Consider the following 54514-nt stretch of genomic DNA (forward strand, 5'->3'; position numbering starts at 1 on the left):
GGCGCCGGAGAGGGACTCCGGCGCCACCCCGCACCTTTCGGCCAAGCCCGCTCAGCCCTGTGAAACCCGCACGTCAGCGGCCTTCACGAAGGCGATCCGGTGGCCGAACTGGATCTGGTAGTACTCCTCCTGTCCGCGCACGACCCGATGGTTCGTGCTGTCGAACACTGGTGCGTAGTAGTACTCCCCGGGCGTCTTGTGCCCCACCACGTACCGCTGCCCCGCGAGCAGCCGGTACGGCAGCGGGGACACCGCCTGCACCGGCACCCCGGCCGGGTACGCCGCCGCCTCCGGATAGGCCCGCCCGTACACCGGCACCTCCGACAGGCCCTCCCGCGGCGTGAGCAGCTGCCCGCGCGCGCCCACCGCCGTCGGCCGCGCCTCCGGGTTGTGGAACCACGCCTTCTGCCCGAGGTACCAGATCGCCGTCCAGTCGCCCCGGCGCTCCGCCACCGCGTAGCTCTGCCCCGTCGTCGCCCGCGCGCCCGTGTCGTTGACCCCGGTCGTCGAGTCCTGCCCGCCGGGCCGCAGTCCGATGTCCCGCACCAGCGGCGCGTCGGCGCTCGGCGCGGTGTGCAGGCGCACGGCGCCGCTGCCGTGCGGCGCGCACGCCTCCCCGGCCGTCGCGCACCCCGTGTACACCGGCCGGTTCTCGCCGTACTCCGGACGGATCGTCACCACGGCCGCCCCCGGACCCGCGCTCGGCGTCAGCGGCCGGCCGAGCAGCCGGAAGTAGTGCGCCCAGTCCCAGTACGGACCCGGGTCGGTGTGCATGCCGCGGATCGTCGACGTCACCGTCCCCGGCACGTTGTCGTGCCCGATGACGTGCTGCCGGTCGAGCGGGATGTCGTACCGCTTCGCCAGGTACCGCACGAGCCGCGCCGAGCTGCGGTACATCGCCTCCGTGTACCAGGAGTCCGGGGCCGTCAGGAAGCCCTCGTGCTCCAGGCCCACCGACTTGGCGTTCACGTACCAGTTCCCCGCGTGCCAGCCGACGTCCTTCAGCGGCAGGTGCTGGGCGACGTGCCCGTCCGAGGAGCGCAGCGAGTACTGCCAGGAGACGTACGTCGGGTCCCGCACCAGCTTCAGGGTGACGTCCCAGGTCGCCTCGGTGTCGTGCACCACGATGTAGTCGATCTTCTGCGAGGCCGGCCGGTCCGCCTTGTCGTGGTTGCCGTAGTCCCCGTCGCCGAACTCCTCGTACGGCGCCGGGACCCACTCGCACGCCACCGTCGTCGGGCACTCCACCGGGCCGCGCTCCGGCGCGCGCAGCCCCAGCCCCGCCACCTGCCCGGTGTCCGGAGCCACTCCCGGAGCGGCCGGCAGCACGACCCGCTGCCCGCTGTCCGTGACCCGTGCCCCGCCGGTCCGGATCACGTCGAAGACGTCGTTCGCGTACGCCGCCGCCGTGGCCGTGTCGTCGGCGCCCGAGTACCGCGCCACCGCCCCGTACCAGTCGGCCGGGTCCGCGCTCGGTGCCCGCCCGGCCTCCCGCTGGGCCGCCGCGAGCAGCGCCGCGCCGCCCTCGATGTTCGCCGCCGCCGAGCTCCGCAGCTCCTCCGCCGGGATCCCGGAGAGCGCCGACGCCCGCTCCAGGGTCCGCAGCCGGGCCGGCAGCTCCCCGGGCTCCGGCAGGTCGGTGCCGGCCCCGGTCCGGGCGGGCCGGGAGTCGTCGCCGCGCGCGTCCTCGCCGTCCTCCGAGTGGTGCGGCGCGGAACGGGCCAGCGCCGTCGCCGCGTCGGTGAGGTGCATCGGCCCGTAGCCGCCGGTCACGCTGGGCGCGCCGGCGTGGTCGTCCCAGCGCGACTGGAGGTACGAGACGGCGAGCAGCACGCTCTCGGGCACGCCGTGGCGCTCGGCCGCCGCCGCGAACCGGCGCTGCAGCGAGTCCGCCACCGGCGCGTCGGCACCGGCCGGCGGCGCGCCCGACAGCAGCGGGAGGAGCAGGGCGGCGGACGCGGCGACGGAGAGCACACGGCCTCGGGACGCGGTACGGAGCAAGGCGGCCTCCAGGGACGGGGGGTGACACGGGGGCGTGCGGTACCGAACCCGTACAGGGGTAGCCGCTCCCCGACCATCCGTCAATGACCCCGCCTCGAAGGCGAGTTCCCATGTCAGCGCGGTCGTGCGGGCCGAACGGGGCGACTTTCGCGGTGACGGTCCGCCCACCGGCGGCGCGTCGGTGGTCTCGACCAATGGGGCCGCCCGAAGCCGCCGGGCGGCACGCGCCGGAAACGGCGAAGCGCCGCACTCCCGGTGTGTCGGCACCGGGTGTGCGGCGCACACCCCCGTCTCGCGGTGGGAACGCTCAGCGCGTCCCCACCGCCGCGCGCACGGCCCGCCGTGCCATGGCGCAGTCGTCGTGCAGCCGCCTCAGCAGCAGCCGCTGTTCCTCCCCGGGAGCCAGCGCCCCCGAGACCACCGGCACCGAACCCGCTGGCGGGGCCTCCTTGATGGTCCGCTGCACGGCCGTCTCGTACGTGCGGATCTCCCGCGTCAGCACGATCATCAGGTTCACCAGGAAGGCGTCCCGGGCCGCCGGGCCCTGCTGCTGCGCCATCTGGCTGATCTGGCGCCGGGCCAGCGGCGCGTCACCGAGTACCGCCCACAGCGTCGCCAGGTCGTAGCCGGGCAGGTACCAGCCGGCGTGCTCCCAGTCGACCAGGACGGGCCCGGCGGGGGAGAGGAGGATGTTGGAGAGCAGGGCGTCACCGTGGCAGAACTGCCCCATGCCCTGCCGCCCGCCCGCGTGGGCCAGGCCGTGCAGCAGCTTCTGCAGGTCGTCGCGGTCCCGGTCGGTGAAGAGTCCCAGCTCGTGGTAGCGGGCGATCCGCGCGCCGTAGTCCAGCGGCGCGTCGAAGGTCCCGGCCGGCGGCCGCCAGGCGTTGAGCCGGGCGATCGCCCCGAGCGCCGCCCGCACGTCGGCCCGCGGCGGGGCCTCCACGGGGTGGCGCGAGAGGGCCGCGGCCCGTCCGGGCATCCGCTCGATCACCAGCACGCAGTTCTCCGGGTCCGCGGCGATCAGCCGCGGCGCGCGCACCGGCGGACGGTGGCGTACGAAGGAGCGGTAGGAAGCTATCTCGTGCCGGAACCGCTCGGCCCACGCGGGGGAGTGGTCCAGTAAACACTTCGCCACCGCCGTCGTGCGTCCGGTCGTCCCGACGATCAGGACGGAGCGGCCGCTGCGCCGCAGCACCTGCACCGGGTTGAACTCCGGGCAGATGCGCTGCACCGAGGCGATGGCGACCTTCAGCTGCGCCCCCTGCGGGCCCGACAGGTCGATCCTGCCGCTGACCCGGGTGCCGGGTCCGGTGCCGGTCCCGGCCGCCCAGGACCGCGGACGCGCGGCCCGCGGCGCGGGGGCGAGGTACGGTCCGCCGGCCGGCACCAGGCGGGTCTGCGGCCGGGGCGGGGCGGACACGGAGGACGATGCTGTGTACATGGAGGTGACAGATCCCTTCGTGGTCCGACGTATAGCGTGCGTCGCCCCGCCCGCCCCCGGTCCGCACCCTGGGGAAAATGAGGGCCGGTCGACGGGGCGGGGTGGCGCATACCTACCTGACACCCGCGCGCGGGTGGCGGAACATCGAGCGCACCCTGGCGAACCCTGGCGAATAGTCGCCAGCCCTATGACAGCGGGCTACTGTCAACTCAGCCGAGAACCTGGGGGCTTAGACGTGACAGGACAGACCAACACCCGCCTGGCGGACCTCTTCGGCCTCGCCGGCTGGTCCAAGGGCGAACTCGCGAGACTGGTCAACCGGCAGGCGGCGGCCATGGGCCACCCCCAGTTGTCGACCGACACCTCGCGGGTGCGGCGCTGGATCGACAGGGGAGAGACCCCGCGCGATCCCGTTCCCCGGGTGCTGGCAGCCCTGTTCACCGAGCGACTCGGTCGTGTCGTGACCATCGAGGACCTCGGGTTCGTGCGACGCGGGCGTGCCGGAACGCGGCAGGCCGTCAGGAACAAGGACGAGAACCCTGACGGAATGCCCTGGGCTCCCGACCGTACGGCTGCGGTCCTCACCGAATTCACGGGAATGGACCTCATGCTCAACCGACGCGGCCTGATGGGCGCGGGCATCGCGCTCACCGCCGGCTCCGCACTCAACAGCTCCCTGAACGACTGGCTCAGGACCGAGCCCTCCCGCCCCGCCGCGGCGCCCCGCGCCACCGATCCGTACCACGCCGATCCCGCCGGCTTCGACCGCTACGAGGCCGCCCCCATCGGCTCGGAGGAGATCGAGGCGCTGGAGCAGTCGGTCAAGATCTTCCGTGCCTGGGACGCCTCCCGGGGCGGCGGCCTCCAGCGCAAGGCGGTGGTGGGCCAGCTCAACGAGGTCGGCGGCATGCTCGCCTACCGCCACGCCGACCACCTCCAGCGCCGGCTGTGGGACGTCGCCGCCAACCTCGCCGTCCTGGCCGGCTGGATGTCCCACGACGTGGGCCTCGAACCCACCGCGCAGCGCTACTTCCTCATCGCCGCCCACGCGGCCCGCGAGAGCGGCGACCGGCCGCGCGCCGGCGAGGCGCTCTCCCGCGCCGCCCGCCAGATGGTTCACCTGGGCCGTCCCGACGACGCCCTCGACCTGATGGAGCTCGCCAAGTCCGGTGCGGGAGAACGGCTGCTGCCGCGCACCCAGGCGATGTTCCACACCATCGAGGCGTGGGCGCAGGCGTCGATGGGCCGGGGGCAGGCGATGCGCCGCACCCTGGGCGAGGCCGAGGACCTCTTCGTCTCCGACCGGAACGAGGAGACGCCGAACTGGATGCAGAGCTTCGACGAGGCCGACATGCACGGCATGCAGGCCCTCGCCTACCGCACCCTCGCCGACCACGACCCGGCGGCGGCGGTCACGGCCCAGCACCACGCGAAGCTCGCCCTGGACCTGCGGCGCGACGGGCACGACCGCTCGAAGCTCTTCGACCGCATCTCGATGGCCTCGGCCTGCTTCATCGCCGACGACCCCGAACAGGCCGACCGCTACGCCCGGCTCGCCCTCATCTCCATGGGCGAGACCTCCTCGCACCGCACCTGGCACCGGCTGCGCGAGATGTACCGGCTCACCGGCCAGTACGCGGGCTACTCGAAGATCGAGGACCTGCGCGCCGAGCTGGAGGTCGAGCTGCCCCGGTCCCCGGAGGCCCCGAGGACGGGGCAGGCCTGAGCGCGGGGCGCGAGGTCCCGCGCCGTGGGAACGGAGCCGCCGGGCGGCCCGGGGAACCGGCACGGCCCCAGGGGCGTACCCCACCCCGGGAGGGTGCGCCGGTTCAGGAGCCGACGCGGACGACCATCAGGCAGGCGTCGTCCTCGCGCGCTTCCTCGCCGAACTCCTCCAGGACGGAGCGCAGGCACTCCTGCGCGTCCCGGGCCTCCGCCAGACGGGGCGCGAGGGCGAGCAGCCGGGCGAGTCCGGTCTCGTCGTCGAGGGCGCCCGCCGGCCGGGTCAGCCCGTCGGTGTGCAGCACCAGGACGTCGCCCGGGAGGAGCCGGGTCTCGGTCTCCTCGTACGCGATCCTCGGCGTCGCCCCGAGGAGCACGCCCTCCGGACGGCGCAGCGGGCGGCCCGTCCCGCCGCGGAAGAGCAGCGGGGCGGGGTGGCCGGCCTGCGCCCAGGTGAGCGTCTGCGCCACCGGGTCGTAGCGGCAGCACATCGCGCTGCCGAGCGCGGGCTGGCCGGAGCTCTCCAGGAGCTGGTTGAGGTGGCCCATGAGGGCGCCGGGCCGGATGCCGGCCACGGCCATGCCGCGCAGCGCGCCGAGCAGCATCGCCATCGACGACGTCGCCGCCACGCCGTGGCCGGTGAGGTCGCCGACGGTGAGCAGGGCGTCGCCGGCGGGCAGCGCGAGCGCGTCGTACCAGTCGCCGCCGATCAGGCCGGTGGAGGCGGCCGGGAAGTAGTGTCCGGCGACGTCGAGCGGGGCGGGACCGCCGTGGGCGAAGCGGAGCGAGCCGCGCCAGGGGGGCAGGACCGCCTCCTGGAGCTCGACGGCGACCCGGCGCTCGGTGCGCTCGACCTGGCGGCTGTGCTCCAGGCGGTCCCGGCTCTCGCGGACGGCCCGCTCGCTGCGGCGCAGTTCGCTGACGTCCCTCAGGACGGCCCACATGGAGGCCGTGCAGCCGTCGGCGTCGAGCACCGGCTCGCCGGTCATGTGCACGGTGCGGACCTTGGCGTCCGTGCGGACGATCCGGAACTCGCCGTCGATCGGCTTCCCGTCGATCAGGCAGTCCGTCACCATCGCCTGGAGCCGGGGCTGGTCCTCGGAGTGGACCACGGTCGGCATCTCGTCGAGCGACATGGGCCCCCGCTCGCGCGAGCGGCCGAAGATCTGGAACAGCTCCTCGGACCAGCTCACCTCGTCGGTGAGCAGGTTCCACTCGGCGCTGCCGACGCGGGTGAGGAGCGAACCGGTGCGGACCGGGGCCTCGCCGTAGGCGGCGCCGGCATCACTGGTGAACGACCCGTCGAAGACGGTCCCGTCCTCCTCGGGCGCGGCGTCCTCGCGCGCGATGTCCTGGCCCGCGGGATCCCGCCGGGCGGGCAGCGTCACCGCCGGGGCTCCGTCGCGGAGCTGCCCGAACTGTGCTCGCAGCTCGTCGATCTGATGTACCGCCAGGTCGCAGAGCGCGCGCTGCCAGCGCCGCCGCGGATCGTCGTCATGGGCAGCGGCGTCCCGGCGGACGGCGTCGACCTCACCGCGCAGGCGGCTCGCCTGCGAGATCAGCGCGTCCACCGCACCAGCCTCGGGGGGCTGGGCGGGACGGTCCGCGAACAGAGGGGACGGCATGTCGTACTCCGATACAGGCGCGGCGCGGCCCGTGTCGGAACGGGGCCTGGAGACGACTGTGGCACAGGGTCCGAGCGGCCGTAAGGGATTTGGCAACACTCGATCCGGTGGTGCTTCTGGCATATGCCTGAGGCCCGGCCGTCATCGGCCGCGACACAACGGGTTACGGTGCACGTGTGGTGAGCGACGAGCTGAACGGTACGGCCGGCACGGTGGGCACGGACACGGGGGCGGCGGCGGTGACTTCGGGCCCGGCGGCGGGCACGGCCGTGCTGCTCGCGGCGGCGCCCGCGGGGCGCGGCCGCGCGATGGACGCGGCCTCCGTGCTGCCCTCGCTCGCGGCGGTCCCGCCCGGCGTCCTCACCGGCACGGCGACCGCGACGCTCGTCGAACTCGCCGACCCCGTCGACCCGCAGACCGTCCTCACCCGGCTGCGCGCCGCCGCGCAGGGCCCCGGCCCGCTGGTCCTCTACCTCGCGGGCCAGCTCCACCTGGACCGCCGCCAGCAGCTGCCGCACCTCGCCCTCGCCCGCAGCACCTCGGCGGCCCTCCGCTACACGGCCCTGCCCTGGCACTGGCTCGCGGAGGCGGCGGCGTCCCGGCCGCCCGGCACGACGACGGTGGTCGCGGACCTGGTCGCCGACCCGGAGGCGTGGGCCCGCCTGGCCGCCGCCCCCGACCTCCTCCGCCTCGCCCCCGCCCCCGCCCTCTACGCCCGGATCACCGCGCCCCCGCGCCGCGGCGACCTGGTGGCCCCCGACTACCTCCGGGCGTGGGCCGACCAGTGGCGCACCGGCGCCCGCCCCTCCTTCGCCGCGCTCCACGCGGAAGCGGCCGCCCGCACCCAGTCCCCGCCCCAGACCCGGTCCCGGCCCCTGTTCCTGGTGGTGGGCGACCAGGAGCCCGCGAGGCCGGTGCAGGCCCCCGCGCCGACGCCTTCCGCTCCCGCGCCGGAGGCCCCGGCCCCCGCCCCCGTCCCGGCGCCGGCCCAGGTCCCCGCCCCCGGACCCGTCCCCGCTCCGGCTCCGCCCCAGGCGCCGGTACCCGTCCCGGCTCCGGTACCCGTCCCGGCCTCGGCTCAGGTCCCGGCTCCGGTCTCGTTCTCCAAGCCTGCCCGGGTCCCGGCTCCGGCGTCGGCCCCGGTTTCCGCCGCTGTTCCGGCCCTGCCGGCCGGCTTCGCGCCCGCCGGGGGCGAAGAGGGCCCCGGAACGATGAAGCCGGTCCCGTCGAAGGCCACGGCGGAGGCGAAAGAGACGGAGGCGAAAGAGACGAAGGTGAAGGAGGCGGAGGCGGAGGTGCGGGCGGGGCGCGTGGCGGCCCCGCCCGTACCGCCGCTGCCGCCCGGTCCGCCCGGTCCGCCCGCCGCGCCCCCCGTGCCCGCGCCGCTCGCGGAGCCCGGGGCCCGGCCTCGTACCGCCGGGGGGAGCGGGGCGAACGGCTCGGCCGGTCGGGCGCCGGCGGCCGTCGACCCGCGCCGGGCGGCGGGTTACGGCGCGGTGGCGCCGGCGGCGCCCGTGGCGCCCGCCGAGCCGCCCGCGCACGATCCGCATCCGGCGATCCTGTCGGCCGCGATGGCGGGGCGGCACGCCGAGGCGGCGGAGATGGCGGCCGCGTGGGAGCGGGACGCGCTGCGGCGGTTCGGGCCGCGGTCGGGGGAGGCGGTGCACTGGATGGAGGTGCGGGCGGACCTCGCGCGGCTGGCGGGGGAGCCGGCCCGCAGTTGCGAGCTGTGGCTCGCGGTCGCCGAGGCGCGCCTCGGACTGCGCCAGCAGCCGGACGACCGGGATGTCGAGGGCGCGGTGGACCGGGCGCACCACCAGTGGGAGCAGATCGCCGATCCGGCCCGCGCCCGCGCCCTCGGCCCCACCCTCGTGGCGCTGCGCCGCCGGGTCCCGGGCCGCCGCCCCGGCGCCCTGGAGGCCCTGCGCCGCCGGATGCACTCCCGCTGATCCGGCAGGCCCGGGGCCGTACCAGCAGAAGGGTTCCTCGTGACGTCCCTCGCCCGCGCGCAGCGGTCGCTCGCCGATCCGTCCGTCCGGCATCCGCTCTGGCCTCCGCTGACCGCCGGGTGCCCGGTGACGTCCACGGAGGAGGTCGCGTATCCGCTGGAGGTCGACTACGACTACGACGCGGTGCCGGCGGACCTCTTCGGCCGGCCCGCCGCGCACGGCCTGGAGCGGTGGGCGCCGTTGCTGCCGCCGCTGGCCGCGCCGGGGCTGGGGGAGGGGAACACGCCGCTGGTGGAACTGGGCGGCGGGGTGTGGGTGAAGGACGAGTCGCGCAATCCGACGTGGAGCCACAAGGACCGGCTGAACCGGGTGGCGGTGAGCGCGGCCGTCGCCTCGGGGGCGCGCGGCGTCGTCGTGTCCTCGTCCGGCAACCACGGCGCGGCCGCCGCCGCGTACGCGGCCCGGGCGGGACTGCCGTGCGCCGTGTTCACCTCCCCGCACGCGCCGCCCGCCGTCGCCTCCCACCTGCGGGCCTACGGCGCGACGGTGCTGACCGTCCCCCTCGCCTCGGTACGGCCCCTGATGCGGCGGATCGTCGAAGAGCTGGGCTTCCAGTCGGTCAGCAGCGTCACGGACTCCGCGCACACGGGGCACCCGTTCGGCCCGGAGGGCTACAAGACGATCGCCTACGAGATCGCCCTCGCGCTCGGGCGGGCCCCGGCCGCCGTCCACGTTCCCACCGGCTACGGCGAGTTGCTGTTCGGGGTCGCCAAGGGTTTCGCGGAGCTGGCCCGGCTGGGGGTGACCGGCGGACTGCCCCGGATGTACGGCGCCGAGCCGGCCGCCGCCGGTGCCCTCACCGAGGCGCTGCGGACCGGCCGTCCGGCCGTCCGCGTGCCCGTCGGCCCGACCGCCGCGTACGCCATCGACTGCGAGGTGAACGGCTACCGGGGAGTGCTGGCCGTCCGCCGCACCGGCGGTGCCGCCCGTACGGTGACGGAGGATCAGCTTCGGTCGGCCCGGGAGGAGTTGGCGGCGCAGGGCGTCTGGTGCGAGACGTCCGCCGCCGCGGGGCTCGCCGGACTGCGGGCCCACGGGCCGGATCCGGCGGCCGAGGAGGGCCCCGTCGTCTGCGTGGTCACCTCCAGCGGCTACAAGGACGTGGCGACGGCGCGGGAGGCCGTCGCCCCGATGGACGCCGGCTGGGACGCCGTCCGCGGACTGCTGGAGGGCGGACCGCTGGAGGGGTGACGGGGCCGCCGGGCGTTCAGCGCGCCCGGTGGTACTCCGCGACCGCGTCGAAGGCTGCCTTCGGCTCCCACGGCAGCCCCGGATAGCGGGTGCCCCCGCGGTCCTCGTAGACCTTCACGACTCCGTGGCTCGCGAGGTCGAGGTCCGCCGAGTTCCTCGCCCCGCTCCAGGAGCAGTCCGGCGACGACGCCGCCGCGCCCTGGCTCACCGGCCCCGGCCGGGCGGTCGCCCGCGGCGAGGCCGCCCCGGAGGCGCCGCACCCCCGGGCGGCGACCGTCGCCGTCGTCCCGCTGCGCAACGAGTTCGTCGTACGGGGCGTGCCCAGCGCGCCCGACGAGGTCCGCCTCCCGCTCGTCCGCAGCCGTGCCGCCGGACCGCCGGCCGGGCCCTCCGGCGGCTGACCCGCCCCCGTCCTGCGATGATCCGACCCATGACCGTCTCACCGCCCCGGCACCCCGGGGCCGCGCTGCGCACCGAGCGGCTGGAGCTGCGGCCCGTGCGGAGCGCGGACCTGCCCGCCGTGACCCGGCTCTGGACCGACCCCGAGGTGCGGCGCCACCTCGGCGGGCCGGTCATCGCCTCCGTCGTCCGGATCCGGCAGCGGCGGATCGTCGGCGCGCCCGGCTTCCACGCCGTGGTCCGCGCCGAGGACGGCGTGGTGCTCGGCCTCGTCACCGTCGAGCCGGCCGGGCGCGGGGGCGAGACGGAGGTGTCGTACCAGTTCCTGCCCGAGCACTGGGGGAGCGGATACGCCCGCGAGGCCGTGGCCGCCGCCGTGGCCCGGGCCCTGGAGGCGGCCCCGAGCGTCGTCGCCGTCACCCAGGAGGCCAACGCGCGCTCCCGCCGCCTCCTGGAGGCCGTCGGCCTGGAGCACGCCGGCTCCTTCGAGGAGTGGGACGCCCGCCAGGTGCTCTACCGCCGCCGCGCCTGACCCCTCCCTACGCGCCGCCCCCGGCCAGCCGGGCCACCGCCCGCTCGACGCGGGCCGCGCGGGTCTTCGCCGTCCGGGCCTGCCACAGGGAGAGGATCACCAGGTAGCGGTCCGTCTTCCCCAGCGCCTCGAAGGCGCGGGCCGCCTCCGGCCGGGCGGCGAGGGCGGCCGCCAGGTCGTCCGGGACCGTGGCGTCCTTCTGGGAGGGGTACGCGGCCTCCCACCGCCCGTCGGCCCGCGCCGCCCGCACCTCCGCGAGCCCCGGCTCGCGCATCCGGCCGTCCGCGAGCAGCCGCTCGACCTGCCGCACGTTGACCTGCGACCACAGGCTGCGCGGCCGGCGCGGGGTGATCTTCTGGAGGTAGGAGCGCTCGTCGCGGGCCTTGCGCTTGCCGGTGATCCAGCCGTAGGCCAGCGTCAGGTCGAGGATGTCCTCGGCCGTCGGCGAGGGCAGGCCGCCGCCCTTGCGGCCGAGCAGCAGCCAGATGCCCGGGGTGTCGCCGTGGTGCTCCGCGAGCCACGACTCCAGCTCGCCGCCGCCGTCGAAGCCGAGGACGTCGAGCCCCTCGTCCGTACCGACCCTCTCCACCCCGTCCGCCTTCCCCGCACCCGCGAGCAGTCGACGCGCGCCCCCTCGGGGCCGTCGCGCACACGATAGCGACACCCTCGGTCGGGTCCTCCCCGACGGCAGGGGGGATCATCGACCGGACGGACCGGGACGGCGCGTACGACCCCGGTCACGTCGGCCCGGACGTCCTCGGCGGCCGGGCAGGCTTCCCGGACACCCCTGCCAAGGAGCTGTGAGACCCGATGTCCTTCCTGGTGATCGGCGAGTGCGTCGCCGACATCGTCCGCGGCCCGGGCGCCGCCGACGTCGTCCACCCCGGGGGCAGCCCCGCCAACGTCGCCTGCGGCCTCGCCCGCCTCGGCCGCCCCGTCACCCTGCTCACCCAGCTCGCCGACGACCCCGCCGGCCGGCTCATCGCCGCCCACCTCACCGGCGCCGGCGTGCGGCTCGCGACCGGCGGCGCCCCCGCGCGCACGCCGTCCGCCGTCGTCACCCTCGACGGGCGGGGGCGGGCGGCGTACGCCTTCGACATCGCCTGGACCCTCACCGCCGAGGAGCCGCCGGCGACCCCGGAGCCGGTCCGGCACGTCCACCTCGGCTCGATCGCGGCCGTCACCGAGCCGGGCGCCGCCGCCGTGCTCGCGCTGACCGGACGGCTCCGGCCCGCCGCCACCGTCAGCTACGACCCGAACGTGCGGCCCGCGCTGATGGGGGAGCACGGGCCGGCCGTGGCCCGGGTCGAGCGGTGCGTCGCCCTCGCCGACGTCGTGAAGGCCAGCGACGAGGACCTGGCCTGGCTGTACCCGGGAGAGCCGCCGGAGGCGGTGGCCGCCCGCTGGCTGGCCCTCGGCCCGGCCGTCGTCCTGGTCACCCGGGGCGGCGACGGGGCGCTTGCGGTGACCCGGGAGCATACGGTGGCCGCCGGGGCGCCGGCCGTCGCCGTCGTCGACACGGTCGGCGCGGGCGACTCCTTCATGTCGGCCGTCCTCGACGCCCTGGCCGGACGCGACCGGGCCGCCCTGGCCGCGCTCGGCGCCGACGACCTCACCGGGCTGCTGGCCCGCGCCGGGGCCGCGGCGGCCGTCACCGTCTCCCGGGCCGGCGCCCGGCCCCCGGACCGGGCGGAGCTGGACGCGGCCCTCGGCGCCGCCACGGGGTGACGGGTCACGTGCGGGCGTGGCTCGTGATGTCCGCCGCGAACCGCTCGACCAGCTCCGGCGTCACCGTCGGGCGGGCGGCGGCGATCGCCGTCAGGTAGTCCGCGGTGCGCGCGCCCGGCGCCGGGGCGTCCGCGCCCCGGCCGCCGGTGCCGACGAGGTCGCGCTCGAAGGACGCCTGGGCCGCCACCCGGGCCGCGTGCTCGATGTCCGCCGGGGTGAACAGGTCGCTGGCGAGGACCAGTTCGTCGACGTCCACCTCGGGCCGGCCGTCGGTGTAGCGGGACCAGATCGCGGCCCGGGCGGCCTTGTCGGGGGTGCCGATCGGGATCAGGTAGTCGAAGCGGCCGGGCCGCAGGAAGGCCGGGTCGAGCGAGCGGACCGAGTTGGTCGCGCACACCAGCAGCCGCTCGTCGCCCTCCCGGAAGCCCGGGATCAGCTTGAGGAGTTCGTTGGTGACCCCGTGCAGCCCGCCGGGCTGCGCGGGCTCGGAGCGGACCGGGGCGATCTCCTCCACCTCGTCGATGAAGACGAGGACCCGCTCCAGCTCGGCGATCCGCGCGAAGGCGGTGCGCAGCGCCGCCGCGAGGTTGCCGCCGTCGGCCAGCCGCGAGGGCAGGATCTCCACGAACGGCCAGCCCAGCCGGGAGGCCACCGCCCGGGCGAAGGTCGTCTTGCCGGTGCCGGGCGGGCCGAAGAGGCAGATCGCCCGGGGCGGCCGGACCCCGTGCCGGGTGGCCCGCTCGGGCTCGGCGAGCGGCAGCACCACCCGCCGCTCGATCAGGTCCTTCTCCCGCTCCATGCCGGCGACCTTCGCCCACAGGTCGCCCGGGAGCAGCCGGCCGCCGAGGTCGTCGAGGAGCCCGGCGGCGGGCCCGTGCAGCGGCTCGGTCTTCTCGAAGTACGCGACCGCCGGCTGCCGGGTGTAGCCGGCGTTCAGCAGCCCCTCGCCGAGCAGCTCCTCCTCCGGCAGGACGTACGCGATCCGCCCGACCCGGGCGGCGACGAGCTTGCGCTCCAGCTCCACCAGGAGGGCGCTGGCCAGGCCCCGGCCGCGCCAGCCGGAGGCGATCGCGACCCGCATCACCCAGGCGCGCTCCCCGGAGACGCAGGCGAGCGCCGCGCCGATGGGGACGCCCTGGTGGACGGCGACGACGGCCGGCTGCCGGGAGGTGAGGGCGCCGATGCACTCGGCGAGCGAGAAGACGGACTCCTGTCCCAGCTCGGCCGTGGTGTCGATCAGGTGGACGACGGCGGCGAGATCGTTCTCGCGGTAGTCGTGGATGTGCCAGTTCACCGGTGGTACCGCCCCTCGTGTGGCTCGATGCGGCGAGGCTAGGCGGCGGCAGGGCGGTGCGGCCCGCTCCATCCTGCACAAGCCGGGGCGGTGGAACGCGCCGCTTCGTCACTGGGCGCGGCGGCGCGTACGCGTACGGCGGCGCACTCCGGGGTGCGCCGCCGTACCGATGGGGGCGGTTGCCTCACGTGCTGCGCTTGCTCATCAGCAGTCCGCCCGCGGTGAGGGCGAACAGGCAGACGCAGGCGCCCGCGATGACGTTGCTGAGGATCATGCCGGTGTCGGGGTTCCGGGTGACGATCCACGGGGCGAGGATCGTCCAGGCGCCGAGCAGCAGGACCACGAAGTTCAGGTCCTGGGAGCGCTCGGGGGCCATCGACGCGCACAGGCCGAGGACCGCGAGGGCGATGCCGACGATCAGGTTGGTGAGGGCCAGCTCCGGCCTGGCGGCCGCGAAGTGGACCGTGTGGGCGGAGATCGCGATCCAGACGCCGGCGAGGATGACGAGTTCCTCGACGGCCGCCACTCCTCTGGTCTGCATGATCTGCGCGTAGCGCTGGCGCATCTCCGTCGCGTCGGGGTGTCCCGAGATGTCACCGGGACGGTGAGAGACATCGGCCATGTGACTCGCCTCCTTGCTGGCGTGCTGCGTGTCGGACCGCGCTCGCGACCCGAGGGCCGCAGTCCCATTGTGCGCTTATATGTTCCTTATGTGAAGCGGGAACGAGAGCCGTCGCCCGGTGCGGCGTACGCTGGGAGAGGACTCGGGGCACCCGCGCACCGCCGGGAGGCGGAGACGATGACCGGCATCGTGAGAAGAAGCTTCGACTCAGCGGACGAGACCCGTCCCTTCGAGGGCGGCAAGGGCAGGCTGGACCTGCTCGGCACCGAGCGCGGCGCCGTCGGGCGCGCCGTGTTCGAACCCGGATGGCGGTGGTCCGAGCACGTCAAGCCGCTCGCGGGAACGGACAGTTGCCAGGCGTCGCACGTGGGGTACGTGGTCAGCGGCCGCCTCCACGTCGTCATGGACGAGGGCGGGCAGGAGGACGAATTCGGCCCCGGCGACTTCATGGAGGTCACCCCCGGGCACGACGCCTGGGTCGTCGGCGACGAACCCTGCGTGGCCCTGGACTGGGTCGGCTTCGGCGACTACGCCAAGTCGTCCTGACGGGGCCGCCGACGGGTGCCCGCCCCGCCGCGAGGGGCGGGCGGCCCGGCCGGGGATCGTGACGGCCCGCCTCCGGACCCGGGGGCCGTCGTGCCCGCGGCCGGCCCGGCCGCGACCTACCCCGGCCGGGCCGCGAGGGCGTCCAGGGTCTCGTCCAGCTGGGTCGCCGCCATGATCAGGGACAGGTGGGTGAACGCCTGCGGGAAGTTGCCCAGTTGTTCGCCGGTCGGGCCGATCTCCTCGGCGAACAGGCCGACGTGGTTGGCGTACGTCAGCATCTTCTCGAAGGCGAACCGGGCCTGACGGACCCGGCCGGCGCGCGCCAGCGCGTCCACGTACAGGAAGGTGCAGAGGCTGAACGTGCCCTCGGCGCCGCGCAGTCCGTCGGGCGCGGCCCCGGGGTCGTAGCGGTGCACCAGGTTGTCCCGGACCAGGTTCCGCTCGATCGCGTCGAGGGTGCTCAGCCAGATCGGGTCCGTCGGGTTGAGCAGGCCGGTCCGGGGGATCAGCAGGAGCGAGGCGTCGAGCACGTCGCCGCCGAAGTACTGTGTCAGGGCCCCGCGCCGGTCGCTCCAGCCGCGCCGCATCACCTGCGTGAAGATCTCGTCCCGCGCCGCCCGCCAGGTGTCCAGGGCGGCGGGCCGGCCGAACTCCTCCGCCAGTCGCAGCCCCCGGTCGAAGGCCACCCAGGACATGACCCGGCTGAAGGTGAAGTCCTTGCGGCCGCCCCGGGTCTCCCAGATCCCCTCGTCGGGGGAGTCCCACGACGCGGCGAGCCAGTCCAGCATCCCGGACACCGCCCGCCACCCCCCGTACGTCGGCTGGATGTCCTGCCCGCCGCCCTGCGCCAGCGCGTACAGCGCCTCGCCGAAGATGTCGAGCTGGAGCTGGTCCGCCGCGGCGTTGCCGACGCGCACCGGCGCCGAACCCCGGTACCCCTCGAACTCCGACAGCACCTCCTCCGGGAGCGACGGGTCGCCGTCGACCCGGTACATGATCTGCAGGGGCCGCCCGCCCGACGGACCCGCCGCCCGCTCGGTCACCCGCGCCGTCAGCCAGTCCGTGAACGCCGCCGCCTCCTCGGCGAAGCCCAGGTCGAGCAGCGCCCGTACGGCCAGCGACCCGTCCCGCACCCAGGTGTAGCGGTAGTCCCAGTTCCGCTCCCCGCCCACCTGCTCCGGCAGCCCCAGCGTCGGCGCCGCGATCGGCGCGCCCGACGGCAGGTACGTGAGCAGCTTCAGCGTGATCGCCGACCGGTGCACCATGTCGGGCCAGCGCCCCCGGTACCGCGCGGTGCGCACCCATCGCTGCCAGAAGTCCACCGCGTCCCACAGTGCCGCCTCCACCTCCGCCACGTCCGGCAGCGGCGGCGGCGCGGCCTCGGGACCGTCCACGGTGAACGAGGCCCCGGCGATCCGCCCCTCGGACAGCTCCAGCCGGCCCCGCACGTCGTGCGGCCCGTCCCGCTCCAGCGGCACGTTCGACTGGAGGAAGCCCGCCATCGCCGCCGAGCGGAAGGACGCCGTGCGGCCGTCCAGCCGGAGGTCGTGCGGGGTCCGCCCGAAACCGAACCGGGGCCGGCACTCCAGCGTGAAGGTGACGGTGCCCCGCGTGCACCGCATCACCCGCATCAGCGCGTGCCGGTCGGTCGGCCGCCCGGTGCGGTCCGGCGGCATCCAGTCCATCAGCTCGCCCACCCCGTCCGGCGACATGAACCGGGTGACCAGCATCGCCGTGTCCGGATAGTAGAGCTGTTTGACCGTCACGTCCGGGCCGTCGACCGAGAGCCGGAAGTAGCCGCCCCGGTCGTGGTCGAGCAGCGCGGAGAACACGCCCGGCGAGTCGAAGCGGGGCGCCGCGAACCAGTCCACGACGCCCTCGTCCGAGATGAGCGCGGCGGTCTGCAGATCCCCCACCAGACCGTGTTCGGCGATGAGCGGATAGCGCTTCATCCCCCCACTATCCGCGATCGTGCCCCGGCGCGCCCTGCCGGACGGCACCCCGCGCCCGCGCGCCCGGCCGACGTGGCTCCGCCCCGCCCGGTGCGCCCGGCCGGAGTGACCCCCGCCCCCGCCCCGCGCGCCCGGCCGGCGGGATGCCGTCGCCGCCCGGTGGGAGCACCATGGACGGAGAACGGCGGACCCGCAGGAAGACGGCGGCCCGGCCGGCTCGGGGACCTGCCCGTCCGGACGCGGCCGGCCGTGAACGCGACGCCCCCGGCACGGCGGGGCCGTCCCGCGAAGCGGAACCGCCTCGGACACCGGCGCGCCCGGCACGCCCGGTGGACCCCGCGACGGCCCGACCGGATCCTCCCGCACCCGGACACCGAGGGCGAGGAGACCGTCCGGCGCGACGGGGCCGCCGCCGGGGCGCCGCCCGCCCGCCGAAATCCGGGCGCCCCCGGAGCGGGGAGTCGGGCAGAATGCGGCCATGATCCAGGAAGACCGCCGCACCCCCGTGCCGAGCGCCGGCGCCGACGAGCGCGCCACGCTCACCGCCATGCTCCAGTTCCAGCGCGACACGCTCATGCTCAAGTGCGCCGGGCTCACCCCCGACCAGCTCAAGGAGCGCGCCGTGGCGCCCTCCGCGCTGTCCCTCCTCGGCCTGGTCCGGCACACCGCCGAGGTCGAGCGGGGCTGGTTCCGCAACGTCCTGGCGGGCGAGGAGAGCCGCAGCCCCTGGACCTCGCCCGGCTCCACCGAATGGGCCGACTTCGACGTCGAACACGCCGACGCCGAAGCGGACTTCGCCGTCTGGCGCGCCGAGTGCGCCCGCTCCCGCGCGATCGTGGACGCGGCGGAGTCCCTGGACGAGACCGGCAGCCTCGGCGGCGAGACCTTCTCCGTCCGCTACGTCCTCGCCCACATGATCGAGGAGTACGCCCGGCACAACGGCCACGCGGACCTGCTCCGCGAGCGCATCGACGGCGCGACGGGGGAGTGACGGCGGCCATGGCGAGGGAACGGCACCCCGACATCACCGAGGCGATCGCCCGCGAGCGCCGCCTCCACGACCCCGCCGTCCGCCTGTCCCGGCCGGACGCCGAGGCCCTGTTCGACCCCGGGTTCATCGAGGTCGGCGCCTCGGGACGGCGCTGGACGTACGAGGAGATGATCGCCGCCCTGCCCGAGCTGCACGGCGGTGAGGACGGTCCGCCCGTCGAAGCCGGGGAGTTCGCCGGCACGGTCCTCGCCCCCGGCGTCGTCCACCTCACCTACGAGACCGTCATCGACGGCCGCCACGCCCGCCGGTCGTCCGTCTGGCGCCGCGACCACGAGGGCTCGCTCCGCCTCTACTACCACCAGGGCACGCCCGTACCGCGGTCGTGACCGGAGCCGGAGCCGAAGTCGTGGTTGTGGCCGTGGCCGTCCGTGCGCTGCCGTGCCGGGCGGTTCAGCCGTAGGCGTCCGTCACGCAGTCCGCCGCGCAGCCGTGCCGCCGGAAGCCGTGGCGCAGGGCCGCCGCCGCGTGCGCCCGCTCGACGCGCTCGTGCCCGTACCGCTCGCGCAGCAGGCGCTCCACGGCCTCGACCGTGACGATCGCCGGCTCGCCCTCGCCCGCGGCGCGGCGGGCCGCCGCGATCGCCTGGTCGGTCGCGCGCGTCAGGTCCCTGACGTACGTCCGGTAGGCCATCCTGCGGGCCCGCCGGGGAGCGAACGGCCGCGTGGCGCGCCCCTTCCACACCAGACCGGCCGCCATCAGGCCGAGCCCCGTGCCGCCCAGCAGCGTGCCGCCCACGATGCCCTCGATGCTCCAGCCCACCGGCCGTCGACCTCCCCCTCGTCGCCGCCGATCCTACGGCGGCGGGTCACGCCTGGACGAGGTCGCCGTGCCGGTGCGCCACCCGCCACTCGCCGTCCTCCCGGCGGTACGTCTGGGTGGCCCGCAGCGTGTAGACGCGCGCCTCCCCGTCCACCGAGGTCGAGATGTGCTCGTAGCACGCGGTGTAGGCCGTGTCGCCGACGACGTCGTGGCTGACCACCTCGATGCGGTACGCCGTGCAGGCGGAGAAGCGCCGGGCGAGCGCCGTGAACAGCGTGTCCACGTCCTCCTGCCCGACGGCGTTGTACCAGGCCCCGAGCACGCTCACCGGCTCGCGGCGCGACCAGAGCGCCCGGCGCGGCGCCGGGTCCCCGTCGTGCAGCGCCCGCTCGGCGTCCTGGAGGTCGGTCCTGACCCACGTCAGGAAGTCGTCCCGGTCGGTCATGCCTTCATCATGCCCACGCGTCGCCGGGCCCCGCACCCGCTGGCGGCCCGCGCCGCCGAGCGCCGGGGCGGGCAGGAGGCGCCCGGGCGCGGAGGCCGTGCCGTACAGTGGTGACTCGTGTAAGTGACTTGCGTCACCTTCTTCGTTCCCGCCGTTGACCCCCATGCCTCCGGCCCCGGCCCCGGCGGTGTCACCCACCGGCCGCCGCCCCGGCCGGCGCACCCCAGGAGCCGCCCCCGATGACCTCCCCCGGCCCCCTCGTCACCACCACCCGAGGTCCCGTCCGCGGCGAGCGCCGCGCCGACGGCAGCTCCCGCTTCCTCGGCATCCCGTACGCCCAGCCGCCCGTCGGCGACCTGCGCTTCGCCGCCCCCGAGCCGCCCGAGCCGTGGACCGAACCGCTGGACGCCACCGCCTACGGCCCCACCGCCCAGCGCCGCCCCTTCGCCGAGGTCACCACCATCCCCGAGCCCGGCGTCCCGGGCGCCGGCGTCCTCAACCTCAACGTCTTCACCCCCGACGCCGCCCCCGCCGAGGGCCTCCCGGTCCTCGTCTGGATCCACGGCGGCGGCTACGTCGCCGGCTCCGCCGCCAGCCCCTGGTACGACGGCGCCGCCTTCAGCCGCGACGGAATCGTCCTCGTCTCCCTCGGCTACCGGCTCGGCATCGAGGGCTTCCTGCACTTGGAGGACGCCCCCGACAACCGCGGCGTCCGCGACTGGATCGCCGCCCTGGAGTGGGTCCGCGACAACATCGCCGCCTTCGGCGGGGACCCCGCCAAGGTCACCGTCGCCGGCCAGTCCGCCGGCGGCGGCGCCGTCCTCACCCTGCTGTCCGTCCCCTCCGCCCGGGGCCTCTTCCGCGGCGCCCTCGCCGCCTCCGGCGCCCTCCTGCGCCCCGACGGCCCCGGGGCCGCCCGCTCCGCCGCCCGCCTCCTCACCGCCCGCACCGGCCTCCCCGCCACCGCCGCGGCCCTGCGCGACCTGGGCGACGACGAGATCCTGGCCCTCCAGGACCGGCTCGCCGAGGACGGACCCGACCGCGAGGGGCTGCCCCCGATGCTGGCCCTCGCCCCCTTCGCGGACGGCGAGCTGATCCCCGTACCGCCCGTCGAGGCGCTCACCACCGGCGACGCGGGCGCCGGCGTCCCGCTGATGCTGGGCTTCACCGCCGACGAGTTCTCGATGTTCCCCGGCCCCGAGGGCCTGCCGCTGCCGGTCCTCCTCGGCGCGCTCGGCCTCGCCCCCGGCCGCGCGGCCGAGTTCGCCGCCGCCTACCCGGCCGCCCCCGAGAAGGCCCTCTTCGGGCAGGCGCTCACCGACGTCATGTTCCGGGCGCCGAACCTCGCCGTCGCCGACGCCCGGGCCGCCCGCGAACGCCCCACCTGGCTCTACGAGTTCGCCTGGCGCTCACCGCTCTCCGGCTTCGCCGCGCACTGCCTGGACCTGCCCTTCGCCTTCGACCTCCTCGACGCCGAGGGCGTCCCCGAGGCCGCCGGCGCCACCCCGCCGCAGACCCTCGCCGACGCCGTCCACCGCGCCTGGGTCGCCTTCGTCAAGGACCAGGACCCCGGCGCCGACTGGCCCCGCTACGCCCCCGGCACCCGCGCCACCAAGGTCTGGGACACCGAGAGCCGCGTCGAGGCCGATCCGCTCGCCCACGTCCGTGACCTCTGGCTGAACTGACCTGTCCCACCCGGGACTTGGGGCGCCGTGGCTCCCGGAGCGGACCCCGCCGCCCCGGGAGCCACGCGCTTCACGCCCCGCACCCGCCCCGCGCGGGGCGAACGCGCGGCCGTGGCTCAGCCCTCGAAGCCGACCGTTCCGTCCGGGAGGACGGCCTCCACCCGCGCCCCGTGCTCGACGGTGCGGCTCACCGTGCAGAACTTCTCGTGCGTGAGCCGCACGCCGCGCGCGAAGACCTCCGCCGCCTTCGGGTTCGAGTCCGGCAGCTCGAACTCGTAGCTCACCCGGATCCGGCCAATCCGCCCGTCGTCCTCCGGCGCCGACACCGACTCCACGACGATCCTGAGGTCGTCGTGGTCCACGGCCCGCGCGGTCCGGTCGATCACCAGCCCCCCGCAGCCGGCCATCGCCGCCAGCAGCAGCTCCACCGGCGTGAACGAAGGCTGCGCCCCGTCGTCGTCGGCCGCGGCCATCAGCACCTCCGCGCCCCGGTCGTTGCGGGCGGTCCACCGCCGGTATCCGGTGCGTTCGGTCTCGACGCGGTAGTCGGCCATGGGGGGTGCTCCTCAGCTGCGTACGGACAGATGCCCCGTACGCTACGGCGCCCGGCCCGCCCGCACCGCCCGACCCGGCCGCAGCCCGGCGGCCCGCCTCCGCGCCGCCCCGTCCTCCTGGTGGACCACGTCGGCGGCTCCGCCGGTCCGGAGGACTGGGCCGGCCTGTCCGAGAGCGGCGGGGCGAGCGTCGCCGTCGTCCCCGCCACGGAACATCCGTCCGCCTGAACGGCGGCCGCCTCAGCCCCCGTTCGGGGTGACGAGACCGGACTCGTAGGCCATCACCACCAGTTGGGCACGGTCCCGGACGCCCCATTTGGTCATGGCGCGGTTGACGTGCGTCTTCGCGGTCAGCGGGCTGATCACCATCCGGTCGGCGATCTCGTCGTTCGACAGGCCGCGTGCCACCAGGACCACCGCCTCCCGTTCCCGGCCGGTCAGCTCCGCCGGGCCCTGACCGGCCGGGGCGGCGGCGGGCGGCCGGGCGAGGAAGTGGTGGATGAGCCTGCGCGTGAGCGAGGGGGCGAGCAGCGCGTCGCCGCGCGCGGCGACCCGCACGGCGTGCAGGAAGTCCTCCGGCAGCACGTCCTTGACGAGGAAGCCGGCGGCACCCGCGCGCAGCGCGTCCAGGACGTACTCGTCCAGGCCGTAGTTGGTGAGGATCACGACGCGCACCCCCGCGAGCGCCGGATCCGAGGCGATCCGCCGGGTCGTCTCGATCCCGTCGAGGACGGGCATCCGGACGTCGACCAGGGCGACGTCCGGCAGGTGCGTCCGGACCAGCGCCAGCGCCTCCCGGCCGTCGGCGGCCTCGGCCACCACCTCGATGTCGTCCTCCAGGTCGAGCAGGGCGCGGAACCCGCTGCGGATGAGCGGCTGGTCGTCGACGAGCAGGACCCGGATCACGGCGTGCGCTCCACCGGAAGCTCGGCCCGGACCGAGAAGCCGCCCCCGTCGCGCGGCCCGGCGGTGAGCCGGCCGCCGAGGGCGGTGACGCGCTCGCGCATGCCGAGCAGGCCGAGCCCCGGCACCGGCGCCCCAGCGGCCGGCGCGGCCGGGCCGTCGTCCTCCACGCTGACGGCCAGCGCCTCCGGCCGGCAGTCGATCCGCACCGTCGCCGTGTTCGCGCCGGCGTGCCGGGCGGCATTGGTCAGCGACTCCTGCACGATCCGGTACACCGTCCGGTCGACGGCGGCCGGCACGTCCACCCGGGGCCCCTCCACGCACAGGCGCGCGTCCAGTCCCAGCGAGCGGGCCCGCTCGACCAGTTCCGCCACGTCGTCGATGCCGCGCGGCGGTGCCGTGCCGTCGTCGCGCAAGGCCTCCAGCGTCGCCCGCAGCTCCCTGCCGGCCTCGCGTCCCGCCGTCCGGATCGCCAGCAGCGCGGCGGGCACGTCCTCCCCCCGCCTGCGGGCGACATGGACCGCGACCTCCGCCTGCACCTTGATCACCGAGATCTGGTGGGTGAGCGAGTCGTGCAGCTCCCGCGCGATGCGCAGCCGTTCCTCGTCGGCACGGCGCCGGGCCACCTCCTCGCGGGTCCGTTCCGCCTCGTCCGCCCGCCGCTCGGCCTGCCGCAGCGCCTCGCCCGCCGCGCCCGCCGCGACCAGCCAGGCGATCTCCAGCGCGCCCCGCGCCCGGGCCAGCGCCTCGCCCGTGTCGTACGGCCCCGACAGCAGGGCCGCCACCGGCAGCGCCGCCAGCATCAGGACGCTCGCCACCGCGGTGACCCCCCGGTGTCCGGCCCGTACGGCCGCGTACACGGCGAACAGGTAGGCCACGACGGGCACGTCGAACCCGGCCGTCTGGTACCCGATCGCGCACGCCCCGGTGACCGCGAGCACGGCCCGGGGAACGCGCCGCCGGACCGCCAGCGCCAGCCCCCCGGCCGCCAGCAGGCCGTACCCGAGCGCGGCGCGGGCCATGCCGGGCGTCGGTCCGGACACCGCCGTGACCAGCAGCGCCGCCGTCACCCCGAAGGCGATGGCCGCGTCGCCGTACCACCGCCGGGCATTCGCCCCCGCTTCCGTCATGAGCGCACCCTAACGGCCCGCCCCACGGAGGGAGTCGGCCCCGGGGACGAGGCTCCGGCTACCACGGACGCGGTAGGAGGGCGTGCCGTACCGCGGCGGTGGCAGGCGAAGTGCCGACGGCGGGCGGACGACCGGGACGCGGGCCACCGGACATGCTCGGAGCGTCCGATGCCCGAAGAAGAGGGGTCCTCCCATGACCGTCCGCCGTCACCTCGCCACCGGCGCCACCACCCTGCTCGCCGCCGTCGCCTCCACCGCGGCCGCGGCCGGGACCGCCGCGGCGTCCGCGCCCGCCGGACCCGTCGCCGCCTCCGTCACCGCCTTCGGCCCCGGCCGGCTCGGTGCGGTCCTCGGCGCGCTGCTCGGGCTGCTGGGCCTGGTCGCCGCCCTGCGCGCCCTCACCCGCCCCACCGGCCGCCTCGGCACCACGACCGGGCCGCGCGGCGCGCTGCTCGCCCTCGCCGCCGGGTCGGCCGCCGTCGTCCTCGGCGGTCTGGTCGCGGCCACGGCCGACGGCGGCCTCGGCACCGGCAACGGCCTCGGCGGCGCCTACGTGTCCCTCCTCGTCGGCCTCACCGCGACGGCCCTCGCGGCCCGGGCCCTCGCCCGCGCCCGCCGCACCCGCTGACCGCGCTCCCCGGAGGGGCGCCCCACGGGCGCCCTCATGAGTACCCCTCCGCGACCGCCTGAGTACGCCGACGGATCCGCCCGGCGCCGCCGGCGGCTGGAATGGACCCATGAGCCTTCGCACCGCCCGCCGCCCCCGGCCCCCGCGCCGCCCCCTCCGCCGCGCCACGGCCACCGGCACCGCGCTCGTGGTGGCCCTCGGGCCCGTCGTGGTGGGCGCGCTGCTCGCCCGCTCGGTCGGCGGCGACCCGATGGTCTCCGTGAACGCCCTCATCGCCGGCGGCGGCCAGCGGGCCCGCGTCTCCCGGGACCAGCTGCGCTCCTGCCGGGGCCGGATGAACGCCCGGCGGGCCCGGGCCGTCCGCGACCTGCGAGCCGGGACGCCCTGAGGCGAGGCGTCCACCGGGCCCGGCTCACGCGCCGGTCGCGCCGGCCGGGCCGTCCCCACCGGACGAAATCCGGCGGACCTGACTGAAAACACCTCTGACCAGCGCGGATCTTTCGCGAATTCCTCGACGAAGCGGCCCCGTGGCGCCCTCGGATGCGCGATGATCGCCCCCGCACCCGAGTAGGAACCGGGCCCCCGGGCCGGTACGGCAGCGTCGAGAGGCGGCCCCACATGGCCAGGCGGCACCCCGCGTCCGCGAACGAACAGAGCCCCCCGCCGGGCGCGGAGCCGGCCGGCGGCGCGTCCGGCATCGGCCGGCGCCGCTTCCTCGGCTACGTGCTCGCCGCGCCCACCCTCACCGTCGCCGCGCAGGCCGGCGCGGAGGCGATCGCCCCCACGACCGCCGAGGCCGTCGTCCCCTCGCCGCCCGGCCCGGCCGAACTCCTCGACCTCAACGACCTGCTGACCCTGGCCGCGCTCCCGACCGGCCACCTCATCACCCTGCGCCTCGAAGCCGACGGCACCGTCCACTTCGCCCTGCCGCGCGCCGAGGTCGGCCAGGGCGTCACCACCTCCTCCGCCATGCTCATCGCGGAGGAGCTGGACCTGCCCCTGGAGAAGGTGCGGGTCACCCTCGCCGACGCCCGCCCCGAGCTGCTCTTCAACCAGCTCACCGGCGGCTCCAACACCACCGTCTCCACCTACACCCCGATCCGGGTCGCCGCCGCCGTCGCCCGCGGCCGGCTGCTGCACGCCGCCTCCCTCGTCCTCGGCGAGGCCGCCTCCACCCTCACCACCAAGGCCGGCGCGGTCCTCTCCCCGGCCGGAGCCGTCCTCGGCTACGGCGAACTCGCCGCCAGGGCCGCCGCCGTGGCGGACTCCGCCGTCACCGTCACCCTCAAGGACCGCGCGGACTTCCGTGTCATCGGCACGGCCCGCGGCCGGCTCGACGCGCTCGACGCCGTCACCGGCCGCAAGAAGTTCGCCATGGACCTCCGGGTCGACGGCGCCCTGCCGACCATGGTCTGCCGCCCGCCCACCATCAACGGCACCGTCCGCTCCGTCGCCAACCTCGACGCCGTACGGGCCATGCCCGGCGTCACCGACGCCGTCACCGTCTCCACCGGCGTCGCCGTCCGCGCCCGCACCTTCGGCCAGTGCGTCGACGCGATCCGCGCCCTCGACGTCGACTGGGGCCCCGGCACCGCCGAGGGCGCCACCGACGCCACCGTCCTCGCCGAGCTGCGCCGGGCCGAACTCCCGCTCGTCGTCCCGCCGCTGCCGCTCCTCACCAAGGCCGTCGACGCCCGCTTCACCTTCCGCTTCGCCAGCAACGCCGCCCTGGAGACCAACTGCGCCATCGCGGACGTCCGCCCGGACTCCGCCGAGATCTGGGGCTCGCTCAAGGCCCCGATCGTCGCCCAGGAACAGATCGCGCTCCGCCTCGGCCTGCCCGTCTCCGCCGTGAAGGTGCACGTCACCGAGGGCGGCGGCTCCTTCGGCCGCAAGCTCTTCCACGACGCCGCCCACGAGGCCGCCGAGATCTCGAAGAAGCTCGGCAAGCCGGTGAAGCTGATGTGGCACCGCACCGACGACTTCCGGCAGGGTCGTACCCATCCCATGTCGACCTCGCGGGTCCGCGCCACCTACTCGCTCGGCGAGGTCCTGACGTACGAGCAGCGGCACACCTCGGTCGCCACGGACTTCGGCCACGGCATCGGCGAGGTGCTGACGGCGGAGGCGGCCCGGCTGCCGGTCGCGGACCTCACCTTCTCCGAGACGATGTTCCAGCTCACCCAGATCAGCCCCTACCACCTCGGCGTCACCACCCAGCTCCTCGCCGAGACCGACAAGGGCTACAACACCGGCTCGATGCGGAACATCTACTCGCCGAACGTGCGCACCGCCCAGGAGCTCGTCGTCGACGAGCTGGCCCGCCGCCTGGGCGAGGACGCCTGCGCGCTGCGCCGCCGCCTGATGAAGGAGGCCCGCGCCCGCGCCGTCCTCGACGAGGTCGCCCGGCGGGGCCGCTGGGGCAGGCCGATGGAGCCCGGCACCGCGCAGGGCATCGCCGTGCACCCCGAGTACCACTCGTACGTGGCGGTGCTCGCCGAGATCGACTGCCGTCCCGCGACGACCGGGCGCACCGTCCCGAACGCGTACACCGGCCCCCGCGTCACCAAGGTGGTCTGCGCCGTCGACGTGGGCCTCGCGGTCAACCCGAAGGGCCTGGAGGCCCAGATGATGGGCGGCATCTCCGACGGCATCGCCCTCGCGCTCACCTCGGGACTGCACCTGAGGGACGGCGCCTTCCTGGAGTCGAGCTGGGACGACTACTTCTACACCCGGCAGTGGAACACCCCGCCCGAGCTGGAGATCGTCGTCATGCCGCCGACCGGCGACGAGCCCGGCGGCGCGGGCGAGCTGGCCGTCGCGGCGGCCATGGCGGCCGTCGCCGGCGCCTACGGGCGGGCGACGGGCACGATGCCGACCGACTTCCCGGTCAACCACACCGCCCCGCTCCCCTTCACCCCCGCCCCGGCCGTGCCCCCGATCCCGGCGTCCCCGACCGACGGCCGCGACCGCGTCCTCTGATCCCTCCCGGAGTTCCCCGTGCCCCAGCACACCTTCATCCTCAACGGCAAGGCGGTCACCGCCGAGGTCGAGTCCGACGTCCGGCTCCTGTGGGTCCTCAGGGACGTCCTCGGGGTGACCGGTCCCAAGTACGGCTGCGGGGTCGGCGTCTGCCGGGCCTGCACGAGCCACCTCAACGGCAGGGCGTTCACGCCCTGCGCCGTCCCCGTCGGCGAGCTCGCGGCCGACGACGAGGTCACCACCATCGAGGGCCTGGCCGACACGGTCGGCGCCGAGCTCCACCCGATGCAGGAGGCGTGGCTCGACCTCGACGTCGCCCAGTGCGGCTACTGCCAGCCCCGCCAGATCATGGCGGCCGTCGACGCGGTCCGCCGGGCCAGGGAGGCGGGCCGCGCGGTCACCGAGGCCGACCTCGACGAGCTGCGCAACATCTGCCGCTGCGGCACCTACCACCGCGTCCGGCAGGCCGTCATGGAGGGCGACCGGCGGATGGCCTGACGCGCGAAGGCCCCCGCCGCGTGCGACGGGGGCCTCCGGCGGGGGCGGGTCAGACGGCCGGCGGGACCCGGGACGGGCGGCCGGAGCCCCTGGTCAGGGCGTAGCCGCCGATGCCCGCGAGGGCGGCGAGGACGCCGCCGGCCGCGGTCCAGATCCAGCGGTCGGACCACCAGCCGGAGGACCAGCCGTCCTCGGGCGCGGCGGCCTCCACGGCGGTCCTGCGGCCCGCCTCCTCCTCTGCCCCGGCCCGCTCGGCGGTGGTCGCGCCCGGCACCAGTGGCGCGGCGAGCGACCCGTCGGTGGCGTACGCGCCGCCCTGGTCGCGGACGTCGACGCCGAGGCGGGCCGAGAACGGCTGCCCCAGGTCCTCGTCCGGCAGCCCGGTGACGGTCAGCCGCACGTAGTAGCTGCCCGGCAGCGGGTCGTTCGCCCAGGCGTCGGCGGAGGCGCGCACCGGCCGCAGCACACAGGCCAGCTCCAGCGAGGCGGCCTCCTTCGCGGCGGTGCGCGACTGGGCGCCGTACATGCAGGGCTGACGGCGCCGCAGCCCGTCGTAGACGTCGACCCGCCAGGTGGCGGCGCCGTGCCGCAGGGAGCTCTCCGGGAGCGTCACCGTGGCCTTGACGGTGGGCCGTTCGCCGGTGTCGGCGGGGAACACCCAGTAGAGGTAGTCACCCGTGGCCGCCTGCGCGGTGGCCTGTTGGCCGGGGCGGAAGGCGGCGGCGGTGCGGAAGGTGGTGCCGGCCTCCGTGGGGCCCGCCTCCCCGCCGGCCGGGGCCGACGGCGTGGGCGTGTCGGCGAGGGCGCCCGGCGCGGCGGGGCCCAGCAGGGCGGCGCCGGCCAGCGCGGCGGCCGCGAGCATCCGTACGGTACGCATCAGTGGGTCCTCCAGACGGCGAAGCGCCAGCGGGACAGCCAGCCCCAGATCAGACCGGCGAGGAAGCCGGCGAGCACCAGCGCGCCGAGCAGCCACCAGCCGCGGCCGAGCCCGAAGGAGGCCACGTCCGAGGCGCTCGCCGGGCCGTCCACGATGTCCACGGTCAGCTCGACGGGCATGCCCGGCGTGGTCTTCACGGCCGGGGGAGCGGAGAAGGAGTTGCTGACCTGGAGGCAGACGGTCTCGGCGGCCGGCTTGCCGTCGCCGTCCTCGTCCTCCGCCTCGGGCTTCGGGTAGCGCAGCCCGGTCGATATGACGTCGGTGCGGCCGTCGCCGGCCTCGGAGCCGCGCACGATCTCCCGGCCGTGCCGGGTCACGGCGCGCAGCAGCACGCCGTAGTCGTTGTTCACGGCCCGGTCGGCGGAGACGCTGACGGAGGCGCGCAGTTCCTGGCCGGGCAGCAGGTCGACCTTGTACCAGCGGTGCTCGCCGAAGGTCTCGCGGTCGGTGTAGAGGCCGGGCTGGAGCCGTGGGGCGTCCGCGCACCGCGCGGCGCCCTCGGTGGCGACCGGGGTCACCACCGGGTCGGCGGCGCGGTCCACCAGCTGGCGGACGCGGCGGGAGAGCTCGTCGGTGCGGTGCACGGAGGTGTACGTGCCGCCGGTGGCCTCGGCGATGCAGGTGAGCTGCTGCCGGGTCTTGGCGTCCGGCACCAGGCCCAGGGTGTCGATCACGAGGTGGATGCCCTTGGCGGCGATCTCGCGGGCCACCTGGCAGGGGTCGAGCGGGGCGCAGGTGTCCTCGCCGTCGGTGATGAGGACGATCCGCTTGGTCGCCCCGTCCTCGCCGAGGTCGTCGGCCGCGCCGAGCAGCGCCGGGCCGATCGGGGTCCAGCCGGTGGGGGCGAGGGTGGCGACGGCGGTCTTGGCCTCGGTCCGGTCGAGCGGGCCGACCGGGTAGAGCTGCCGGGTGTCCTTGCAGCCGCGCTTGCGGTCGTTGCCGGGGTAGTCGGCGCCGAGGGTGCGGATGCCGAGCCTGACCTCCTCGGGCACCGCGTCCAGGACCTCGTTGAAGGCCTGCTTGGCGGCGCTCATCCGGGACTTGCCGTCGATGTCCTTGGCGCGCATGGAGCCGCTGACGTCGAGGACGAGCTCGACCTTGGGGGATTCCTTCGCCGCCGGCTCGTCGGCGGAGGCGCTCGTCGGCAGCAGCGCGGCGGTCAGGGCGACGAGCAGCGCGCAGGCTCCGGTCGCCAGCCGTTTTCTCGTGATCATCGGCGGATCGTATTGATGATCCTCCGACAATCCAAAACCGGGGGCCGGCTCCCCGTCCTCGGGGGAGCCGGCCGCACGGTCCTGACGGACTACCAGATCGCCTCGATCCACTCCGGGTGGTCGATGAACGGGTTCCGGTTGTGCTGGTAGGTGGAGTACACGAGGTCGTTGCGGCGCTCCTCGAAGGCGCTCGGCGGGTCCTGCTCGTTCCACTGCTTCAGGACGGAGAGCCGGCCGTGGTAGGGCACGCTGCCGTTGGTGGTGGAGTCGTTGGGCTCCAGGTTCGGCCAGCCGTCGCCGCCCTCGTACCGCACGGCCATGTAGAGGATCATGCGGGCCACGTCGCCCTTGTCGGCGTCGCGCGGCTCGAAGGAGTTGGAGTCGGTGTAGCTGCCGGGGGCGCCGCTCACCGCGCTGCCGCCGTTGTCGAAGTCCTTGTTGCCGCGGGTGCTGTTGACCTGGACGTCGCAGGCGCGCAGGTGGTGCAGGTCGGTGCCGGGGCCGGTCGAGGTGCCGAAGGAGCCGTGCGACTGCGCCCAGGTGTGCTCGCGGTTCCAGTTGCCGACCGAGCCGCCGTTGAGGTTCTTTCCGCGCGAGACGCCGCTGTAGAGGAGCACGACGTTGGCGGTGTTGTTCGGGTCCTGGTCGAGCGTCTTCAGGGCGTTCCAGACCGCGTCGTACGAGATCGTGTCCTGGTCGCTGATGATGGTGTGCAGCGCCGACTTGAGGCTGGTGCCGGTCTTGCCGACGGCGTTCTTGTAGTACGTCGTGTCGTACGCGGTCGTGGTGGCGGCGGCGGGGGTCGCCGTGACCGCGGGGAGCGTGAGTCCGACGAGGGCGGCGGACAGCGCCGCCCAGACCTTCCAGCTGCGTATCCGTGCAACCGACATGGGGGGCCCTTTCCCGGGGACGGGCACGCGGGCGAACGCCGTGCCCGGCTCAAGGGGACGGCGTTCTACGCGTGTTGATTTCGTGTCATCCCGGAGGGTGGCACGGGAGCAGGGCTTGTCGTGTTACGGACAAAGAGCCATTCGGTGACGTTCTCGCATACGGAGCGGCCGTCCGCGGGCGAGTCGCGCCACTTCCGCCTCAGGCGCCCCGGAGGTCCACCGGCATCCCCTTCGGCTCCTTGATCCGCTTCATGATGATCTGGGAGTTCACCTCGGTGACCCCGGCCAGCGCCGTCAGCTGCTCGATCCACAGCCGCTCGTACGCCGAGAGGTCCGCCACCGCGATCCGCAGCAGGCACCCCGGGCTCCCGAAGAGGCGGTACGCCTCGATGACGTCCGGGATCGACTGGAGCGCCTCCTCGAAGGCCTCCACCGTCTCCCGGTCCCGCTTCACCTCGACCGAGACCAGCACCTCGAAGCCCCGCCCGACCGCCTCCGGGTCGATGACCGCGCGGTACCCCCGGATCACCCCGTCCTGCTCCAGCTGGCGCACCCGGCGCAGGCAGGGGGAGGGGCTCAGGCCGACCCGCTGGGCCAGCTCCTGGTTGCTCAGCCGGCCGTCCTGCTGGAGCTCGCGCAAGATGTGGAGATCAATTCGGTCCATGACGCGATTATCTGCCACGATGAAACATTTCTGCGCCCATATAGGCAATCGCGTGCTCCCCCTTTTGGCCTACCGTTGCCGAGCTGGCCCCGGAACCGGGCGGGGCCGCGAACCATCGGGTACGGAGAGGCGGCGGACATGCAGCGGACGAACGACGGAAGCCCCCGCCGGATCGTGGTCATCAGCACCGGCGGCACCATCGCCAGCCGCTGGCAGGGCACCGGCTACGCCGCCGACGCCTCCGGCGACGACGTCCTCGCCACCGCCCCGCTGCCCGAGGGCGTGACCGTCGAGGTCCGCGACCTCTTCAACGTCAACAGCTCCCTCCTCACCGCCGCCCACCAGCTCGTCCTGCTGCGCACGGTCCACGAGACCCTGGCGGACCCCGGCGTCGACGGCATCGTCGTCACCCACGGCACCGACACCCTGGAGGAGACGGCCTTCCTTCTGGACCTCCACCACGAGGACCCCCGCCCCGTCGTCCTCACCGGCGCCCAGCGCCCCTTCGGCACCGGCGACGGCGACGGCCCCGGGAACCTGTACGACGCCCTCCAGGTCGCCGCCACCGTCCGCGACCTCGGCGTCCTCGTCGTCTTCGACGGACGCGTCCACGCCGCCCGCGGCACGGTGAAGACCCAGACCCTGGCCTCCGACGCCTTCTCCGACCCCTCGGCCGAGCGCCTGGGCCGCGTCGGCTTCTCCCGCGTCGACATCGAGCGCCTCCCCGACCGCCCGGCGGTCCTCCCGCTGCCGGCCGCCGCCCTCACCGCCGACCCCGGCGCGGGCCGCGGCGCGCTGCCCCGGGTGGACGTCGTCTTCCACCACACCGACGGAGATCGGCTCCACTTCGACGCCGCCCTCGCCGCCGGCGCCCGGGGCATCGTCCTCGTCGCCACCGGCGCCGGCAACGCCACCCCGGAGATCGCCGAGGCGGTCGCCGAGGCCACCTCCCGGGGCGTCCTGGTCGCGGTCACCACCCGCGTCCCGGCGGGCCCGCTCGCCGAGATCTACACCGGCGGCGGCGCCGTCGACCTGGTGGCCAACGGCGGTCTGCTCGCCGGCTCCCTCCGGGCCGGCCAGGCCCGCATCGCCGTCCTCGCCGCCCTGCTCGCGGAGAGCGACGGCGACGACCCGGCCCGCCGCACCGCCGTCCTGCGCCGCCTCCTCGACGGCCCGGTCCGCCCCGCGCCCGCGCTCGCCGCCGGCACCTCCCGCGAGGCCGCCCCCGTCCCGGCCCGCGCCTGACGCCCCCCGAACACCGGCTCGCGGGCGTCGAACTCCCCCTCCTCCACCTGTGAGCCGGTGCCGAACCGGCCGGTGACGACCCGGTCGATGACAAACCGGCCGGTGACGACCAGACCGGCGGCGAAACCGGACGTGCCCCCCCCGCTCCCGTACGGTGACGGCCCCGCGCCCGTACCCGCCGCCAGGAGCCCCCGCGCCCGACGCCCCCGCCGGCGCCACCGGACGGGTCCGCCGCGTCGTCCGCCTCGTCCGCGAGGCCCTGGGGGCCCGGGCCGTCCCCACCGCCTGCCCCCACGGCTCCGCCGTCCTCGGCGGACCGCGCCCCACCAGCGACGTCGACGCCCTCGTCGGCCTGGCCCGGGCCCCGGCCACCCCGCGCACGGGCCGGATCCGCTCCAGGGGCGAGGCCGCCGCCGTGCTGCTGCCGGAACCGGCGGAGGAGCACCGGCCGGTGCTCGCGGCCGCCCGGGCCCAGCACCCGGCGGGGGAGTGCGGCTCCTGGGCGGACGCCCTGCCCGCGGCGCGGGCCCACGCGGCGCATGTCGCCGGGGTGATCAAGGGGGCGCGTCCGGCCTGAAGTTACCCGTCGGTTTCTCGTGACTTCCTCGGCGCCCGGCCGTAGAACGTGTTCCCATTCGCTCACGAGTGAGGAAGATCACATGAGTGAACATCCCCTGTCCGCCCAGGGAATTCACGGAGTCAGCCGCCGCCGCTTCCTGACCGGAACAGGTTCCGTTCTCGGCGCGGCCGCCCTCGCCGGCACCCTGACCACCCCCGCCCGCGCCGAGGTCCCCGGCCTGAACGTCCGTCCCATCCCCGACGGCTCCCACGTGCGCGCCCTCGTCGTCGGCACCGGATACGGCGGATCCGTCGCCGCCCTCCGCCTCGCCTCGGCCGGCGTCGACGTCCACATGATCGAGATGGGCATGGCCTGGGACACCACCGGCCCCGACGGCAAGATCTTCGCCAACACCACCACCCCCGACTACCGCTCCTTCTGGCTGCGCACCCGCACCAAGCAGCCGCTGAGCCAGTTCCTCGGCTTCCCCCTCGACAAGGACGTGCCCCGCCACACCGGCATCCTCGACGCCGAGGAGTTCTCCGGCATCACCGTCTACCAGGGACGCGGCATCGGCGGCGGCTCCCTCGTCAACGGCGGCATGGCCGTCACCCCGCGCCGGGAGCGCTTCTCCGCCGTCCTCCCCACCGTCGACCCGGCGGAGATGTACTCCACCTACTACCCGCGCGCCAACGCGGGCCTCGGCGTCACCTCCGTCGACGAGACCTGGTGGGAGAACGCCGACGCCTACCAGTACGCGCGCGTGGGCCGCAAGCACGCCCAGCGCTCCGGCTTCCCCTTCGTCTTCGTGCCCAACGTCTACGACTGGGACTACATGAAGCGGGAGGCGGCCGGAGCCGTACCGAAGTCCGCCCTGGCCGGCGAGGTCATCTACGGCAACAACCACGGCAAGAAGAGCCTCCAGAAGACCTATCTCGCCCAGGCCGCCGCCACCGGCCGGGTCACCGTCTCCGCCCTCCACCGGGTCACCTCCGTCACCCCGGCCGCCGCCGGCGGCTACACGGTCGCCGTCGACCAGATCGACACCACCGGCGCCGTCCTCGCCTCCAAGACCGTCCGCGCCGACCGGGTCTTCTTCGCCGCCGGCAGCGTCGGCACCAGCAAGCTCCTCACCCGCCTCAAGGCCACCGGAGCCCTGCCCGCCCTCAACGAGCACATCGGCAAGGGCTGGGGCGACAACGGCAACGTCATGTGCGGCCGGGCCAACCACATGTGGGACCCCACCGGCAAGCTCCAGTCCGCCATGCCCACCGCCGGCATCGACAACTGGGACGCGGGCGGCGCCTTCGCCGAGGTCGCCCCGCTGCCCACCGGCATCGAGACCTACGCCTCCTTCTACCTCTCCATCACCCGCACCCCGCACCGCGCCGAGTTCACCTGGAACCCGGCCACCGGCAAGGTCGACCTCAGCTGGGACCGGGCCTGGAAGCAGGCGTCCATCGACATGGCGAAGTCCATCTTCGACAAGATCAACTCCAAGGAGGGGACGATCTACCGCTCCGACCTCTTCGGCGCGTACAAGATCTGGGGCGACCACCTCACCTACCACCCCCTCGGCGGCGCCGTCCTCGACCGCGCCACCGACAACCGGGGCCGCCTCCACGGCTACCGGGGCCTCTACGTCATCGACGGCTCGCTCATCCCCGGCAACACCAGCGTCAACCCCTTCGTCACCATCACCGCCCTCGCCGAACGCAACATCGAGCGCATCATCGCCGAGGACTTCTGAACGCGGCCCGGAACGCACGGAAGGGGCCGGCCGGTTCGAGAACCGGCCGGCCCCTTCGCGCTCCCGGAGTTCACCCCGTCGGCAGCACGCACACCTCGTCGAGCCCGAGCACCCGGTTCAGCCGCCCGAAGGCCAGCCACGAACCCAGGCTCATCGTCAGTTCCACGATCTCCGCCTGGCCGTAGTGCGCGGTCATCCGCGCCCAGAACTCCTCGTCCAGGCCGTGGTGGTCGAGCGCGTACCGCTCCGCGTACTCCGCCGCCAGCCGGGTCCGGGCGTCGAAGGAGTCCGAGACCTCCGTGGTCCGCCAGGCGGCGACCACCTCGTCGAAGCCCTCCTCGACCTTCACGCCGTCCCGGTCCGTGCGCCAGTCCAGGCAGAAGCCGCAGCCGTTGATCTGCGCGATCCGCAGCCGCGCCGCCTCGAACTCGCGCAGCCCCAGGGTCGTATGGGCGTAGACCGACAGCGAGAAGTTCGCCGCCGCCGTCCCGATCTCCGGGACCATGTCGCCCCACACGTACCCGATCGGCTCCTGCCCCTCGGGAATGTCGATGATCACCGTGGTCTCCTTCCCAGCCTGCCCACCGCCGGGCGTACCGGCACGTCCAGCGCGTCGTACAGCCCCGGCTCCGCCGCCGCCAGCCAGTCGATCGCCCCGACCAGGCGCCCGACCGCCGTCGCGTTCCCGCCGGCCGCCCGGTTCTCGTCCTCGTCGGTGGCCGCCACCGTCACCTCGATCCGCGGCCGCCCCTCGACGATCACCCGGTGCGCCCCGGCACCGTCCGGCGGCACCGGCCAGTCCGGGGCGCAGGACGGGTGGATCCGGGTCACGTGCTCGATGACGATCCGCGGCTCGCCGCCGACGATCCCCTGCACCTCGAAGCGGACCGCGCCCTGCGTGCCCGCCTCGAAGACGCCCATCGTCCGGGTCTTCACGGTCTTCTCCAGCGGACGGCGGTCCACCGTCTCGCGGATGTCCTCGACCTCGGCGCCCAGGGCCCGCGCCATCAGCCGGATCTGCCCGCCCCACACCATCGTCGGGACCGACGGGAAGAGCATCGGAGGCTCGTAGTCGAGAGGCTTGCCCATCCCGATCAGCTCGCGCACGGAGAACTCCTGCTCGTACGTCGAGTAGTCGAAGACCTCCTGGCAGCGGACCACGTCCACGGTCGTGCCGAGCCCGCTGACCAGCAGCGGCAGCACGTCGTTGCCCCAGCCCGGGTCCACCCCGGACGCGAAGAGCGACCCGCCGCCCTCGGCCACCGCCGCGAGCACCGGGTCGCGGAACTCGGGCGGGGCGTTCCGCGGGTCGTACAGCGGGTACAGCGAGGGCGTCACCACCACCGCGCCCGCCGCGACCGCCCGCACCACGTCCTCCAGGGCCCCGTCGGGCCGGACGTCGCCGGAGGCCGCGTACACCACGGCCCCCGGCCGCGCCCCGAGCACGGCCCCGACGTCGTCGGTCGCGGCCACGCCGAGGTCGTGCCCGAGCCCGGCGAGCGCCCCCGCGTCCCGGCCCACCTTCGCCGGGTCGGAGACGAGCACCGCCGTCAGTTCGAGCCCGGGATGGGCGTCCACGGCCCGGATGGCCGCCCGCCCGACATTTCCGGTTCCCCACACCACCGTCCGTATCATGCGCGGAGGGTAGCGCCGGGGGGACGAGGTTCCCAGACCCGTGACGGAAAGATCTGACGTGACGTCAGATCCCTTGTGCGTGCCGGAGATCAGGCCAGCCGCAGCGCCACGAACGGGATCGTGTCGCCCGGCAGCACGTACCGCTCCACCTCCGTGAAGCCCCGCGCCAGGGCGAACCGCAGCCCCTCCTCGTTCGAGGCCAGCACCACCGTCTCCACCCCCTCCTCGCTCAGCGTCCGCGCGTGCGCGAGCCCCCGTTCGTACAGCGCCGTCCCGAACCCCCGCCGCCGGAACTCCGGCAGGATCCGCGCGATCACCGTCGCCGCCGGCGTCTCCCCGTCCGGCGGCCGGACCGTCGAACAGCCCACCGCCACCCCGCCCAGGTACGCCACCTCCAGCCGGTTGCGCCCCGCCCGCTCCCGCACCTCGTCCGCCGACAGCACCGCCGTCGGGATGATCGCGTTGTGGACCGCCCGCCAGTCGGCCAGCTCCCGCCCGCCCGCCGCCGGGACCACCCGCAGCGGCTCCCCGTATCCCTCAAGATCGCTCATCCGGGCACCCAACCGCGCCCGCCCGCCCCCGGTCAACCGCATTCCGCGCCCCGCCCGCTGCGCCGTACGGGTGGGCCGCCGCCCTCCCGCGCGCCGCCGCCCGCCGAACGGGTACGGATCGCTCCACTGCCCCCGGCCAGGAGGATGCCTTCCCATGCCCGCCTTCGTCCGCAAGGGCGCCCCCGCGCTGCTCGGCGCCGGCACCCTGTGCGCGGCCCTGCTGCTCACCGCCTGCGCGCACCCCGCCCCCACCACCCCGCCGACCGCCACCGCCGAGGCCGCCGCCGCGAAGCGCCCCGCCGGCAAGGCCGAGGCCACCGACGCCCGCCCCCGCAGCGCCCCGCGCATCCCCGGCGTCGGCCCCCTCACCCAGGCCCGCGTCCCCGACGGCACCACCCAGGCCCTCGTCGTCACCGGCGCCACCGCCGACAGCAACACCGCCACCGTCGTCCTCCACCAGCGCGCCCCCGGCGGCCGCTGGTACGAGGCGGGCGGCCCCTGGCCCGCCCACAACGCCCTCAAGGGCTGGACCGCCGACCACCGGGCCGGCGACCTGCGCACCCCCACCGGCGTCTACCGCATCGGCGATGCCGGCGGCCGGCTGCCCGACCCCGGGGCCCGCCTCCCGTACGACGAGGACCCCGAGTTCGCCATCAGCGGCACCGGCTTCCGCGGCGAACCCCTCGAAGGCTCCTTCGACCACGTCATCGCCATCGACTACAACCGCGTCCCCGGCCGCACCCCGCTCGACAAGGAGCGCCCGCTCGGCACCGAGCGGGGCGGCGGCGTCTGGATCCACGTCGACCACGGCGGCCCCACCCAGGCGTGCGTCGCCCTCCACCGCGACGACCTGCGCACCCTGCTCCTCGCCCTCGACCCGGCCGCCGAACCCGTCGTCGTCATGGGACCGGCCCCCGAACTCGCCCGCTGAGCGGGGAGCCGGGGGCCGGTCCGGACCCGGGGGAGCGGACTCAGCCGACCGCCCCCCGGAACGCCCCGGTGTGCAGCCGGGTCTGCTCCGGAGTCAGGTACGCGTCCGTGTACTCGAAGTCCCGCAGCGTCCCCGCCTTCGAGGCCAGGAACCCGGTCCGCACGTAGTCGTCCCCGGCCACCGCGTTCAGCAGCCAGTTCGTCATCACCCGGGTCTTCGCCACATTGGTCCGCAGCGCCGCCCAGTGGTAGCCGCGCGCCACCGCCTGCGCCGCCGGCCCGTGCAGCTCCACGCCCAGCGGCTTCGACACCCCGTCCATCCCGCCCAGGTCCACCACCAGACCCAGGTCCTTGTGCACGTACGGGCGCAGCTGCTCGCCGCGCAGCGTCGCCACCAGGTTGTCGGCGAGCATCCGGCCCTGCCGCATCGCGTGCTGCGCGGTCGGCGGGCAGATCGCCCCCTCCTCGTCCTTCGCCAGGTCCGGCACGGCCGCCGCGTCGCCGAGCGCCCACACCCCGTCGAGACCCGGCACGCGCATCTCCGGCGTCGCCACCAGCCGGCCGCGCACGGTCTCCGCGCCGACCGTGCCGATCAGCGGGCTCGCCGCCACGCCGGCCGTCCAGATCAGGGTGCGGCAGGGCAGCACCCGGCCGTCCGTCAGGGTGACCGTCTCGTCGTCCACCGAGGCCACCGACACCCCCAGCGAGACCTGGATGCCCCGCTTGGTCAGGATGTCCATCGCGGCCGCGCCCAGCTTGTCGCCCAGCTCGGGCATCAGCCGGGGCGCGATGTCCACCAGGTGCCACTTGATCAGGGCCGGGTCCAGCCGGGGGTAGCGCTTGACCGCGTTGTGGGTGAGCAGCTGGAGGCAGGCCGCCGTCTCGGTGCCCGCGTAGCCGCCGCCGACCACCACGAACTGGAGCCGGGCCTCGCGCTCTGCGTCGTCGTCGCTGGCGTCCGCCAGGTCGAGCTGGGCGATCACGTGGTCCCGGACGTAGACCGCCTCCGCCAGGGTCTTCATGCCCCGGGCGTGGTCGGCGAGCCCCGGGATGTCGAAGGTGCGCGTCACGCTGCCGGGCGCGAGCACCAGATGGTCGTACGGCTCCACGTCGTACTCGCCGGAGATGGTCCGGAGCACCACGGCCTTGGCCGCCGTGTCCACGCCCACCGCGCCGCCCGGCACGATCCGCGTGCGGTGCTTCTGGCTGCGCCGCAGCGAGAGGGCCACCGACTGCGGGGTCAGGACGCCGGCCGCCACCTGGGGGAGCAGTGGCAGGTAGAGCTGGTACGAGAAGGGCGAGAGCAGCGTGATCTGCGCCTCCCGCTCCGCCAGCCGCCGTTCGAGCCGCTTCACACAGCCCACTCCGGCGAAGCCGGCGCCCACCACGAGGATCCTCGGTCGCGTCACGTCGTCCGCCCTTCCGTATGAGCGTGCAAAGTGCCTTCTCCTATGACTGCATAGGGACATGTGGCAGTTTTTCGCTGATTATCCTTGGTTCACCCTTTTTATCGTCATTGCAGCGGGCTCGCTCTTCGGCATGGTCCGCTTCGGGCCCGTGAAGCTCGGCGCGGCCGGTGTCCTCTTCGCCGGACTCCTGGTCGGGGCCCTGGACCCGGACGTGGGACCGGCCGTCCCCGCGGGCCTCTCCGTGCTCGGTCTCGCGCTGTACGTGTACACGGTCGGTCTGGAGGCGGGACCGGCCTTCTTCCGCGAGCTGCGGCCCCAGCTCGCCGTGATGCTCGGCGCGGTCGCCGCACTCGTCCTCACCGCCCTCGCCGTCGGTCTCGTCGGCAGCGGTCTCCTCGGCATCCCCGGTCCCTTCCTCGCCGGCGGTTACGCGGGCATCGGCACCACCACTCCCGGCCTGGCCGCCGCCCAGGCCGCGTCCGACGACCCCGCCCAGGCGGCCACCGGTTATGCCATCGGCTACCCCCTGGCCGTCGTTCTCACCATCCTTTTCGTCGCGGCCGTCGCCGCCGTACGGAACTGGCCCGGCCGCCGCGACCCCGGCACCGGCCTGCCCGGCCGGCTCGTCAGCCGGACGGCCGACATCACCCGCCCCGCGCGCTGGGCCGACGTCCCCGGCGCCGCCTCCGGGCAACTCCTCGCCAGCGCCCACCGGCCGGCCGGCTCCACCGTCCGCGTCGTCACCGGCGACGACCCCGGCCCGCTGGCCCCCGGCGACCGGCTGGTGCTCGTCGGCGGCCCCGAGGCGGTCGCCGCCGGCATCGCCGCCCTCGGCACCGAGGCGCCCGAACACCTCCTCCTCCACCGCGACGTCGTCGACTACCGCCGCATCCTCCTCACCAACCCCGACCTCGCCGCCCGCACCGTCGCCGAACTCCGCCTCGGCGACCGCTACGGCGCCCGCGCCACCCGGGTCCGCCGGGGCGACCAGGACCTCCTCGCCCACGACGACCTGCTGCTCCAGCTCGACGACCGGATCCGCGTCGCCATGCCCCGCGAACGCGTCGCCGAGGTCACCGCCCACCTCGGCGACACGGAGGCCAAGGTCAGCGAGGTCAGCGCCGTCAGCATGGGCCTCGGCCTCGCCGCCGGCTTCCTCATCGGCATCCCCGAGCTCACGATCGGCTCCACGGCCCTCTCCCTCGGCACCGCCGCCGGCCCCCTCGTCATGGCCATGGTCCTCGGCCGGCTCCGCCGCACCGGACCCCTCGTCTGGGTCCTGCCGACCCGCGCCAACCTGACCCTGCGCCAGATCGGCCTGCTCGTCTTCCTCGCCTGCGTCGGCCTGACCTCCGGCTACGCCTTCCGCCGCGACGCCTTCTCCGTCTTCGGCCTCAAGCTCCTCGCCGTCCTCGCCGTCGGCGCGGTCCTCAGCTACGCCCTGATGGTCCTGGTCTGCCGCCTCCTCGGCCAGAGCCGCCCCCGCACGATGGGCCTGCTCGCCGGCTACGTCGGCAACCCCGCCATCACCGCGTACGCCAACGGCCGCGTCTCCGACGACCGGGTGAACACCGGCTACGCCACCCTCTTCGCCCTCGCCGTCCTGGTGAAGATCGTCTGCGTCCAGCTGATCGTCGGCCTCTGACACCGCGCGGTCGTGGGCCTCCGGCGCCGAGCCCGCTCCGGTCGCCGCTCCCCGGTCGCCGCGTTACCTTGCCCGAGGACCCCGCACGAAAGGCGACTCGCCCCCATGACCACGTACCAGGTCGGCTACTTCGTCGGCAGCCTGTCGAAGACGTCCATCAACCGCGTCCTGTCCCGGGCCCTCCTCCGGGTCGCCCCGCCGGGCCTGGAGTTCCGCGAGATCCCGATCAAGGACCTCCCCCTCTACAACCACGACTTCGACGCCGACTACCCGCCGGAGGGCCGCGCCCTCAAGGAGGCCATCGCGGCCGTGGACGCGGTCCTCTTCGTGACCCCGGAGTACAACCGCTCCATCCCCGGCGGCCTCAAGAACGCCATCGACTGGGCGAGCCGCCCCTGGGGCACCAACTCCTTCACCCACAAGCCGTCCGCCGTCATCGGCGCCTCGCCCGGCAAGATCGGCACCGCGGTGGCCCAGCAGAGCCTCCGCTCCGTCCTCAGCTTCTGCAACTCCCCGCAGATGAACGCGCCGGAGGCGTACATCCAGTTCACACCGGGCCTCTTCTCGGACGACGGAGAGGTCACCGACCCGACGACCCAGCAGTTCCTCGCCGACTTCATGTCCGACTTCAAGACCTTCATCGAACGGGTCCTGACGGTCCTGCCCCGGAGCTAGACCGATCCGTCCGGCGCGGTGGCGCGGCCGAAGCGCAGTTCCGGGTCGAGGACGCTGCCCGCGCGCAGCAGCCTGACGTCGGCGCGGTAGTCCGCCGAGGTCCGCCAGGGCGCTCGGTCGCCCTGGCGGGGGAGCCGGTCGGCGGCGCGCAGGACGTAGCCCGCGCCGAAGTCGAGGAGCGGGCGGGTCGGCATGGCGGGGTCCGCCGGCTCGGGGCGGCAGAGGTCCAGGCCGTGGGCGTCCATGTGCCGGAGCAGCCGGCAGAAGTGCTCGGCGACCAGACCGACCTTCAGCGTCCAGGACGCGTTGGTGTAGCCGATGGCGAAGGCCAGGTTCGGCACCCCGGACAGCAGCAGCCCCTTGAAGGCGACGGTGTCCGCCGGACGCACCGGGACCCCGTCGACGGTGAGGTCGATGCCGCCCAGGACCTGGACGTCCAGGCCGGTGGCGGTGACGATGACGTCCGCCTCGACGTGCCGGCCGGACCCGAGCGTCACGCCGGTCTCGGTGAAGGCCGCGATCCGGTCGGTCACCACCGTCGCCCTGCCGTCCCGGACGGCCCGGAACAGGTCCCCGTCGGGCGCGGCGCACAGGCGCTGGTCCCAGGGGTCGTACGGCGGGGCGAAGTGCTCGTCGACCGGGTAACCGGGCGGCAGCTGCCGTGCGTTGAGCCACCGGATCAGCCGGCGGGCCGCCCTCGGCCACCGCCGGCAGAACCGGAAGAACGCGGTCTGCTGACGGATGTTCTTCCACCGGATCAGCGCGTGCCCGCGCTCGTCGCCGAAGCAGGCGCGCAGGGCGCGGGCGATCGCGTCGCTCCTGGTCACCGGCAGGATGTACGTCGGCGTGCGCTGCACCATCGTCACGTGCGCGGCCGCGCCGGCCAGCGCCGGCACCAGGGTGACGGCGGTGGCGCCGCTGCCGATCACTAGTACTCTCCGGCCGGTGTGGTCGAGGTCGGCCGGCCAGTGCTGCGGGTGCGCCACCGTGCCGCGGAACCGCTCGCGCCCCTCGAAGTCGGGGGTGTGGCCCTGGTCGTACCGGTAGTAGCCCCCCGCGGCGAACAGCCAGCCGCACGTCAGCGTGACCGGCTCGCCCGTGTCGGTCCGCTCCGCCTCGACGGTCCAGCGGGCCCGCTCGCTCGACCAGGAGGCGGACCGCACCCGGTGGTGGTAGCGGATGGCCCCCTCCAGGCCGTGCTCGGCCGCCGCCTCGCGCAGGTAGTCGCGGATCAGGGACCCGTCGGCGAGGGTCCGGCCGTCCCGCCACGGCTTGAAGGCGTAGCCGAGGGTGTGCGGGTCGGAATCGGACCGGACCCCGGGGTAGCGGAACAGGTCCCAGGTGCCGCCGAGACCGGCCCGCGCCTCCAGGACCGCGAAGCTCTTGGCCGGCAGCTCCCTGCGCAGGTGGCAGGCGACGCCGATGCCGGAGATCCCGGCGCCCACGACGAGGACGTCCACGTGCTCGACGCCGGCCGCCGGTCCGGCCTCCGCCGTAAGTGAGGAGATCATTCCGCAACCCTCCGCGAAGCCGCCCCCCTCCCGCCAGTGCGGAAGGCGACACAAAGACGGGGCGGTGGTGCAGTGTGCCCCACACATCGCGTCAGCCTTCGGGCGCCACCAGGGCGGTCACCAGGCGGCGGACCGCCGGGCGGGGGTCGGGGGAGCCGGGCCAGGCGGTCATCAGGAGGTGGTGGCCGGTGCCGACGAGGGCGAGCGCCGCGGTGGCGGGGTCCAGCGCGGCGGGGACGCGGCCGAGGCGGCGTTCGGCCTCCAGGTAGGCGGCGACGGCCTCCTCGACCGCGGCGAAGCCCGGCGCCCCGGCCGCCAGGGCCTCGCGGACGCGGAGCGAGGCGGCGGGACGGGCCAGGACGAGGCCGGAGACCGCGGGGCCGCCGGAGTCGAAGAGCGCCAGGACGACGGTGTCGAGGTTCCCGGCGACCGTGCCCCGCCCGACGAGCCCCGCCAGGGCCTCCGCCTTCGCCGCCGTGCGGGCGAAGCGGTCCAGGCACAGCTCGGCCACGAACTCGTCGAAGCCCGCGAAGTGCGCGTGCAGCAGCCCCTTGGCGCAGCCCGCCTCGGTCGTCACGGCCCGGCTGGTGAGCGCCCCCGGCCCGTCCCTCTCCACGACCCGCTCGGCCGCCGCGAACAGCAGTTCGCGCACGTCCGGCGTCGCCACTCCACGCGGTGACATGAGCCCGTCGTCCCTTCCCTCGTGCGTCCCGGCACCCGGCTGCCTGGATCGTAAACGGGATTGCTGAAATGGGCACACGCCCATACGGTGGGGCGCATGAGAATGGGCACGCGCCCATTCTCGCCCGCACCCCTCCCGCCGCCCATGGAGGCAACCATGACCGTGATCGTCAACACCGAGCAGGCCCAGGCGTGGAACGGCCCCGAGGGCGCGCACTGGGCCCGCCACCAGGACCGCTGGAACGCCGTCAACGACGGCTTCAACACCCCGCTGCTCGACGCCGCGCACATCGGCGGCGCCCACCGCACCCTCGACGTCGGCTGCGGCGCAGGACGGACCACCAGGCTCGCCGCGCTCCGCGCCCCGCACGGACACGCGCACGGCCTCGACCTCTCGGCCCCCATGCTCGCCGAGGCCCGCGCCCGGGCGGCCGCCGAAGGCGTCGCCAACGCCGCCTTCACCCGCGGCGACGCCCAGACGCACCCCTTCGAGGACGGCTCCTACGACGCGGCGATCAGCCGCTACGGCGCCATGTTCTTCGCCGACCCCGAGGCCGCCTTCGGCAACATCGGCCGCGCCCTGCGCCCCGGCGGGCGGCTCGCCCTCGTCTGCCCGGCCGACCCCGCGCTCAACGGCTGGGTGACCGCCATGACCTCCCTGCGCGGCGTCCTCCCCGTCGGCGACTTCGGCCGCCCGGGCCTCCCCGGCATGTTCTCCCTCGCCGCGCCGGACCGGGTCCGCGCCGTCCTCACCGCCGCCGGGTTCACGCGGATCGGGGTCGAGGAGGTGCGCGCGCACGGCACCTGGGGCCGGGACGCCGCCGACGCGGCGGACTTCCTGCTGGCCACCGGCCCCGGCCGCCACCTGATGGAGCGCGCCGACGCCCCCACCAGGACCCGGGCCCGCGCCGCCCTCGCCGGCCACCTCCGCCCCCACGAGGCGCCCGACGGCACGGTCCGCCTGCTCAGCACGGCCTGGCTGGTGACGGCGACCCGCTAGCCGCACCCCGCCCGGCCGGGCGAAGCCCTAGGGGAGGACGACGACGCCCAGCGGCCGCGAGCCCGCCGCGAGGCGCTTCACCTCGCCCGAGCCGAGGTCGACGACGCTGATGCCGTCCCAGTAGCCGTCCCGCGTGAAGCCCCCCGTCACATAGGCGGTCCGGCCGTCCTCCGACACGGCCACGTCCTCGTGCGGCCCGTCGAGCGGGTAGACCCGCTCGGCGCCCGCGGCGGAGCGCACGGTCAGCGAAGGCCCCCGGTCCTCGCTCGGGTCGATGGGGCCGGTGCCGACGGCGTACAGCGTCCCGTCCGGCGTCACGGTCGCCCCGTGCTGGTGGGTATGGGCGGTCATCTCCTCGACGGAGACCCGCCCGGTGGCCGGGTCCACGACGGCGAGCCGCTCGCCCTCGAAGGGCAGCAGCAGCTTGCCGTCCGAGGGGCGCACGGCGGCGTAGTGCGGCTTCAGCCAGGAGCCGAGCCCGCCCTCGGTGCCGTACGGCGCGACCTCGACGCGCCGGGTGTCCAGCGAGCCCGCGTCGACGACGGTCACGTCGAAGGAGTCGTGGTTCGTCGCGTACACGGCGGAGCCGTCCCGGCTCACGTCCACGTCGAACGGCCGCCGCCCCACGTCGACCACGTCCACGACCTTCACGGAAGCGGTGTCGATCACCTCCAGGGTGCCGTTCCCGCCGGGCACGTTCACCCCCACGTACACCCGCTTCCCGTCGGGCGAGAGCGCGATGCCCATCCCGCCGCCCCGGTACTCGCCGGTGGTCACCGGACCCGTGTCCGTCCGGTACGGGACGAGGGCCAGGCGCTCGCGGGTGGCGGTGTCGACGACGGCGACGCCCTCGGCGGTCGCGACCCAGGCCCGCCCGTCCCCGCCGAGGGCGAGCCCGTACGGCGCGGTGCCCACCTTCACGGAGCCGGTCGCCCCGCGCGCGGGATCGACGAACGTCACCGTGTCCGCCCCGAAGTCGCTGACGAGCAGGGTCCCGGGCCGGGGCGCCGGCGCGGCGGAGGGCGGCGGGCCCACCGTGACGGTGGAGGCCGCCGGCGACGGGGCCCCGGTGGCGGTCCCGGCCGGCGCGGCGGCGGGAGCCGGTTCCGCCCGGGCGCACCCGGAGAGCAGGACCCCGGCGACGGCCGCGGGCACCAGGACGCGAGCGGTACGGGACGTGCGGCGGATCTTCGTCATCTCGGGCTCCTCGGTACGGGGCAGGAGGAGGGCACCGCGCGAACCGGCCCCTCCCGTCTCCCGATCCTCCGCCCGCCGGGGCCCCGGCCCCCTCGCCCGCCCGTCTACGCCCCCTGGCCCCTCCGGCCGACCCCGGGGTCCACCGATCGGCTGACCCCGTGGGCCCGGCGGAGGGGCGGCGGCAGGTGCCGGGAGCCGTGGGCGGGGATCGGGGGACGCGGGGCGCGGGCGACGGGCCGGGGGTGGCGGGGCCGTCCGTGGTGCCGGAAGGCTCGTCCTCGAAGTCGCACGCGGCGACGGCCGCGCAGCCGAGGCCCCCAGGGCCCGCGGCGGCGCGCTCACGGCCGCGACGGCTCCGGCGCGCGTCGCGGGCGGGGCCGCGCACTCCAGCGCCGTCGGCCGCGGGAGGAAGCCGTCACCGTGACGCGCCGTGAGAGGGCTCGGCGTCCGGGACCCGCCGGAGACGCGCGACGGCCGTCTCCGGGTGCTCCGCGCCGATGCGGGCCCGGCGGTACGCGTACGGGCCGGCGGTCAGGCGCGCGTCCTCCGGGTCCGGTGCGCCGGGCGGCCGGTGGGGTCAGCCCTGCGGGAGCGAACGCATCGCGACGATGCCGGCGTGTCCGCCCGGACCGCCCTGGCCGGGGACCGGGCCGGGGCCCTGGAGGCCCGCCGGGCCGGGCAGCGCGGCGGGACCCGCCATGCCGGGCTGTCCGGGCATCGGCTGCCCGGGAAGCGCCGGCAGGCCCTGCCGTCCCTGGCCCGCCATCCCCGGCTGACCCTGCATCCCCGGCTGACCCTGCATCCCCGGCTGACCCTGCATCCCGGGCTGACCGAGCATCCCCGGCTGGCCCTGCATCGGCTGGCCCTGCATCCCGGGCTGGCCCATCGGCGGCCGGCCCTGCATGCCCGGCTGCCCGTGCATGCCCGCCGGTGCCCCGACCCCCATCGGCTGCTGCGGCGCGGGCGCGGGAATCTTGATGTAACGGCTCAGGTCCCGCAGCACCTCCTCCGCGGTCTGGCGCACGTCACCGGGAACGTCCCCTCGCTCCCGTATGAGCTGGGCGTAGATCGGTGCGGTGCCGTCCGCGTGGTTCATGGAGTCCGTCGCTTCCTGTCAGCTGGGTCGGTGCCGCCACCGGCGGGCAGACGGCGAGTCTACGGGGAACCACCGACGCCCCGTGGCGCGGGGAGCGTGCCGCCACCCGGCCGGGGGACCCCGTGGCCGCCCCTCCGGCGGCCCGGAGCACACCCCCGTCCGTGTCAGGATCGAAGGATGCTGGAGAAGATCATCGCCGCGTGCGACGGCGCGTCCAAGGGAAATCCCGGCCCCGCCGCCTGGGCCTGGGTCATCGGCCGGGCGGACGGCACCGTCGAGCGCTGGGAGGCCGGCCCGCTCGGCCGCGCCACCAACAACGTGGCCGAACTCACTGCCCTGGAACGGCTCCTGGAGACCCTCGACCCCGCGGCCCCCGCGGAGATCCGGATGGACTCGCAGTACGCCATGAAGGCCGTCACCACCTGGCTCCCGGGCTGGCGCCGCAAGGGCTGGAAGACCGCCGCCGGGACCCCGGTCGCCAACAAGGACCTCGTCGTCCGGATCGACGCCCTGCTCACCGGCCGGGACGTCGACTTCGTCTACACCCCCGCGCACCGGACCGACGGCGACCCCCTCAACGACGCCGCCGACCGGGCCGCGAGCCACAGCGCCCGGACCCAGGAGCCCCTGGGGTCGGACGCCGGCTCCGCCCTCCCCGACCCCGAGCCCGCCACCGCGCGCGCCTCCGCCTCGCGCACGCCCCGGGCGCGCTCCTCCGCGCCGGGCGGGTCCTCCGCTCCGGGTGCCCGCCGGAGTCGCCCGTCCGGCGGCACGCTGAAGGCCAAGTTTCCGGGCCGCTGCCGCTGTGGGCGTGCCTATGACAAGGGGGAGAACATCGCCAAGAACGCGGAGGGCTGGGGGCACCCCACCTGCGTCTGAGCACGGAGGCAGTCCGAGGGGCGGGCGCCGCTGTCCGCCCCCTGAGACCGCTTCTCCGGCTCCTCCGGCAGGCTTCACCCGCCCGTGGATCCGGGTTCTCCCGGGGTTCTGTTCTCAGAGCTGTTGTGGCTGCATACTGTTCCTCCTCGCACCCGGTGACGAACCGTTTTGCCTGCTCATCCGACGTCTTTCGACGTGATTCGGCACCCGGCGAGATTCCCCCCTTCACTTCCGGCGCACAGCGTCGTGACGGAAGTGACCCCTGCCCGTGAAAGACCCGAGGTTCCGTGCCAGTACCTGTTCTCCTGACCGGGCGCGCCGTGCGCCTGGAGCCGCTGGCGATGCGGCACGCCGAAGCCCTTGCGCGGGCCGGCGAGGCGGACCGATCGGCCTATGCCTTCACTCCCGTGCCGAACGGCCTGGAATCCGCACTCGACTACATCGCCCGCGCCCTGGCCGAACAGGCCGCCGGGCGCAGTCTGCCCTTCGCCCTCGTCAGTACCGCCGACGACCGGGTGATCGGCTCCACCCGCTTCCTGGAACTCGACTACTGGCGGGGGCCGCTCGTCTGGCCCCCGGCCCCCGGCCGGCCCCACGGGGATCCGCTCACCGCGACCCCCGACGCCGCCGAGATCGGGAACACCTGGATCTCGGGCGACGCCCGGGGCACCGGCATCAACACCGAGGCGAAGCTGCTCATGCTCCGCCACGCCTTCGAAACCTGGGGCGTCCGCCGGATCACCCTCCGCGCCGACGCCCGCAACACCCGCTCGCGCGTCGCCATCGAACGCCTCGGCGCCACCTGCGAGGGCATCCGCCGGGCGCACTCGCGCGGCCTCGACGGCGCCGTCCGGGACACGGCCTTCTACTCGATCCTCGACGAGGAGTGGCCCACCGTCCGGGACATCATCGAGCTGCGCCTGAGCGCCCCCCGCCGGAGCCGGGTCCTCCAGGACCTCCTCCCGGCCTGAACCACCCGGCGCCGCCTGACCTGCGGGCGGCGCCCCGGGGTGGTTCCATGGAAGTGACGGGAAGGACTCCGTGTGAGGACACGGAGTAGCGGTCCCCGAGGGCCGCGCACCGTGCAATCAGGATCCGCGAGAAGCGGGTGAGTCCTTCCCGCCCCTCCTCCGGTTCCTCCGGCCTCCCCGTCGGCGACGACGCGGGGCGGGCGAGGGAGGCGGTCCCATGAGCGGTGGCGCGTGGACGGTGCTGGCCGTGGCGGGCGTCACCGCCGCGTACGCCCTCGGCTCGCGGCGCCTGGCGTCCACACCCGTCTCGTCCGCGCTCGTGTTCACCGGCTGCGGCGTCCTCCTCGGCCCCGCCGCGCTCGGCGTGATCGACCTCGACGAGGCGGGACCGGTCACGGCCCTGCTGGAGGCGGCCCTGGCACTGGTGCTGTTCACCGACGCCATGACCGTCCGCCGCCGCGACCTCGCCCGGGGCGGCTTCCTGCCCCGGCGCCTGCTCGGCATCGGACTCCTGCTGAGCATCGCGGCCGGCTGGCTGCTGGCCTGGCCGCTGCTGCCCGGACTCACCGTCTGGGAACTGGCGCTGGTCGGCGTCGTCCTGGCACCCACCGACGCCGCCCTGGGCAAGACGGCCATCTCCGACCCGCGCGTCCCGCCGCTGGTCCGGCAGGGCCTGAACGTGGAAAGCGGCCTCAACGACGGCATGGTGCTGCCGTTCTTCGTCGTCCTGCTCGCCGCCGTCCCCGGCACCTCGTACGCCGCCGAGGGCGTGGCCGGCACCTTCTGGCGCTCCCTGCTGCTGAGCACCGTCCTCGGCCTGCTCGTCGGCGCCGCCGCCGGCCGGCTGCTCCAGGCGGCCCGCGCCCGCGGCTGGATCACCCGGGAGTGGCGGCACGTCTACGTCCTCGCCGTCGCCGCCGCCTCCTACGAACTGGCCGTCGTCGTCGACGGCAGCGGCTTCATCGCCGCCTGGGTCGCCGGGTTCGCCTTCGGCCACGCCCTCCGCAACATCCCGGCGGGCCCGCCGGAGCCCACCGCGGCGGCCCCGGGCGAGCACCGGGACACGACCCCCGAGCTCGCCGAGGACCTCGGCGGCCTCCTCGCCTCGGTCAGCCTGCTCCTCTTCGGCGCCCTTCTGCTCGGCCCCGCCCTGGAGCACCTCACCTGGCGGATCGTGCTCTACGCCCTGCTCAGCCTGACCGTCGTCCGGCTCGTCCCCGTCGCCCTCTCCCTGCTCGGCAGCGGTCTGCGCGCCCCGACGGTCCTCTACGTCGGCTGGTTCGGGCCACGCGGCCTCGCCTCGGTCGTCCTCGGACTCCTCGTGGCGGAGGAGCACGTCGCCGGCACCGAGCTGATCGGCCGCGTCATCTCCGTCACCGTCGCGTTCAGCGTCCTCCTGCACGGCGCCTCCGCCCCGGCGCTCGCGGGGGCCTACGGCGCCTGGTACCGCCGGGCCGCCGCGGCCTCCCGCAGCGGTCTCAGGGAGTCCGGCGAGGCCCCCGGGGGCGGCGGCCGGCGCCGCCTGGGACACCTCGGCGGCCCCACCCCCTGACCCCGCCGCACCCCGCCCCCCCGCGCGCCTTCCGGCCGCCGGGACGACCATGGAGGCAAGCGCGGGTGCCGGGCGGGTCCGGACCCGCCCGAGCGAGAGCGGGGTCCGTCATGGCCGCCACGCACACCCCCCACCGGACGCACGGCACGAGCCAGCTCTGGGCGGGAGGACTGACCGTCTTCGCCGCCGTCATGCTGGGCATCACCGGCCTCGTCGGCGTCTTCAGGGGCATCATGGCGATCGCGGAGGACGAGGTGTTCCTCACGACGCCCGACTACGTCTTCCAGTGGGACCTGACCGGATGGGGCTGGATCCACCTCGTCGTCGGAGCCGTGGCCCTCGTCGTGAGCTTCGGCCTGTACAGGGTGTCGACGTGGGCGCGGGTGGCCGGCGTGGCCCTCGCCGCCCTCGTCATCGTCGCCAACTTCCTGTCCCTGCCCTACTACCCGGCCTGGTCGATCCTGATGATCGCCATGTCCGGCTTCGTCATCTGGGCCCTGTGCGTCGTGAGGCCCGACGACACCACCGCGCGCTGAACGGCCCGGAACCCCCCCGAGGAGCCCGCCGCCCCGCGCCTACGCCAGCTGGTAGAGACTGCGGCTCACCAGCCACAGCCCCAGCAGCAGGCAGACGCCGATGACGGCGGGCTCCTTGTGGCGCCGCAGCCATCCGTGCAGGCCCATCAGGGCCCTTCCGGACGGCTCGGGCGCGAACACCATGGACAGCTCCATCGTCAGCAGACTGGACGTCGCCACCAGACAGAAGCCCGCCAGGGCCACGACGGAGGCCGTCTCGGAGAGATCGGCCTGGACGACGGTGGCTGCCGCGGCGCCGACCATCCCCCACGGCTGGAGGAGCACGGCGAGGGCCGCCGCGGACCAGAGCGAGGCGCCCTGACGCGCGGACGCCGGCGTCTCCTCCGGCCGCTTCGCCCCCGCGGCGCCCCGCTGGACCCGCAGCCACCGGCGCACTCCGTACACGACCAGGCCGGCGCCGATGACCAGCGTGATCCAGAGCGCGGCGACGGACGGCGGGGAGCGCGGCGCCGGCGGCTCGCCCCCGGTGAGGAGGAGCACCAGCGTGATCACCAGCACCAGGCACGCCACCCAGGCCAGGATGAAGACCAGCCCCTTGCGCACGCCGCGCGGCGAGGCCAGCACCAGCGCGAAGGCCATGACGGGCAGCGGGAACAAGGTCACCGCCAGCCCGATCAGCAACAGGTCAAGCGTCATCGTGGCACCACCCGTCCCCGCTCGCCGGCCGTCCCCTGCCCGGCCCCGGACACATACCCGCGTTCCCGCGCACGGCGGCCGTCAGGAGCGGTGCCGGCCGAGCGAGTCCCTGACGCCACGGGCGCGTTCACGCAGGCTCCTCACCGCCGCGCGCGCCTTCGCCCTCGCCTGGTCGGTCCTGCCCTCGGCCTCCAGCCGCTCGTCGCCGGTCAGTCTCCCGGCGAACTCCTTGGCCCGGCCCCTGGCCCTCTCGACCTCGTGCCTGGCCTTCTCCCTGGCCCTGTCGACGCCGCCGCTCATGCCCGCCGTCCCTCCGTGAGACCGACCCCGTCCTCCACGCTAGGCCGGAGCCGCCCCCCGCGCCCGTCGGCCCCTGACCAGGGGGCCGGGCACCCCGCCCGGTAGCGTGGGCGGCGACACAGTGCCGTGCCAGGGAAGGACCGAGTGATCGCCGTGCCCGCCGAGAACCACGCCGGGGCCACCACCGCCCCGGACACGGACGTCCTGCGCCGCACCGAGGGCCGGGCCGGGTTCCTCACCCTCGACCGGCCCCGCGCCATCAACGCCCTCACCCACCCCATGGTCCGCGCCCTCGACGCCGCGCTCACCGCCTGGGAGCACGACCCGGCCGTCACCACCGTCGTCCTGCGCGGCGCGGGGGAGCGGGGGCTGTGCGCCGGCGGTGACATCCGCGCCATCCACGACGACGCCCGCGCCGGCGGCACCGCCACCGCCGCCTTCTGGCGCGACGAGTACCGCCTCAACGCCCGGATCGCCCGCTACCCCAAGCCGTACGTCGCCTTCATGGACGGCATCGTCATGGGCGGCGGCGTCGGGGTCTCCGCCCACGGCTCCGTCCGCGTCGTCACCGAACGCTCCCGGATCGCCATGCCCGAGACCGGCATCGGCTTCGTCCCCGACGTCGGCGGCACCTGGCTCCTAGGCCGCGCCCCCGGCGAACTCGGCACCCACCTCGCCCTCACCGGCGGCCAGATCGGCGCCGCCGACGCGCTCCTCGCCGGCCTCGCCGACCACCACGTCCCCGCCGCCGCGCTCGACGCCCTCGCCGACGACCTCACCCGCCTCCCCGCCGACGAGGCCCTGGCCCGGCACGCCGCCCCGCCCGCCCCCGGCGTCCTCGCCGAGCAGCGCGCATGGATCGACGCCTGCTACGCCGCCCCCACCGTCGAGGAGATCGTCGACCGGCTCTTCGACACCGGCGTCCCCGCCGCCAAGGAGACCGCCACCACGCTCCTCGCCAAGTCGCCGACCGCCCTCAAGGCCACCCTCACCGTGCTGCGCGCGGCCCGCGCCCTCGACAGCCTCGAAGCCGTCCTCGACCTGGAGTACCGCGCCTCCTGCGCCGCCCTCACCAGCCACGACCTCGTCGAGGGCATCCGCGCCCAGGTCGTCGACAAGGACCGGAACCCGCGGTGGGAACCGGCGGCCCTCGCCGCCGTCACCGACGCCGACGTGGCCCGCTACCTCACGCCCCCGCCCGGCGGCGACCTCGGCCTCGCCGGCTGACCGGCTCCGCCCCGGCGGCCGGCTCGCCCAGCGCCAGGGCCGCCGTCCGCCACGCCTCCGTGACGGCCCCGTGCGCCAGCGCCGTCGCGGCCGGCACGTCCTCCGGCAGCCGCAGCGGCGCCCCGATGTGCACGTGCAGGCACGGGCGCCGCAGCGGGGCCGTCAGCACCCCCGCGATCTGCTTCGCCGTCCCGCCCGAGGTGATCCGCCGCGCCCCCGCCTGCCCGACCGGCACGACGGGCGCCCCCGTCGCCCCCGCGAGCCGCGCCAGACCGGTGCGGAACTCCTCCGGCGGCGCCTCCGAGGACTCCCGGCGCGGCGGGATCCGCCCCTCCGCGTAGAGCATCACCGGCCGCCCCGAGGCGAGCGCCACCGCCGCCCGGTCGAGCGCGGCCGAGGCGTGCGCGGTTCTCCGGTGCACGGGCACGTACCCGTCCCGCGTCAGCGCCCGCCCGAGCCCCGGCACCCGCCACAGGCCGGCCGCCGCGAGCAGCACCGGCTCCACGGCCAGCCGCCGCCGCAGCGCGGCGAGCACCAGCGCCGGGTCGGCGAGCGAGGTGTGGTTGACGACGATGATGGTGCCCGGTTCGATCCGGGCACCGGGATCCGCGGTCACGGTCAGCCGCCCGAAGAGCGGCACGAGACGCGAGGCGAGACGACTGAGCACGGGCGGACCCTCCACCTTCGGGGAACCTGGACGACGACGGCCCGCCCATCGTCGGCCGGAGCCACCGCCTCCGGCATGGGCGCCCGTACTCACCCGGTACTCAATCCGCCCGCCCCGCCCACCTGGTGCGCCGCTCCGGCCGCCGCCCGTCTAGGCTGGCCCGACGCGGTGTCACGACGGAGACGGGGGTGGACGGTGCACGTCACGCGGCCGGTCCCCGTCCGCGCGCTCGCGCGGCTCCTCCCGGTGCTGCTCTACGCGCTCTGCGCCTTCCTCGTGACGCCCGCCCCCGGTACCGCCGTCGCGCAGACGGCCGGCCCCGCACAGCCGGCCGCCGTCGCGGAGCGGGCGCCGGCGCACTCCGCGCCCGGCACCCACGCCTCGGCCATCGAGGCCGCCG

55 protein-coding genes (1 of these 55 running past the window's edge) are annotated in these 54514 nt (G+C 75.4%); 27 read left to right on the forward strand and 28 right to left on the reverse strand.

Annotated elements, in window-relative coordinates:
- Positions 1–51: 51 nt before the first annotated feature.
- Both ACF1ED_RS13695 and ACF1ED_RS13700 read right to left on the reverse strand, forming a co-directional pair.
- Positions 52–2001 carry an N-acetylmuramoyl-L-alanine amidase gene (locus tag ACF1ED_RS13695; RefSeq protein ID WP_391759864.1) on the reverse strand — a complete coding sequence of 650 codons (1950 nt, stop codon included), beginning with the start codon at positions 1999–2001 and terminating at the stop codon, positions 52–54.
- A 307-nt stretch (positions 2002–2308) separates the two neighbouring features.
- A complete protein-coding gene (locus tag ACF1ED_RS13700) occupies positions 2309–3442 on the reverse strand; it encodes an aminoglycoside phosphotransferase family protein (protein WP_391759866.1) in 1134 nt (377 codons plus the stop codon).
- Positions 3443–3677: 235 nt separating this feature from the next.
- Here ACF1ED_RS13700 and ACF1ED_RS13705 point away from each other — a divergent pair, with 235 nt between their 5' ends.
- Positions 3678–5168: a hypothetical protein gene (locus tag ACF1ED_RS13705; protein ID WP_391759868.1), complete on the forward strand. Its 1491-nt coding sequence runs from the start codon at positions 3678–3680 to the stop codon at positions 5166–5168.
- Positions 5169–5271: 103 nt separating this feature from the next.
- Here ACF1ED_RS13705 and ACF1ED_RS13710 read toward each other — a convergent pair whose 3' ends face one another.
- On the reverse strand, positions 5272–6789 hold the full coding sequence (locus ACF1ED_RS13710) for a PP2C family protein-serine/threonine phosphatase (protein WP_391759870.1): 1518 nt from the start codon (positions 6787–6789) through the stop codon (positions 5272–5274).
- A gap of 179 nt (positions 6790–6968) precedes the next feature.
- Between ACF1ED_RS13710 and ACF1ED_RS13715 the strand changes: the two genes are divergently transcribed.
- Entirely contained in the window at positions 6969–8738 is a 1770-nt protein-coding gene (locus ACF1ED_RS13715) for a hypothetical protein (RefSeq protein WP_391759872.1), read from the forward strand.
- A gap of 39 nt (positions 8739–8777) precedes the next feature.
- On the forward strand, positions 8778–9989 hold the full coding sequence (locus ACF1ED_RS13720) for a pyridoxal-phosphate dependent enzyme (protein ID WP_391759874.1): 1212 nt from the start codon (positions 8778–8780) through the stop codon (positions 9987–9989).
- Positions 9990–10005: 16 nt separating this feature from the next.
- Here the strand turns inward: ACF1ED_RS13720 and ACF1ED_RS13725 are convergent, their stop codons facing one another.
- The gene (locus tag ACF1ED_RS13725; RefSeq protein ID WP_391760750.1) at positions 10006–10287 is read right to left on the reverse strand and encodes a hypothetical protein; all 282 of its coding nucleotides are present in this window, start codon (positions 10285–10287) and stop codon (positions 10006–10008) included.
- A gap of 132 nt (positions 10288–10419) precedes the next feature.
- Between ACF1ED_RS13725 and ACF1ED_RS13730 the strand changes: the two genes are divergently transcribed.
- Positions 10420–10920, forward strand: coding sequence for a GNAT family N-acetyltransferase (locus tag ACF1ED_RS13730; protein WP_391759876.1), 501 nt, complete (start codon positions 10420–10422; stop codon positions 10918–10920).
- Positions 10921–10927: 7 nt separating this feature from the next.
- Here the strand turns inward: ACF1ED_RS13730 and ACF1ED_RS13735 are convergent, their stop codons facing one another.
- Entirely contained in the window at positions 10928–11509 is a 582-nt protein-coding gene (locus tag ACF1ED_RS13735; RefSeq protein ID WP_391759878.1) for a YdeI family protein, read from the reverse strand.
- A 221-nt stretch (positions 11510–11730) separates the two neighbouring features.
- Here ACF1ED_RS13735 and ACF1ED_RS13740 point away from each other — a divergent pair, with 221 nt between their 5' ends.
- Positions 11731–12648 carry a carbohydrate kinase gene (locus ACF1ED_RS13740; protein WP_391759880.1) on the forward strand — a complete coding sequence of 306 codons (918 nt, stop codon included), beginning with the start codon at positions 11731–11733 and terminating at the stop codon, positions 12646–12648.
- Positions 12649–12652: 4 nt separating this feature from the next.
- On the opposite strand, the gene ACF1ED_RS13745 is transcribed toward ACF1ED_RS13740, so the two are convergent.
- Entirely contained in the window at positions 12653–13942 is a 1290-nt protein-coding gene (locus tag ACF1ED_RS13745; protein WP_391759882.1) for an ATP-binding protein, read from the reverse strand.
- Between the two features lie 184 nt (positions 13943–14126).
- Entirely contained in the window at positions 14127–14564 is a 438-nt protein-coding gene (locus ACF1ED_RS13750) for an SPW repeat protein (RefSeq protein ID WP_391759884.1), read from the reverse strand.
- 177 nt (positions 14565–14741) lie between these two features.
- Here ACF1ED_RS13750 and ACF1ED_RS13755 point away from each other — a divergent pair, with 177 nt between their 5' ends.
- The gene (locus ACF1ED_RS13755) at positions 14742–15110 is read left to right on the forward strand and encodes a cupin domain-containing protein (RefSeq protein ID WP_391759886.1); all 369 of its coding nucleotides are present in this window, start codon (positions 14742–14744) and stop codon (positions 15108–15110) included.
- 116 nt (positions 15111–15226) lie between these two features.
- On the opposite strand, the gene ACF1ED_RS13760 is transcribed toward ACF1ED_RS13755, so the two are convergent.
- Complete coding sequence (locus ACF1ED_RS13760) at positions 15227–17062, reverse strand: glycoside hydrolase family 15 protein (RefSeq protein ID WP_391759888.1); 1836 nt, start codon at positions 17060–17062, stop codon at positions 15227–15229.
- Positions 17063–17540: 478 nt separating this feature from the next.
- Between ACF1ED_RS13760 and ACF1ED_RS13765 the strand changes: the two genes are divergently transcribed.
- On the forward strand, positions 17541–18053 hold the full coding sequence (locus tag ACF1ED_RS13765) for a DinB family protein (RefSeq protein ID WP_391759889.1): 513 nt from the start codon (positions 17541–17543) through the stop codon (positions 18051–18053).
- An 8-nt stretch (positions 18054–18061) separates the two neighbouring features.
- Positions 18062–18439 carry a DUF4440 domain-containing protein gene (locus ACF1ED_RS13770; protein WP_391759891.1) on the forward strand — a complete coding sequence of 126 codons (378 nt, stop codon included), beginning with the start codon at positions 18062–18064 and terminating at the stop codon, positions 18437–18439.
- A 64-nt stretch (positions 18440–18503) separates the two neighbouring features.
- On the opposite strand, the gene ACF1ED_RS13775 is transcribed toward ACF1ED_RS13770, so the two are convergent.
- Together ACF1ED_RS13775 and ACF1ED_RS13780 are read right to left on the reverse strand one after the other, a co-directional pair.
- Entirely contained in the window at positions 18504–18872 is a 369-nt protein-coding gene (locus ACF1ED_RS13775) for a hypothetical protein (RefSeq protein WP_391759893.1), read from the reverse strand.
- Between the two features lie 46 nt (positions 18873–18918).
- Positions 18919–19317: a nuclear transport factor 2 family protein gene (locus ACF1ED_RS13780; protein WP_391759895.1), complete on the reverse strand. Its 399-nt coding sequence runs from the start codon at positions 19315–19317 to the stop codon at positions 18919–18921.
- 239 nt (positions 19318–19556) lie between these two features.
- Here ACF1ED_RS13780 and ACF1ED_RS13785 point away from each other — a divergent pair, with 239 nt between their 5' ends.
- Positions 19557–21002: a carboxylesterase/lipase family protein gene (locus ACF1ED_RS13785; RefSeq protein ID WP_391759897.1), complete on the forward strand. Its 1446-nt coding sequence runs from the start codon at positions 19557–19559 to the stop codon at positions 21000–21002.
- Between the two features lie 116 nt (positions 21003–21118).
- On the opposite strand, the gene ACF1ED_RS13790 is transcribed toward ACF1ED_RS13785, so the two are convergent.
- Positions 21119–21556 carry an OsmC family protein gene (locus ACF1ED_RS13790; RefSeq protein WP_391759899.1) on the reverse strand — a complete coding sequence of 146 codons (438 nt, stop codon included), beginning with the start codon at positions 21554–21556 and terminating at the stop codon, positions 21119–21121.
- A gap of 30 nt (positions 21557–21586) precedes the next feature.
- Between ACF1ED_RS13790 and ACF1ED_RS13795 the strand changes: the two genes are divergently transcribed.
- Positions 21587–21784: a hypothetical protein gene (locus tag ACF1ED_RS13795; protein WP_391759901.1), complete on the forward strand. Its 198-nt coding sequence runs from the start codon at positions 21587–21589 to the stop codon at positions 21782–21784.
- 12 nt (positions 21785–21796) lie between these two features.
- On the opposite strand, the gene ACF1ED_RS13800 is transcribed toward ACF1ED_RS13795, so the two are convergent.
- Positions 21797–22462 carry a response regulator gene (locus ACF1ED_RS13800; RefSeq protein ID WP_391759903.1) on the reverse strand — a complete coding sequence of 222 codons (666 nt, stop codon included), beginning with the start codon at positions 22460–22462 and terminating at the stop codon, positions 21797–21799.
- A complete protein-coding gene (locus ACF1ED_RS13805; protein ID WP_391759905.1) occupies positions 22459–23589 on the reverse strand; it encodes a sensor histidine kinase in 1131 nt (376 codons plus the stop codon). The genes ACF1ED_RS13800 and ACF1ED_RS13805 overlap by 4 nt, the downstream gene beginning before the upstream one ends.
- Before the next feature lie 193 nt (positions 23590–23782).
- Between ACF1ED_RS13805 and ACF1ED_RS13810 the strand changes: the two genes are divergently transcribed.
- The 4 genes from ACF1ED_RS13810 (at position 23783) to ACF1ED_RS13825 (ending at position 27697) form a co-directional block, all read left to right on the forward strand.
- Complete coding sequence (locus ACF1ED_RS13810) at positions 23783–24217, forward strand: DUF6223 family protein (RefSeq protein WP_391759907.1); 435 nt, start codon at positions 23783–23785, stop codon at positions 24215–24217.
- A gap of 109 nt (positions 24218–24326) precedes the next feature.
- A complete protein-coding gene (locus ACF1ED_RS13815) occupies positions 24327–24605 on the forward strand; it encodes a hypothetical protein (RefSeq protein ID WP_391759909.1) in 279 nt (92 codons plus the stop codon).
- A gap of 230 nt (positions 24606–24835) precedes the next feature.
- Positions 24836–27199: a molybdopterin cofactor-binding domain-containing protein gene (locus ACF1ED_RS13820; protein WP_391759911.1), complete on the forward strand. Its 2364-nt coding sequence runs from the start codon at positions 24836–24838 to the stop codon at positions 27197–27199.
- 18 nt (positions 27200–27217) lie between these two features.
- Complete coding sequence (locus tag ACF1ED_RS13825) at positions 27218–27697, forward strand: (2Fe-2S)-binding protein (protein ID WP_391759913.1); 480 nt, start codon at positions 27218–27220, stop codon at positions 27695–27697.
- Between the two features lie 49 nt (positions 27698–27746).
- Here the strand turns inward: ACF1ED_RS13825 and ACF1ED_RS13830 are convergent, their stop codons facing one another.
- The 4 genes from ACF1ED_RS13830 to ACF1ED_RS13845 form a co-directional block, all read right to left on the reverse strand.
- Positions 27747–28574 carry a hypothetical protein gene (locus tag ACF1ED_RS13830; RefSeq protein WP_391759915.1) on the reverse strand — a complete coding sequence of 276 codons (828 nt, stop codon included), beginning with the start codon at positions 28572–28574 and terminating at the stop codon, positions 27747–27749.
- Positions 28574–29848 (reverse strand): VWA domain-containing protein, encoded by a 1275-nt coding sequence (locus ACF1ED_RS13835; RefSeq protein ID WP_391759917.1) that lies wholly within the window; start codon positions 29846–29848, stop codon positions 28574–28576. The genes ACF1ED_RS13830 and ACF1ED_RS13835 overlap by 1 nt, the downstream gene beginning before the upstream one ends.
- Positions 29849–29937: 89 nt before the next feature.
- A complete protein-coding gene (locus ACF1ED_RS13840; RefSeq protein ID WP_391759919.1) occupies positions 29938–30738 on the reverse strand; it encodes an endonuclease I family protein in 801 nt (266 codons plus the stop codon).
- A gap of 199 nt (positions 30739–30937) precedes the next feature.
- Positions 30938–31402 carry an Lrp/AsnC family transcriptional regulator gene (locus ACF1ED_RS13845; RefSeq protein ID WP_189850876.1) on the reverse strand — a complete coding sequence of 155 codons (465 nt, stop codon included), beginning with the start codon at positions 31400–31402 and terminating at the stop codon, positions 30938–30940.
- Positions 31403–31540: 138 nt separating this feature from the next.
- On the opposite strand from ACF1ED_RS13845, the gene ACF1ED_RS13850 reads away from it, so the two are divergent.
- The 3 genes from ACF1ED_RS13850 to ACF1ED_RS13860 all read left to right on the forward strand — a co-directional run bounded on the left by ACF1ED_RS13850 (position 31541) and on the right by ACF1ED_RS13860 (position 34956).
- Complete coding sequence (locus ACF1ED_RS13850; RefSeq protein WP_391759921.1) at positions 31541–32647, forward strand: asparaginase; 1107 nt, start codon at positions 31541–31543, stop codon at positions 32645–32647.
- A 154-nt stretch (positions 32648–32801) separates the two neighbouring features.
- Entirely contained in the window at positions 32802–33224 is a 423-nt protein-coding gene (locus tag ACF1ED_RS13855) for an aminoglycoside adenylyltransferase domain-containing protein (RefSeq protein ID WP_391759923.1), read from the forward strand.
- Positions 33225–33306: 82 nt separating this feature from the next.
- Positions 33307–34956 (forward strand): GMC oxidoreductase, encoded by a 1650-nt coding sequence (locus ACF1ED_RS13860; protein ID WP_391759925.1) that lies wholly within the window; start codon positions 33307–33309, stop codon positions 34954–34956.
- Positions 34957–35026: 70 nt separating this feature from the next.
- Here ACF1ED_RS13860 and ACF1ED_RS13865 read toward each other — a convergent pair whose 3' ends face one another.
- The 3 genes from ACF1ED_RS13865 to ACF1ED_RS13875 form a co-directional block, all read right to left on the reverse strand.
- The gene (locus ACF1ED_RS13865; protein WP_250731701.1) at positions 35027–35515 is read right to left on the reverse strand and encodes a carboxymuconolactone decarboxylase family protein; all 489 of its coding nucleotides are present in this window, start codon (positions 35513–35515) and stop codon (positions 35027–35029) included.
- Complete coding sequence (locus tag ACF1ED_RS13870; protein ID WP_391759927.1) at positions 35512–36591, reverse strand: dihydrodipicolinate reductase; 1080 nt, start codon at positions 36589–36591, stop codon at positions 35512–35514. Before ACF1ED_RS13870 ends, ACF1ED_RS13865 begins: the two co-directional genes overlap by 4 nt.
- Positions 36592–36680: 89 nt before the next feature.
- The gene (locus tag ACF1ED_RS13875) at positions 36681–37142 is read right to left on the reverse strand and encodes a GNAT family N-acetyltransferase (protein ID WP_391759929.1); all 462 of its coding nucleotides are present in this window, start codon (positions 37140–37142) and stop codon (positions 36681–36683) included.
- Between the two features lie 154 nt (positions 37143–37296).
- On the opposite strand from ACF1ED_RS13875, the gene ACF1ED_RS13880 reads away from it, so the two are divergent.
- Entirely contained in the window at positions 37297–38073 is a 777-nt protein-coding gene (locus ACF1ED_RS13880; protein ID WP_391759931.1) for a L,D-transpeptidase family protein, read from the forward strand.
- 40 nt (positions 38074–38113) lie between these two features.
- Here the strand turns inward: ACF1ED_RS13880 and ACF1ED_RS13885 are convergent, their stop codons facing one another.
- Positions 38114–39481: an NAD(P)/FAD-dependent oxidoreductase gene (locus ACF1ED_RS13885; RefSeq protein ID WP_391759933.1), complete on the reverse strand. Its 1368-nt coding sequence runs from the start codon at positions 39479–39481 to the stop codon at positions 38114–38116.
- A 58-nt stretch (positions 39482–39539) separates the two neighbouring features.
- On the opposite strand from ACF1ED_RS13885, the gene ACF1ED_RS13890 reads away from it, so the two are divergent.
- Both ACF1ED_RS13890 and ACF1ED_RS13895 read left to right on the forward strand, forming a co-directional pair.
- Entirely contained in the window at positions 39540–41126 is a 1587-nt protein-coding gene (locus tag ACF1ED_RS13890) for an aspartate:alanine exchanger family transporter (protein ID WP_391759935.1), read from the forward strand.
- Positions 41127–41231: 105 nt separating this feature from the next.
- Positions 41232–41801, forward strand: coding sequence for an NADPH-dependent FMN reductase (locus ACF1ED_RS13895; protein ID WP_391759937.1), 570 nt, complete (start codon positions 41232–41234; stop codon positions 41799–41801).
- On the opposite strand, the gene ACF1ED_RS13900 is transcribed toward ACF1ED_RS13895, so the two are convergent.
- Together ACF1ED_RS13900 and ACF1ED_RS13905 are read right to left on the reverse strand one after the other, a co-directional pair.
- Complete coding sequence (locus ACF1ED_RS13900) at positions 41798–43312, reverse strand: flavin-containing monooxygenase (RefSeq protein ID WP_391759939.1); 1515 nt, start codon at positions 43310–43312, stop codon at positions 41798–41800. The two genes, ACF1ED_RS13895 and ACF1ED_RS13900, sit on opposite strands and share 4 nt — an antisense overlap.
- A 91-nt stretch (positions 43313–43403) precedes the next feature.
- On the reverse strand, positions 43404–43994 hold the full coding sequence (locus ACF1ED_RS13905; protein WP_391759941.1) for a TetR/AcrR family transcriptional regulator: 591 nt from the start codon (positions 43992–43994) through the stop codon (positions 43404–43406).
- 156 nt (positions 43995–44150) lie between these two features.
- Here ACF1ED_RS13905 and ACF1ED_RS13910 point away from each other — a divergent pair, with 156 nt between their 5' ends.
- Positions 44151–44993 (forward strand): class I SAM-dependent methyltransferase, encoded by an 843-nt coding sequence (locus ACF1ED_RS13910; protein ID WP_391759943.1) that lies wholly within the window; start codon positions 44151–44153, stop codon positions 44991–44993.
- 27 nt (positions 44994–45020) lie between these two features.
- Here ACF1ED_RS13910 and ACF1ED_RS13915 read toward each other — a convergent pair whose 3' ends face one another.
- Positions 45021–46190, reverse strand: coding sequence for a YncE family protein (locus ACF1ED_RS13915; protein WP_391759945.1), 1170 nt, complete (start codon positions 46188–46190; stop codon positions 45021–45023).
- Between the two features lie 577 nt (positions 46191–46767).
- A complete protein-coding gene (locus ACF1ED_RS13920) occupies positions 46768–47286 on the reverse strand; it encodes a hypothetical protein (RefSeq protein ID WP_391759947.1) in 519 nt (172 codons plus the stop codon).
- 177 nt (positions 47287–47463) lie between these two features.
- On the opposite strand from ACF1ED_RS13920, the gene ACF1ED_RS13925 reads away from it, so the two are divergent.
- From ACF1ED_RS13925 to ACF1ED_RS13940, 4 genes are all read left to right on the forward strand, one after another.
- Positions 47464–48165 carry a ribonuclease H gene (locus tag ACF1ED_RS13925; RefSeq protein ID WP_391759949.1) on the forward strand — a complete coding sequence of 234 codons (702 nt, stop codon included), beginning with the start codon at positions 47464–47466 and terminating at the stop codon, positions 48163–48165.
- A gap of 287 nt (positions 48166–48452) precedes the next feature.
- A complete protein-coding gene (locus tag ACF1ED_RS13930) occupies positions 48453–49136 on the forward strand; it encodes a GNAT family N-acetyltransferase (protein WP_391759951.1) in 684 nt (227 codons plus the stop codon).
- Positions 49137–49353: 217 nt separating this feature from the next.
- The gene (locus tag ACF1ED_RS13935) at positions 49354–50688 is read left to right on the forward strand and encodes a cation:proton antiporter (protein ID WP_391759954.1); all 1335 of its coding nucleotides are present in this window, start codon (positions 49354–49356) and stop codon (positions 50686–50688) included.
- A gap of 110 nt (positions 50689–50798) precedes the next feature.
- A complete protein-coding gene (locus tag ACF1ED_RS13940; protein WP_391759956.1) occupies positions 50799–51224 on the forward strand; it encodes a hypothetical protein in 426 nt (141 codons plus the stop codon).
- A gap of 39 nt (positions 51225–51263) precedes the next feature.
- Here ACF1ED_RS13940 and ACF1ED_RS13945 read toward each other — a convergent pair whose 3' ends face one another.
- The gene (locus ACF1ED_RS13945; RefSeq protein WP_391759958.1) at positions 51264–51920 is read right to left on the reverse strand and encodes a GAP family protein; all 657 of its coding nucleotides are present in this window, start codon (positions 51918–51920) and stop codon (positions 51264–51266) included.
- Between the two features lie 81 nt (positions 51921–52001).
- Entirely contained in the window at positions 52002–52220 is a 219-nt protein-coding gene (locus tag ACF1ED_RS13950; protein WP_391759960.1) for a CsbD family protein, read from the reverse strand.
- 144 nt (positions 52221–52364) lie between these two features.
- Here ACF1ED_RS13950 and ACF1ED_RS13955 point away from each other — a divergent pair, with 144 nt between their 5' ends.
- On the forward strand, positions 52365–53447 hold the full coding sequence (locus ACF1ED_RS13955) for an enoyl-CoA hydratase/isomerase family protein (RefSeq protein ID WP_391759962.1): 1083 nt from the start codon (positions 52365–52367) through the stop codon (positions 53445–53447).
- On the opposite strand, the gene ACF1ED_RS13960 is transcribed toward ACF1ED_RS13955, so the two are convergent.
- On the reverse strand, positions 53407–54114 hold the full coding sequence (locus tag ACF1ED_RS13960) for a lysophospholipid acyltransferase family protein (RefSeq protein ID WP_391759964.1): 708 nt from the start codon (positions 54112–54114) through the stop codon (positions 53407–53409). The two genes, ACF1ED_RS13955 and ACF1ED_RS13960, sit on opposite strands and share 41 nt — an antisense overlap.
- Positions 54115–54309: 195 nt before the next feature.
- Here ACF1ED_RS13960 and ACF1ED_RS13965 point away from each other — a divergent pair, with 195 nt between their 5' ends.
- A protein-coding gene (locus ACF1ED_RS13965; RefSeq protein WP_391759966.1) for a hypothetical protein crosses the window boundary here: on the forward strand, positions 54310–54514 show its 5' portion. 191 nt of this gene lie beyond the right edge of the window; only the first 205 of its 396 coding nucleotides appear in the window; its start codon is at positions 54310–54312; the stop codon falls past the right edge of the window.

The sequence above is a fragment of the Streptomyces sp. NPDC014656 genome, assembly GCF_043084305.1.
GTDB lineage: Bacteria > Actinomycetota > Actinomycetes > Streptomycetales > Streptomycetaceae > Streptomyces.

What these genes read in the sequence shown, in the direction of transcription:
- ACF1ED_RS13755 (WP_391759886.1), top strand. Translation starts at nt 14,742, where the DNA reads ATGACCGGCATCGTGAGAAGAAGCTTCGACTCAGCGGACGAGACCCGT.
- ACF1ED_RS13785 (WP_391759897.1), top strand. Translation starts at nt 19,557, where the DNA reads ATGACCTCCCCCGGCCCCCTCGTCACCACCACCCGAGGTCCCGTCCGC.
- ACF1ED_RS13765 (WP_391759889.1), top strand. Translation starts at nt 17,541, where the DNA reads ATGATCCAGGAAGACCGCCGCACCCCCGTGCCGAGCGCCGGCGCCGAC.
- ACF1ED_RS13870 (WP_391759927.1), bottom strand. Translation starts at nt 36,591, where the DNA reads ATGATACGGACGGTGGTGTGGGGAACCGGAAATGTCGGGCGGGCGGCC.
- ACF1ED_RS13795 (WP_391759901.1), top strand. Translation starts at nt 21,587, where the DNA reads ATGCCCCGTACGCTACGGCGCCCGGCCCGCCCGCACCGCCCGACCCGG.
- ACF1ED_RS13830 (WP_391759915.1), bottom strand. Translation starts at nt 28,574, where the DNA reads ATGCGTACCGTACGGATGCTCGCGGCCGCCGCGCTGGCCGGCGCCGCC.
- ACF1ED_RS13770 (WP_391759891.1), top strand. Translation starts at nt 18,062, where the DNA reads ATGGCGAGGGAACGGCACCCCGACATCACCGAGGCGATCGCCCGCGAG.
- ACF1ED_RS13935 (WP_391759954.1), top strand. Translation starts at nt 49,354, where the DNA reads ATGAGCGGTGGCGCGTGGACGGTGCTGGCCGTGGCGGGCGTCACCGCC.
- ACF1ED_RS13700 (WP_391759866.1), bottom strand. Translation starts at nt 3,442, where the DNA reads ATGTACACAGCATCGTCCTCCGTGTCCGCCCCGCCCCGGCCGCAGACC.
- ACF1ED_RS13860 (WP_391759925.1), top strand. Translation starts at nt 33,307, where the DNA reads ATGAGTGAACATCCCCTGTCCGCCCAGGGAATTCACGGAGTCAGCCGC.
- ACF1ED_RS13750 (WP_391759884.1), bottom strand. Translation starts at nt 14,564, where the DNA reads ATGGCCGATGTCTCTCACCGTCCCGGTGACATCTCGGGACACCCCGAC.
- ACF1ED_RS13730 (WP_391759876.1), top strand. Translation starts at nt 10,420, where the DNA reads ATGACCGTCTCACCGCCCCGGCACCCCGGGGCCGCGCTGCGCACCGAG.
- ACF1ED_RS13950 (WP_391759960.1), bottom strand. Translation starts at nt 52,220, where the DNA reads ATGAGCGGCGGCGTCGACAGGGCCAGGGAGAAGGCCAGGCACGAGGTC.
- ACF1ED_RS13780 (WP_391759895.1), bottom strand. Translation starts at nt 19,317, where the DNA reads ATGACCGACCGGGACGACTTCCTGACGTGGGTCAGGACCGACCTCCAG.
- ACF1ED_RS13850 (WP_391759921.1), top strand. Translation starts at nt 31,541, where the DNA reads ATGCAGCGGACGAACGACGGAAGCCCCCGCCGGATCGTGGTCATCAGC.
- ACF1ED_RS13840 (WP_391759919.1), bottom strand. Translation starts at nt 30,738, where the DNA reads ATGTCGGTTGCACGGATACGCAGCTGGAAGGTCTGGGCGGCGCTGTCC.
- ACF1ED_RS13740 (WP_391759880.1), top strand. Translation starts at nt 11,731, where the DNA reads ATGTCCTTCCTGGTGATCGGCGAGTGCGTCGCCGACATCGTCCGCGGC.
- ACF1ED_RS13920 (WP_391759947.1), bottom strand. Translation starts at nt 47,286, where the DNA reads ATGAACCACGCGGACGGCACCGCACCGATCTACGCCCAGCTCATACGG.
- ACF1ED_RS13845 (WP_189850876.1), bottom strand. Translation starts at nt 31,402, where the DNA reads ATGGACCGAATTGATCTCCACATCTTGCGCGAGCTCCAGCAGGACGGC.
- ACF1ED_RS13910 (WP_391759943.1), top strand. Translation starts at nt 44,151, where the DNA reads ATGACCGTGATCGTCAACACCGAGCAGGCCCAGGCGTGGAACGGCCCC.
- ACF1ED_RS13810 (WP_391759907.1), top strand. Translation starts at nt 23,783, where the DNA reads ATGACCGTCCGCCGTCACCTCGCCACCGGCGCCACCACCCTGCTCGCC.
- ACF1ED_RS13710 (WP_391759870.1), bottom strand. Translation starts at nt 6,789, where the DNA reads ATGCCGTCCCCTCTGTTCGCGGACCGTCCCGCCCAGCCCCCCGAGGCT.
- ACF1ED_RS13790 (WP_391759899.1), bottom strand. Translation starts at nt 21,556, where the DNA reads ATGGCCGACTACCGCGTCGAGACCGAACGCACCGGATACCGGCGGTGG.
- ACF1ED_RS13925 (WP_391759949.1), top strand. Translation starts at nt 47,464, where the DNA reads ATGCTGGAGAAGATCATCGCCGCGTGCGACGGCGCGTCCAAGGGAAAT.
- ACF1ED_RS13875 (WP_391759929.1), bottom strand. Translation starts at nt 37,142, where the DNA reads ATGAGCGATCTTGAGGGATACGGGGAGCCGCTGCGGGTGGTCCCGGCG.
- ACF1ED_RS13945 (WP_391759958.1), bottom strand. Translation starts at nt 51,920, where the DNA reads ATGACGCTTGACCTGTTGCTGATCGGGCTGGCGGTGACCTTGTTCCCG.
- ACF1ED_RS13760 (WP_391759888.1), bottom strand. Translation starts at nt 17,062, where the DNA reads ATGAAGCGCTATCCGCTCATCGCCGAACACGGTCTGGTGGGGGATCTG.
- ACF1ED_RS13820 (WP_391759911.1), top strand. Translation starts at nt 24,836, where the DNA reads ATGGCCAGGCGGCACCCCGCGTCCGCGAACGAACAGAGCCCCCCGCCG.
- ACF1ED_RS13835 (WP_391759917.1), bottom strand. Translation starts at nt 29,848, where the DNA reads ATGATCACGAGAAAACGGCTGGCGACCGGAGCCTGCGCGCTGCTCGTC.
- ACF1ED_RS13880 (WP_391759931.1), top strand. Translation starts at nt 37,297, where the DNA reads ATGCCCGCCTTCGTCCGCAAGGGCGCCCCCGCGCTGCTCGGCGCCGGC.
- ACF1ED_RS13890 (WP_391759935.1), top strand. Translation starts at nt 39,540, where the DNA reads ATGTGGCAGTTTTTCGCTGATTATCCTTGGTTCACCCTTTTTATCGTC.
- ACF1ED_RS13815 (WP_391759909.1), top strand. Translation starts at nt 24,327, where the DNA reads ATGAGCCTTCGCACCGCCCGCCGCCCCCGGCCCCCGCGCCGCCCCCTC.
- ACF1ED_RS13900 (WP_391759939.1), bottom strand. Translation starts at nt 43,312, where the DNA reads ATGATCTCCTCACTTACGGCGGAGGCCGGACCGGCGGCCGGCGTCGAG.
- ACF1ED_RS13940 (WP_391759956.1), top strand. Translation starts at nt 50,799, where the DNA reads ATGGCCGCCACGCACACCCCCCACCGGACGCACGGCACGAGCCAGCTC.
- ACF1ED_RS13895 (WP_391759937.1), top strand. Translation starts at nt 41,232, where the DNA reads ATGACCACGTACCAGGTCGGCTACTTCGTCGGCAGCCTGTCGAAGACG.
- ACF1ED_RS13805 (WP_391759905.1), bottom strand. Translation starts at nt 23,589, where the DNA reads ATGACGGAAGCGGGGGCGAATGCCCGGCGGTGGTACGGCGACGCGGCC.
- ACF1ED_RS13915 (WP_391759945.1), bottom strand. Translation starts at nt 46,190, where the DNA reads ATGACGAAGATCCGCCGCACGTCCCGTACCGCTCGCGTCCTGGTGCCC.
- ACF1ED_RS13905 (WP_391759941.1), bottom strand. Translation starts at nt 43,994, where the DNA reads ATGTCACCGCGTGGAGTGGCGACGCCGGACGTGCGCGAACTGCTGTTC.